The following is a 57,671-nucleotide window of genomic DNA, read 5'->3' on the forward strand; positions in this document are numbered from 1 at the left end:
TGACGATAAATCTCTATTTATCAGTGGAGATGCCACGCACGGTCACCATCAAATTGAGCTGGCTTGTACTTCCTGCCATACCGATGGCTTTGCCGGTGAGGATGCTGTTCAGCAAGCTTGCCTGAATTGCCATGCGGAAGAACTGGAGCTTGTAGACGACTCACACCCCCGGCAGAAATTTTTAGATCCGCGCAATGCTGTACTTCTGGAGACTCTTGACGCCCGGCTATGTGTAAGTTGTCACACTGAGCACAAACCACAAATCACCGGAGAGATGGGAGTAACCCTGGCGGGCGACTTTTGCTTTCACTGCCACAGCGATATTGCCGAAGAGCGCAGTAGTCACAAAGACCTGGGATTTGAAACCTGCGCAAGTGCGGGCTGCCACAACTATCACGATAATGGCTCCCTCTATGAAGACTTCCTTATCGCCCATGTTGATCAACCTGATCTATTGGAAACTGCAAAGCTTCCCGCTCGTACAGCAGTTCAGTCCTGGCTAAATGAGCATTCAGATAAAGCCCCTTTAAAAGTTAGCGAAGCAGACATTAGTAGCTCTAGCCAGACTGCAGAAATCGCAACGGTCTGGGCACAGAGTATTCACGCACAAACAGAGGTGAACTGCAGCAGCTGTCACGTCGATGGGCAAATGCAATTCAGTAGTGTTGAGATTGTCGAGCAATGTGCTAGTTGCCACAGCGATCAAAAAGAATCCTTCACTCAAGGAAAACATGGAATGCGCATGTCCAACAAGCTGGAAGAGGGCTTTATCCAGCAGGTCGGCGCCATCTCCCCACAACAGGCCCGCCTTCCCATGAATACCAGCGCAACGGATGAATTGAGCTGTGTTAGTTGTCACGGGCCCCATGAAGTAAATCTGCAATTTGCCGCTGTAGAGGCTTGCCTGGGTTGCCACAGTGATGAGCACAGTCTCTCTTACAAAGAGTCCCCTCACTTCGATACCTGGAATTCAAACCCAGAGGGTGGCGTAAGCTGTGCCAGCTGCCATTTACCACGGGAAACCCATGGCGAACAGGTTGTAGTTAACCATAATCAAAATCATAACTTTCGCCCCAATGAAAAAATGATGCCCGTTTGCCTGAGCTGTCATGGAGCCGAATTCTCCCTGGCTGCCCTGGCTGACAAAACTCTGATTAACAATAATTTCAAGCATAAACCCGCAGAGAAGCATGAAACCTTCGAGCTGATCCGCGAGCGTATTGCAAGGATTACCAAAAGCAAAAACAAGCAAAATCAATCCCAATAGGAGGGGAAAATATGCGTATTGCCGCTTGTATTATCGCTGGACTGGCACTGCTCACCGGCTGTGAGAAAAACCAGGGAGTTGCTCCGGAGCGAATGGCGGATGCCATCTTTGCCGTTATCGAGGCAGACAGGGCCAACTACACCAACAAGGTTGTAAACCGCCTGCAGAACGAGGAGAAAATCCTCGACGCTGATGAGCACTGGCAAGATAAGAAATTGCTACCACTCCCCGCGCAGATGATGCGTATGGGAGCTGAGCGTGTTGCCGAAAATGAGTCTGGCTTTAACTATGCCCTGCTCTCCCTGTGGCCAATCAACAAGCAAAACAAACCGCGCACTGAGATGGAAAAAGAGGGCTTGCAGTACGTAATCGACAACCCAGGGAAAAACTTTTACGGCCGCGAAAAACTAGGTGATACCGAGTACTTCACTGCAGTATATGCGGATGTAGGTGTTTCACCTGCTTGCGTGAGCTGTCACAACGATCACGTAGACAGCCCGCGCACTGACTTTGAGCTGGGCCACACTATGGGTGGTGTTGTTATCCGAATCCCACTCTGATCAGTTAGTCAGTAGATAGCTACGTCCGACTTTCGAGTCGGGCAACTCTCTCACAAAATATTGCCGGCGGATATTAGTCGGTGAGAACTGAGTTTAGAATAATTTAAAAGAGTGGCGGCCGAATTCGTTTCGACCGCTCCCTCTTTTAAGCTGACTGGCTCTACTCCCGCTACTACCTCGCTGAAATCATTCAGACCAGTGGTTACCCGCTGTGGGCCTATTTCCGGGTCAGTCCAGTCTCCATTACGGCCCGCTTTTTCTTGGGCTTCGCTCCGCAAAGCACACCTAGGCATTACTATATTAATGTCAAAGTCCCGCAGAGCAAACCGACCAAGGTGATTGCAATACTGGGAAAACCTGCTAAAAGGTCAGCGCAGTGGATCAATAAGCCCCTGCAATCCCTCTACTTTTATCTCCAGGGCTAATGCCATCAACTGTCCTAGACGCCCCTCTGGAAACCCCTTTTTTGCGAACCAAAGCAGGTACTCCTCAGGCAAATCTATTAAAACCCGGCCCGAGTATTTTCCAAATGGCATTTTGAGTCGAGCCAGTTCTACCAAGTCTTGTTTTTCGAACACCTTAACAACCACCTAAATATCGACAAAAAAAGGGAATGAAACTCCCAATTTGGATTTGTTGCCAGTGCATGCGGACTCTACACTGGCTCCGAAATAGTCGGCCTGCGCCGATTCTTTATACCTCAACCTTCCAGTAACAGAGGTGTCTATGCGTATCAAAGCTATCAAATATCTCAGCTTGGCCGCAGTATTGACTGCAAGCCTTGGAGGTACGGGCTGCGCCAATATGAGTGATACCGACCGCCGAATCGGCACCGGCGTCGGTATAGGCGCAGTAACAGGTGCCTTGATTAGTGGCGGACGCCCCGGTGGCACTGCCGCAGGTGCGGTTATTGGTGCAGGTGCAGGCTACCTCTATGATAGGGAAAGAAAGCGCAGAGATTACTATCGTTATCGCGGTCGCTACTATCGTTATTAATTCGCTGCTGTTTTTAAGTTTTTAATCAGTATGTTGCGGATATCATTGTACTTCGATACTCGCACTACTGAGGCAGGCAGGGAAGCCGACTCCCAATTAAACTGGTTTCTATAAGACAAAATTGACACAATCCTCGCTTTCGTTTTACCACAGCATTCATAACGATATTCAGTAACCATCTCTCAGATAAAGGCATTGCGCTTGAGCAGGAGCAATAAATTTGTGCTGAGTATTTCCTTACTCCAGGAAGCATTCCCAATACCCCCTAAAACCTAAAAGTCAGACCAACGTGCATTGGGTGGCTACCTGATATAGGGTGAGAGGAAATTGAAGATAGGCTTTTCACCTGGCGGAAAACAAAGCCCTTTATGTAATAAGGGCCCTGGAGTATGAATCTTCCAGGTTTTAAATAGAAAACTGTACTTTTTCTCCCTCAAGCAAATATAAGATGAGCCTAACCTAGGGACCTTGCTACGCCCTCTCAATTTTCGCAGGAAAAGCTAGTATATTGATAAGGTCAGTCTGATTCGGGCCTGATACTAGATCTTCCAAGGTGTATTGCTCCAAACAAATAAAAAAACTTTCCATAGCCTCGGCGAACATTATCTTCAACCTACACGCAGGAGTTATGACACATTGATTATTTGTCCCAAAGCATTCTACTAACACGGTATCTTGCTCCAATAATCGAACTAACTCTCCAACATTAATGTCTTCAGGAGCTCGGCTTAGCCGAATGCCACCATATTTACCCCGGGTTGCAATCAAGTAGCCTTTGAGATTCAACTCTTGTACCACCTTCATTAGGTGGTTTTTAGATATTTGGTAGCGCTCAGCAACTTCTCTGATGGTTACTAACTCTCGATCCTGTATAGCAAGGTACATCAACACTCGCAAAGAGTAGTCAGTAAATTGCGTGATCTTCATTGGCAAAGTCCCTCATTGTGAAGCCAAGAATTTTCATCCCTTGAAAATTTAAAGATGCATCTAGTTTACATCATTGAAATTTAGGTGTAAATTGCCATGCAAAAGATGCATCTTATATGCATGTATAGATAAAGGGGTAGAGAATGCTCAGTCTCAAATGCTCGTTCAACCTAGCCCTTAGGCTACGGTTACAGCCGAATGTGCTATTCATGACTGACCCAAAAGCTATTAGAGGCGATTCGAGCGAAAGCGCCCTGATTTCAGAGGCTGCTTTCCTGAATTTAAGGCCGCCAATTAATTCAAGAGGCCAAGCAATGAACATCGACATGTTCGCTTACGGAAACTCTGCCTAGGGGCGGCAGGTTAACAACGATTATTGGCCACTTTTTATTACCCAAATACAAGGTATCGGTCACCTAAAAATCAATGTATTACACGACCAAACATTATTTTGAGAAGCCCATTCTCAATTTGATTTATTCAAGCAACACAAGGAAAAGGAGAGTTTATGTTTTTTCTGTTGCAAGTTAACGCCTCTACTGGAGGTCAACCTCATGAGTTCAACACAGCTAAGCAAGAATGCGAAGAGTCAAGCTTAAAACCTATTAACACTCAATCAGGCATCATAAATCCACTCCGAATAATTACAGACACCCGATGTTTACGATGTTTTGTTTTACAAGCAGCCTAGGGGGATATACGAAAATTAATAGTTTAAATAGCATATTGCTAAAAAAGCCAATTTATATTGGCAAGGATAATTCTGATGAGAACTTACAAATCTCTTTGGTGGACATTGATCGGCGTTTTAGTTGTAACCTTTTCAATACTCGGATATTTTGGCAGTGAAATATATCGGAAGGCACCCCCGATACCTGAGGCATTTGTCTCAGAAAATGGCAAAATACTGACCACTAAAGATAAAATTTTAGATGGCCAAACTTCTTGGCAATCCGTTGGAGGAATGCAACTGGGATCTATTTGGGGGCATGGTGCCTACCAGGCCCCAGACTGGACCGCTGATTGGTTACATCGAGAGCTAATTAATTGGTTATCAATAGCGTCAAAAGCGGAATTTGGTCTCCCATATGAATCTTTATCCAAAAGGGAAAAACACAAACTTCTCTATGATCTTAAATTAGATTATAGAACCAACACCTATAGCAGCGAATCTGGAATTGCCACTTTATCTAAGCGAAGAGTCACAGCTATAGAGCAAACCGCAAAATATTATGATGCACTTTTTGGAGGTGACCCCGCTTTACAGCCAACCCGCGCAAATTACGCAATGAAAGAGGTTACACTGCCCGATGCGGATCGCCGAGCGCGACTTACTGAGTTCTTCTTTTGGACATCCTGGGTAGCTTCAACCGAGCGTTCAACAGGTGGCGCAACCTACACTAACAATTGGCCCCACGAACCATTAATTGATAATAAGCCAACTAGCGAAAATATTATTTGGTCTATTATTAGCGTGGTCTTATTGATTGCCGGTATTGGCGCCCTAGTTTGGGCATGGGCGTTCCTACGCACTGAAGACAAACACCCTACTGCCCCCAAGCAAGATCCAATCAGCACCTTCAAATTAACCCCCTCACAGAAAGCTCTTGGAAAATACTTACTAGCTATAGTAGGAATATTTACTTTCCAAGTTTTCTTGGGTGGTTTTACTGCCCACTATACTGTCGAAGGACAAGGGTTCTATGGGATAGAAACATCGGAGTGGTTTCCATACAGCCTGGTACGCACCTGGCATATACAGGCTGCTCTATTTTGGATAGCTACAGGATTTTTAGCTGCCGGACTATTTCTTGCTCCAATTATCAACGGTGGTAAAGATCCTAAGTTCCAAAAACTTGGTGTTGATATATTGTTTTGGGCATTAATAGCAGTCGTTATTGGATCATTTGTCGGCAATTATCTAGCCATTGCGCAAACTCTGCCACCAGAACTCAGCTTTTGGCTAGGTCATCAAGGATATGAATTTGTAGATCTTGGCAGACTATGGCAAATCGGTAAATTTACCGGCATCGTATTATGGTTGGCATTAATGCTGCGCGGCATTGTTCCAGCATTAAAGCAAAAAGGTGATAAAAACCTGCTAGCCCTGTTTACTGCCTCCGTAATTGCCATAGGATTGTTTTATGGTGCAGGCTTCTTTTATGGCGAGCGCACACACATATCGGTCATGGAGTTTTGGCGCTGGTGGATAGTGCACTTATGGGTAGAAGGTTTCTTTGAAGTTTTTGCTACAACTGCGCTTGCATTTATCTTCTTCAGTATGGGCCTTGTATCTAAACGCATGGCTACTGTGACTTCTCTAGCATCAGCGTCATTATTTCTACTAGGGGGGGTACCGGGAACTTTTCACCACCTATATTTCTCAGGGACGACAACACCAGTTATGGCGGTAGGGGCCACATTTAGTGCGCTCGAAGTGGTCCCACTTATCTTATTGGGTTATGAAGCCTGGGATCACTATAGCTTAAAAAATCGTGCACCCTGGATGGTAAAAATCAAATGGCCTTTGATGTTTTTTGTGGCTGTTGCTTTCTGGAATATGTTAGGAGCAGGCGTACTTGGCTTTACCATTAACCCACCGATAGCGTTATATTATCTTCAGGGCTTAAATACCACGGCCACACATGCCCATGGTGCATTGTTTGGAGTATATGGGTTCTTGGCATTGGGCTTTAGTTTACTCGTTCTTAGATATATTCGTCCCCAGTTTATATTTAGCGAGAAATTAATGAGAACGGCATTCTGGTGGATGAATATAGGTTTGGCTTTAATGTTGTTCACCAGCCTTTTACCTGTCGGTATTATCCAGTTTATGGCGAGCGCTTCAGAAGGCCTTTGGTATGCCCGCAGTGAAACCCTAATGCAAAGTGGAGCGCTAGTTACTCTAAGATGGATACGAACTATTGGTGATGTGGTGTTTATCGTCGGTGCACTGGCTACCACATGGCAAGTAACACAAGGTGTGCTGAACCTAAAGAGGCACAGTTCAGTAGACTATCTATCAGGGCAAACCAAATCAGTTTCTTAATCTACTTATAAACCTATGCAACGTTACTGCGTAACTCAACAGTAACGTTGCATTATTTGCTAACCCCATAATCATAGATGGGCGAATTATAGAAATTCCTGAGACCCCAAAATATCTTTTCGCAGTAATCACCCGTATTAGAGATGTTAAATTTTGACAATTCTCTTAGTAGGGGAAAGTAAATTACCGAATTTTTAATTGAGCCGACCTATGAATATCGGACTTGGCGGGAGTGAAAATTTACAAGTGTTTAATTTTTGTTTTTCCACAGCGTTCACAGCGATATTCAGTAACCAACTTTCCCTGCTTTACGTCAAACTTGCGCTCGGTGACCACTTTCCATTTATGAAAACCTTCCCTGCAAAGGGTGCTGCCCTTGTGCTTTTGCCAAGCGGTTTTTCTTTTGAAAGGAATAACATCTCCCATTAAGCCACCTCTCCTGCGGCATGACCTGAAGCCCAAGCCCATTGAAAATTAAACCCACCGAGCCAGCCGGTTACGTCGAGAACCTCGCCAATAAAATAAAGCCCCTGCCGGGTTTTACATTCCATAGTACGGGAAGAGACCTGTGCAGTATCGACTCCACCTAATGTTACCTCAGCAGTGCGATAACCCTCAGTGCCCGCCGGTACCAATTTCCAGCTTTGTAACTTTTCCCCGGCTTGCTGTAATTCCCCCTCCCCAAACTGTTTTAGGGGGCGGCTGGTAATTTGCGCTCGCTGCAGGAAAAACTGTACTAACTTTTTGCTCCAAACCTCAGCCAAAACGCTGTGCAAGTGGCTATCCGGGCTCTGATGTCGGCGCAGCGGTAACCACTTTGCCAGATTTTTCTCTGGAGCCAAGTCAAATATTACCGTTTGACCTTCTCGCCAGTGGCTGGAAACTTGCAAAACCGCTGGCCCACTCAGCCCCCTGTGAGTGAACAGCATCTGCTCCTGGAAACTACCTTCAGCGCAAGAAGCGGTCACTGATAGAGAGGTGCCGGGCAGGGTACCCTGACGCTCTAATTGCCGTTTATGCTGGGTGAATGGCACTAGCGCTGCTCGAGTTGGGACTACATCAAGCCCAAACTGCTTAGCGATCTCATATCCAAACCCGCTCGCCCCCATGGTGGGAATAGAAAGGCCTCCAGTAGCCACGACCAAGGATTCACAGGTAACCGTCCCCATACTGGTTTCGACCTTATACCCCTGCCCCAAAGCTCGAATTTGAGTAATGCTACAGCGCGTGCGGATCTGTGCCTTAGCCGCACGGCATTCCGCTAGTAACAAGTCGACAATATCCCTTGATTTATTGTCGCAAAAGAGCTGACCGAGAGTTTTTTCGTGATAGGCAACCCCGTGCTTTTCCACCAATGCAATAAAGTCCCACTGGCTATAGCGAGCCAAGGCGGACTTACAGAAATGGGGGTTGTTACTGTAGAAGTTCTCTGCACTGGTGTAGAGATTGGTAAAGTTGCAACGGCCACCACCAGACATCAGGATTTTCTTTCCGACTTTGTTGGCGTGGTCCAGGACCAACACGTTGCGCCCGCGCTGGCCCGCTGTAGCCGCGCACATTAGTCCAGCTGCCCCAGCGCCAATGACCAATACATCGACGCTTTCAGGTAGCTGGCTGGTAGAAACCTCTGTCATAGGTAGGAAATAGTACTGCAGTAAGACCGGTGATCAGGTGCGAGGCAAGGTAACGCCGCGCTGGCCCTGGTATTTGCCACCACGATCGGCATAGGACACATCACAAACTTCATCGGATTCGAAGAACAGCATCTGTGCCACACCCTCGTTGGCATAGATCTTCGCAGGCAAGTTAGTGGTATTTGAGAACTCCAAAGTCACATGACCTTCCCACTCCGGCTCCAGTGGCGTCACATTGACGATAATGCCGCAACGGGCATAAGTGGATTTCCCCAGGCAAACCGTCAATACAGAGCGCGGGATACGGAAATACTCCACTGTACGCGCCAGGGCAAAGGAGTTTGGCGGAATAATGCAGTGGTCGCCTTCAACATCCACAAAGCTGTTTTCATCGAAGGTCTTGGGGTCAACTGTCGCTGAGTGAACATTGGTGAAAATCTTAAATTCACGAGCACAGCGAACATCGTAGCCATAGCTGGAGGTGCCATAGGAGATGAGTCGATCGCCATTATCGTTATGACGCACCTGACCGGCCTCAAAAGGCTCAATCATACCGTGCTGCTCTGCCATGCGGCGAATCCACTTGTCGGACTTGATACTCACTCCGTCCCCCCTGAATAGAATAATTAGTGCTCAATTAAAGAGGCGGAATCATAGCCGGTTTAGGCTGTGCAAAAAAGTGCCTATCCAAGGAATTCTCACTTGTTGCCACTGGACAGATACTGTATAAATTAACAGCGCTACTGTATGCACATACAGTTTAAGGCGAAGATAGTGGCCAGATCGGACTAAAATTCAGTGGTGGAATCGTGGGCAGCGCAGAAAACTTCATAGAAAACAATCAGTTAGACCGCCAGGCAAAACACCAGAAACTGGCACAGCTACTCACCAGAGCCGATATCTGGCAAGCAGCGAATGAACCCCGACGACAGCGAAACGGCATCGCCAGTGGTTATCCAAGCCTCGATGCCCTCCTAGCGAACCACGGCTGGCCAAGAGGGGCCACTACTGAGCTACTCATGGACCAGATGGGTATCGGTGAACTCACCCTGATACTTCCGGCCCTGGCAAATCTCACTCAGAGGGGGCAAATGATCATACTGGTCAATCCACCCCATATCCCCTATGCGCCCTCATTGGCCAACAGTGGTATCCGCCTTGAGAACCTGCTGATCCTGCACCCCCGAGGCCCCAAGGATACTCTCTGGGCGATCGAGCAGTCCCTACAATCCGGAAGCTGTGGTGCCTTACTCAGCTGGCAGGGGCGGCAATCCCAGAAGCATAAAGATCTTCGTCGCCTGCAACTCGCTGCCCGCAATGGGGACTGTCTGCACTTCCACTTTCGCCCTCAGTGTGAATCAGCAAACCCCTCACCCGCGAGCTTGCGCATACAGCTCACTCCCAGGGAAGGAGAGCTGGCACTAAGGCTTTTAAAGCAATTGGGTGGAAATTCAGGCCAGAACCTCTATTTGGCAAGAGCAGCAAAACTGGTCCGACGGGACCAACCAATGCACTGAACGGTTCCGAGGGATAGCTCCATGCTCTGGCTTTGTATTCAATTCCCCAGGCTTCCGTTAGAAGTTCTGACCCGCGCTCAGCAACAAGGAGAAGAGGCTCTACCCCAAGTTGTGGTTGAAAAACAGTTGGTGATTGATAGAAACCCAGCGGCATCCCAATGCGGCGTCGAGACCGGGCTCAGTATTGCCACTGCGTCTGCTCTCTGTGCAGACTTACAGCTGCTACAACGCGATTCCCAGCGGGAACAACAAGAGTTACAGCAGCTGGCCCAGTGGGCATACAGCTTTACACCACTTGTATCACCTCAGTCCGCAGGGCTTTTGAGTAATGGCGAGAGCACTCCCGCCCACCTCTATCTGGAACTGAGTGGCTGCCTAAAAGCCAGCGGTGGCTTCAAGGCATTGATACAACAGCTGAGCGATGAGCTTGAACAGATGGGGATCTACAGCCTGATGGGCCTCGGCCACAGTCCCAGTGCAGCTCATATGCTAAGCCAACTGACCGAACACCGGCACTGGCTTGCGCAATCAGATTCTCCGCCCAGCCCTCAGCAGTGGAGACAGTGGATTAGCTTTGCCCCATCCAAGCTCCTTAATTGCGACAACAAAACTATTTCCAAGCTCTACGCATGTGGTATCAAGCGAGTAAGCCAGCTGCTCGCTATTCCACTCTCTGAGGTAGGCTCTCGTTTTGGTCGCCCATTTGTGGACTACCTGGCACGCCTGAACGGAACTCGCCAAGATCCAGTCTGTAGTTATCAGCCCCCAGCACAATTCCGCAGCGAGCTATTTTTCCCCAGCCCCTTGGATAATAGCGAACAGCTGCTATTTCCTATCGGTCGCCTACTAAGGGAATTATGCTTCCAGTTGCAGCGACGCCAGCTCTACACACAACAGTTAAATTGGCATATGGATTTCGGCCAAAATAAATCTCAGGAAATAACCGTAGAACTCTCCACTCCGCAGTTGGACCCTCAACGCCTAATAGCACTAACCAAGCTGCAAATGGAAAGAGTAACTCTTGATCAGCCAGTGCAGTCCATCAGCTTAAATTGCAAGCATTTACTCCCCTTAGAGCAGGGATCACTGGATGAAGATTTATTTGGTGAAGGCAGCCAACATAAACGCAATCAACAGCTATTAGACAAATTAAAAGCCCGCCTCGGTCATCAAGCACTCTCGGGAATTGCCCTAAAAGAAAGCTACCTACCAGAGCAGGCCTGGCAAAATACAGATACCCTGATAATTAAAAGTAACGCTAAGGGACAGCAAATTAAGCCCATCCAAGCACCGCGCCCCAACTGGCTATTAGCTCGTCCAACCAAACTGGAAAGTAGCGAGCACAAGTTATTTTATCAGGGAGAGCTACAACTATTACAGGGGCCAGAGCGAATTGATGGCTATTGGTGGCAGCACGGGCGTCATGGGCGGGATTACTATATCGCAAGAAATAAAAGAGATGAGCTCTACTGGGTCTTTCAGGATCTTACAACCGAAGAGTGGTTTTTACATGGCGTTTATAGCTAAGCCTAAACCCCTTTCTTAATACTGATCTTCACCAAAACCCAAATCCCATCACAATCAACAGATAGACGCCGAGAGAATCAGCATGAGGTACGCCGAACTCTTTTGTCAAAGCAACTTTTCTTTTCTGCAGGGGGCATCGCATCCGCAGGAATTAGTCCAAACTGCTTACAACCTGCAATATACAGCCCTTGCTATCACCGATGAATGCTCCCTTTCCGGAGCTGTTAGAGCCTATAAAGAACTTGAAACCATCAAGTCTACAGACTCTAAAAATCCCGAGTTTAAACTAATTTTTGGCAGTTATTTCCGGCTCCATAACAACATAGAAATAATTCTACTGGCTCCGGACAAAACTGCCTACAGCGAGCTATGCCAGTTAATTTCAAAATCACGCTTAAGGGCGGAAAAAGGAACCTACATTACTTATCAAAGTGACTTGGTAGAGCTATGCAAAAACCTAATTGCCATCTGGATTCCAAATTTCATTAAGATAGAAATACCTGAAGAAATCAAGAAAACCTTCAGCGAACGGTTTTACATTGCCATCAACAACCACCTACACGCAGAGGAAAGCCTTAAGTCCAATATAATTACTGAGCTTGCAAGAAGAGAGAATATTTCCTTGGTTGCAACCAATCATGTGTTGATGCACTGCTATAGCCGAAAGCCATTACAAGATGTACTCAACGCAAATTATCATAACTGTACCCTGGATAATCTAGGGTATCGTATTGAGCAAAATGCTGAACGTTACCTTCGCAGCTTAGGTGATATCCAGTCGTTACACTCCAAAGAGTCTATAGACAATACCAACCTTATTGCCAAACAGTGTACTTTTTGCTTGAGCGAACTCAGTTACGAATACCCATCAGAAGTTATCCCTCAAGAAAGTAATGCGAGCAGCTATTTAAAAAAGCTAGTACAAATAGGAAGGGCTGCTCGCTGGCCACAGGGTCCTGAAAAGAGAATTGATGAGATTATCAATAAAGAACTCGCAATAATAGCAGAACTGCAGTATGAGCATTACTTTCTAACCATTTACGATATAGTCCAGTTTGCCCGGGAAAATCATATCTTGTACCAGGGCCGTGGCTCCGCAGCCAATTCAGTAGTTTGCTACTGCCTATTCATCACAGAGATAGATCCTCATAAAATTGGATTGCTATTTGAACGGTTTATCTCACGGGAACGCAATGAACCCCCAGATATTGATGTAGACTTTGAGCACGAACGACGTGAAGAAGTTATTCAGTATATTTACACAAAATATAGCCGCAAAAGAGCTGGACTTACCGCTAGTAAGATCACCTACCGCTTTAAAAGTGCCGTAAGGGATATCGGCAAAGCCCTTGGTATCAACGCTGCCACAATAGAACAACTTATTGCTGAACGCGCCTGGTGGGACACTCTAGATAGCTTCCCCCAACAGATGCAGAAAGTGGGAATAGATCCGAGCAGCGCAATAGGAAAAATGTTCCCACAGTTACTGCAGCAAATATATGGTTTTCCAAGACATCTATCGCAACATGTGGGCGGTTTTGTTATTACAGAACAACCATTGCACCAGCTGGTTCCTATTGAAAATGCCGCTATGGAGGATCGCACCCTAATCCAATGGGACAAAGAGGATATTGAAGATTTAAAACTAATGAAGGTCGATGTGCTCGCGCTGGGTATGCTGACTGCACTGCGTAAATCCCTGAACTATATTGCTCTATACGGCCCCAAATTGCGTTTGCAAGATATTCCCGCCGAAGATCCACAGGTCTACGAAATGATGTGCAAGGCCGATACCGTTGGAGTCTTTCAAATTGAATCTCGCGCTCAAATGAGCATGCTGCCAAGATTACAACCTCGAAATTTTTATGAGCTTACTATAGAAATCGCCATTGTCCGCCCTGGGCCAATTCAAGGCGGCATGGTACACCCCTATTTGAAACGCAAGCAGGGGTTGGAGACCGTGCGCTACCCTCATAACAGTTTACGCCCAGTGCTTGAGCGCACTCTCGGTGTTCCTATATTTCAAGAACAAGTTATTCAACTTTCGATGGTCGCAGCAGGGTTTAGCGGCGGTGAAGCGGATGAGCTTCGCCGAGCCATGGCCAGCTGGGGAAAAAATGGGGACTTGTATAAATTCAGGGATAAGCTTGTGCGGGGAATGCAAAGTAATGGCTATAGGGAAAGTTTTGCTGAGCAGCTCTTCAACCAGATGAAGGGGTTCGGCTCCTATGGCTTCCCCGAATCTCACTCTGCAAGCTTTGCGCTTTTAGCCTATTTTTCTGCCTGGATTAAATATCATCATCCAGCGGCCTTTTACTGTGGGCTACTCAACAGTCAGCCGATGGGGTTCTATGCGCCGGCACAGCTAGTTTATGATGCTCAACGCCACGGAGTTAAGGTTTTGCCTATTGATGTACTTTATAGCTATTGGGATCACAGCTTAGAGATACAAGAGCTCTCTTCACCTCAACAAAGAGCCTCATCGAAAAATTACGATACTAAAGGAAAATCAGCAGTTAATACGCCGGCAGTGCCGTTCAGGGAAAATTCAGCATTCAACAATAAAACTCCCGCTTTACGCCTGGGCATGCGTCTAATTAAAGGGCTAAAAGAAACTACAGAGAAAGCTATCCTAAAGCTTAGAGCGGATGCAAAAGTCCAATCTTTAAAACAATTTCAAGAACTTTCAAAGCTAAACCATGAGCAGCTTTCCTGCCTTACTAAGGCTAATGCATTTATCAGCTTGACTCGAAATCGCCATAACGACAATTGGACTTCTATAGAAACCGATCACAGCAAGCCACAGACAAAATTTTTAACGCGAAATAATATAAAAGACAGTAGCGACATTGACTATAGCAGTACAGGACTAACTCTAGGCGAACATCCTGTCGCACTACTAAGAAGGCAAAAGAAATTTCAGAAATATACTAAGGCAAAGGACCTTACCTACCGTCTTGATCAAGAAAAGATTGACATCATTGGACTGGTAACTTGCCGACAACGGCCCGGAAGCGCATCTGGAGTGATGTTTTTAACCCTGGAAGATGAAACAGGCTGCATAAATGTAGTGATTTATGAGGCCTATCAAACCTTATATAAAGCAGAGATTATCCATGGAGGCATATTGATTGTTCATGGGGAGCTACAAATCTCTAAAGAGGCCAATAACAACAGCTATAAGACCACCCATATCATCGCCAGAAGAATATCAAGTATCAGTGGGAAAAATTACCAGAAGGCAAGAAATTTTCATTAAAAAATACCCCTAAAGATGCCCCAGTGTTTTATCAAGTAATTTTTAATCACGCAGCTACACTTCATTCAGTGACGAGAACAGAAAGAGGCGCTTGAGGCCTGCCGACTCGCAGCTAAACTAAAAAGCTTCGTTCAATTTTAACCCTATATAGGAATATTCTACTGAAAGGCCAGTAACACTATGAAAAGCATGTTGCAGAAATTAAAAACCTATCAAACTTCAAAAAATGAAGTAAACACGGAATGAACCTCTCTACTTTCATTATCACTATCACAAAAAATGTCCCTCCAATTTTACAGGCCACCCGAAACATTCCCAATAACAAAACTTGAGATAATGCGGCCATGAAGGCAATAAAGTCACTTATAGCAATAAATAATCACCCTAACTATGGAAGAATTAAGTTCTCAGCAAACTACAAGCTAATTAAAGAGACATACAAGTATATCGTTAGACGATCTACCAACTCATTTATTTAGGTCAGGCAAATGGTGGGGATTTACACAAGCACCTTAGATTGCTTCAAAGCCCTATCGCAAGTGCTACGGCAAGTATGATCGACGCAGAAAGACCAAAATAGGGCGAGCATAGATGATCGACCAGCTGTTGTGGACCGAATGAATCGAATAGGTGACCAACAAAATGATACCGTTATAGGCAAGGAGTATGGTAGAGCTTTACTGTCAATGGTTAAGGGTAAGACCTTACTTACTGTTATTATTAGATTAATACAAGCCTGATGACTGAAGCAGCAGCCATTCATATCGTGAATTTAAAAGATAAAATCAAAACAATTGCCTTCGGCAATAGCCTTGAATTCGCCGAGTATGAAAAAACAGCAAAAGACATAGAAGCTGACATTTATTTTGCTCACCCATGTTCATCTTGAGAAAGAGGGATCAATGAAAATACTAACGGTCTCATTCGAAAGTATTTCTCAAAGGATACCGGTTTTTACAAAGTAACAGGCCAGCAGGTTCAATTTGTAATGGACCACCTAAATAGGCGACCAGGAGCGAATCAGGATGGAAGGTTACTGAATAAGTTACTTATGGGACTGCAAGATGATCTGCTTGCGGCATAAAAGGATTGCACTTAATACTTGAAACCAAGCCAAATAGACTTTGCTTTATTCTCTGAATATATCTAGGAATTTTCTTTTTCAACCCTAAGCCCTCTTTCCAAATTGACAGTATGAAACTAGCCAAAAAATAATAGCCACACTATAGTTTGGAGCACCTAAAATTAGGTCCCTAACAAAACTACTAAAAGAAAAGCTAGAGATGCTACTCCCCAAAATAGCCCATTAACGTTACACACATAAAATCCTACTTATTAACGATAGAGGTAAGATATTCCCATTTAAATTCTACCCTAGATTTTCACAATAACCGATTGCATGACGCTAACGAAGGAAACCAGATGGCTACAGGCTGGTCAGCTTCCACAAACAATCCAGGGAGCTCATACCAACCACTCCTGAAAGAACGATACTAGATCAAAGCCCTCAATTAGGGAGGGCTATTCAACCTGAGTCCTTGTGCTGAGGCTCAATTATCCTACGGAAAACAAAACCCCAGTAATCCCTACATTCATAAGCACCCCTTGATCCCTGATGAAAATTGAGAATCAGGCCCAGAGGGCGGTAACGCTACCTATCGGTAAGACCGCCAGCTCACAACTCTGGTAGTCCATACTACCACTTGCTGTACGAGCCCGTATCAAAGGTGAGCAAGGTATCCAAGCGCCCCCTCAAGCCTAATCAGATGCCATTCAAAATGCGTTACCTTCAACAATGGTGAAGAGTTTGCAGGACACAAATCAACAAATTGAGCATTCAGGCATAAAACCCATTTTGCAAAGTCTTATCATTCCTGGGAGCGAGACCTTAACGAAAACAGAAATGGGGTTCTAAGACGATTCATACAAAAGGCATAGTGATCGCCATACTTTCAAAGAAGGAGTTTATTGAAGTTTTGGGTGACACAAGCGTGAGTCACTTATTCTGGGAATCTAGCCACTATACATAATACAATTTAAGCTCCAAGCTTTACCACAACTAGCAGAGAAACAGTGCAGCTTTACTAAAACCCCGCCCGTCCCAAAAGGTTAAGGTAAGCGGTCATTCCCTCCCCTTTCACAGCATCCAAAGTATCAGAGTTCCCAAGCCACACAAAAATTTCTGACTCCTCATTTACTGCAATAAAGCCTGCAGATCCCGGCATGTACCCTTCTTTTACATTAAATCTCCGACCATTCTGTGACTGAAATAAGTAGAATGCAGCCCCATAGCAACTACGAATCTTTTTAATATCACATTTAGCACCAATCTCTCGCTGTTCCCAGTGTAGAAATCCGGGGAGCTTTTTATCTAAAATACTGCTCAAAAGAAGCGCATAAGCAGAAGCGCTACCGGTCATACCTGCAGTAGCAGAAACAGCTCCATAATCAAATCGGGGTAGATAGGATTCTCCATAAAAACTATTATATCGATAGTCATGCCACACCTCGTCTGCTTCATTAAGGTTCCCGGCAAATAGAATCCCTCGATTTTTCAACTCAAATAATTGTTCTACCGTCTCTCTATACCCACGCTGATAAACTTCAGAAAGTACTTCGCCTAACACGCAATAACCAAGGTTAGAATAACTTGTCTCTTCTAGTGCCCTTTCCGACAAGCGAACATTTACTATATTCGACATATTATATGGACACCATAAGGATTCACGCTTACCAAAAGCTTTCCCTTTTAAACCGGATTGATGGGCCATTAGATGTTTGACTTTTATTCTTCCCAGCTTGGAATTACCTATTTCATTCTCTATGTTGAGTAATTCTACAAGAGGCGTATCAAGGGAAAAAAGCCCCTCTTGTACTGATAGCAATATGGATGCAGAGGTTATGGGTTTTGTCATGCTTCCATAACGGAACCGAGTCTCTTGATTCACTGACTCAGAAACAAAGGGGCTATCACTCCATCCAACCTCACAATGATGTAATTGCCCTACCCTATCTATAAATGCAATTTGAGAGGACAAGGCCCTAGGCTCCCACACACTTCGACGAATCACCTTATCCATCCAATCAGGGGCTGCATCGTTACAGCGTGTAGAGATTAAAGAGAAAGATGCAGAGAGTGGATAAATTTTACGCAGGATATTTTTGTAATCCAGTATCCAGGCATTTGCTCCAGCACCACACAATAGAAGCACGGTTATCCAAAATAATATCTTAACCCTGGAAAAATTGTACTTACCCATCTAAGCACCTGATTCATTACCAAAAAACAAACTATACCCCATAAAAAAAGGCACCCCATGGTGCCTTTTTATACTTCAATGCTAATTAGCTTAGCTGGTACTGTCATCAGAGGAGTCGTCTTCAGCAGCGGCACAACCAGAGGGTACGTAAGCTTCGCTAACGTCACCAACAGTAGTAGCACAGCTCCAAGCACCAGCACTGTCACGAGACCAAGTCAAAGTTTGTGAGTGAAGCGCAGAAGCAGCGTTAGCACCAAAAGTTGCTGCGATGGTGACGGGATCTCCTGTCAGATCAACGCTCAGACCAGCTTGAATCTCTTCACCAGCACCCATCAAGTTGCTGCTGGTCCAACCCAGATCACATTCGCCAGCATCCTCACCGATGGTAGTACGACCATCCAGAAGGCAAGTTTCAACTGCAGTTTTCAAAGATGCAGTTTCAGTCATTACGCGGCTTACCTGGGACTTGGCCACGTAGTTTTGGTACTGCGGGATCGCTACCGCAGCGAGAATGCCAATGATCGCTACCACGATCATCAATTCAATAAGAGTAAAACCCTGTTGCTTTTTCATTGTAACCGTCTCCATACAGACTTTAGATATTGAATCCCGCTAGGGAGAGCATCCCGTGAGGAAGTCGACAACAAAGATACAAGGTTTATGCCAACTCTGGCAAGACATACGATGGTGCAGGCTTTATTAATGCGACCAATAGCACAGACAAGCTATTAAGGAGGAAAAGCCAAAACTAAAGCCGACAACATCGAATGCTAACTGACAAAAAATGTCAGAATTGGTCGAACTGAGATTCTCCACTAGGCGAGATCTATTGAGAAATATGACTATTTGGCTCCTGGCATCTTATTCGCTATATTGCAATCTTTATATAGCAGCCAACTAAAACCCACAATCATATAGCTGCAGACATAAGCCGATCTTATGGCGACATACACTATCAACGACTCTTTTCGTGAGCAATTTCCAGCATGAGCACCTCCCCTTTAAGCGGCCTTGCCAAAAAATTGGTGGCAGACAATATTCTCGATGAGACAACAGCCCTGTCGGCCCTAAAGACAGCACAAAGGGCCAGGCAGACTTTTGCTCAGCATGTAATAGAATCCAAATTCATCAAGAGTAAAGAACTCGCCCTTATAGCATCACAGGCCTTTGGTACTCCTCTAATGGATCTCGGCAGCTTTAATTTTGAGCTGCTTCCCAGGGATGTTCTGGATGAAAAACTGATCAATAAACATTTTGCCTTACCTCTCTACAAAAGGGGAAACCGGCTTTTTATTGCTGTTGCAGACCCCACCAATCTAGCCGGCCTGGATGAAATCAACTTTAACACTGGCCTGAATACCGATGCTGTTCTGGTGGAGGCTGATAAACTTAGTAAAGCAATAGAGAGCTACCTTTCCAATGGTGAGGATATTGGAGCCGGCCTTGAAGGTATAGATGATGGAGAACTCGAAGCCTTAGATGTTGGCAACAGTGAAGATAACCAGGACAATGACGATGCTCCAGGAGGCGATGAAGCCCCGGTAGTCCGCTTTGTCAATAAAGTACTGCTTGATGCCATTCGTACCGGTGCATCTGATATTCACTTTGAACCCTACGAGAAATCGTATCGTGTGCGGCTGCGTACCGATGGGGTTCTCCACGAGGTAGCCAAACCGCCGATTCAGCTAGCGCCCCGCATTTCTGCACGTCTAAAAGTAATGTCGAAAATGGATATCTCCGAACGACGCGTACCGCAGGATGGCCGTATCAAAATGAAGCTGTCTAAAACTAAGGCCATTGACTTCCGAGTGAACAGCCTCCCAACGCTATGGGGAGAGAAAATTGTACTGCGTATCCTGGATCCATCGTCAGCCAAACTAGGGATTGATGCTCTAGGCTATGAAGATGAGCAAAAAAAGATCTATATGGATGCACTTGCTCAACCGCAGGGAATGATTCTAGTTACAGGCCCTACAGGATCAGGAAAAACAGTATCACTCTATACAGGCCTGAATATTCTCAATACGCCAGAACGCAATATATCAACCGCCGAGGACCCCGTAGAAATCAACCTGGAAGGCATCAACCAGGTTAACGTATCTTCCAAGGTAGGACTGGACTTCGCTGAAGCCCTTCGCTCTTTCTTACGACAGGACCCGGATATCGTCATGGTGGGGGAAATTCGAGATCTGGAGACAGCTGAAATCGCAATCAAGGCCGCACAAACCGGCCACTTGGTTCTTTCCACTCTCCACACAAACTCTGCACCTGAAACTCTCACCCGCCTTATGAATATGGGAGTACCCAGCTTCAATATTGCAACCTCTGTTAGCGTTATTATTGCCCAGCGTCTGGCGAGACGACTGTGTGGTGAATGTAAAAAACCAACGTCTCTGCCGATTGAGGTATTGAAAGCCGAAGGCTTTGAAGCGGTGACTATTCCTGAAAAAGAGTGGACAATATTTCAGCCTGTTGGTTGCGAGCACTGCTCCAAAGGGTATAAAGGGCGTGTTGGCGTGTATGAAGTGGTTCGCATCACCGATGGCATAGCAAGAATTATAATGGAAGGAGGCAATTCAATTCAGATCGCTGACCAGGCAAAAACAGAGGGGTTTAATAACCTGAGGGTGTCCGCACTACGCAAGGTTGTTATGGGAGTAACCAGCCTAGAGGAAGCTAACAGGGTTACCAAAGATTAAGTAAGCCCAAACTAACTTCTAGCGATGGCTGAGTGAGATAGCAATCTAACACCTTCAAAAGCTGTTTATGCATCGTTTTCAGCGACCCAAGCACCAAATGGTTTGATAACATTCAGAGTCCCAGCTTGAAAACTGGTATCAAGAGAAAATAGGCAGGAATAATAACTATGGCCAACGCCGCAGCAGTAACATATATCTATAAAGGTATAGACAGTAAGGGCGCGAAGGTCGAGGGTGAAATCAGTGGAACTAGCCCTGCACTAATCAAAGCCCAACTTCGCAAGCAGGGTATTATTGCTAACAAGGTGCAAAAGAAGCCAAAACCCCTTTTTGGCGGTGGCAAGGGTAAGGTTAAACCTGCGGATATTGCTATTTTTACACGTCAAATGGCAACAATGATGAAAGCGGGAGTACCCCTGGTTCAAAGCTTTGACATAGTTGCAGATGGCTCCGATAACCAAGCACTGAAGGAGCTAATTTTAAAAATTCGCGAAGAAGTCGCCTCAGGTACAGGTTTCTCCGAATCCCTGCGCAAACACCCTGTTTATTTCGATGATCTATTTTGCAACCTAGTCGCCTCCGGTGAGCAGTCTGGCGCTCTGGAAACTATGCTAGACAGGATCGCTACATATAAGGAAAAGACAGAGTCCCTTAAAGCAAAAATCAAGAAAGCAATGACTTACCCGATTGCTGTAGTTGTTGTAGCCGTAATCGTTACATCAATCCTCTTGATTAAAGTGGTACCACAATTTGCACAAACCTTCGCCGGCTTTGGTGCTGACTTACCCGCGTTTACTCAGTTAGTAGTAAACATTTCTGATTGGATGCAAGCAAACTGGTTTTTTGCGTTGCTGGCTGTAGTTGCAATCATCTCAGGAACGATTGAAATAAAAAAGCGTAACAAAAAAGTGGCGGAGGCCTTTGATAGACTCATGCTTCGTCTACCAATACTTGGCACAATCACATATAACTCAATTGCCGCCCGCTTTGCCAGAACAATGTCTACTACATTTGCTGCAGGTGTCCCCCTAATTGACGCCCTCAAATCTGTAGCTGGCGCAACCGGTAATTGCGTTTACGAAGAAGCTACACTGAAAATTCGGGATTCGGTTGCTACCGGGGTTCCCTTGAATTTGGCGATGCGCCAATCAGGACTCTATCCAACCATGCTTATCCAAATGACAGCGATCGGTGAAGAATCTGGAGCTCTCGATGAAATGCTTGGAAAAGCAGCCGATTTTTATGAAGAGGCAGTAGATAACTTAGTAGATAACCTAACTACCCTACTCGAACCAATGATTATGGCTGTCCTAGGTATTTTGGTTGGTGGTCTAATGGTGGCCATGTATCTACCTATCTTCAACCTGGGAGCCGTTATCTAGAAAAATGTTAGAAACGTTGTCAACCTACCTGGTGCTGCTCATAGGCAGCGCCTTTATTTTGGGCCTACTTATAGGCAGCTTCTTAAACGTCGTAATCCTGCGCCTCCCGGTTATGATGGAGCGGGAATATAAGCGGGACTTCTATAGTTACTTTGATAAAAAGCCTCCTAGCGAGGAGCAGAAAGAGTTAGAAAAGCCTTTTAATCTGGTACTCCCACACTCCCACTGCCCCAAATGCCATGTTGAGATCAAAGCCTGGCAAAATATCCCCATTGTTAGCTACCTATTTCTTCGCGGTAAGTGCGGCTCCTGTGGCACCTCCATTTCCAAACGTTACCCAATGGTGGAACTGATTACCGGCATTTTGACCGCTATCGTTGTCTGGCAATTGGGCTTCACTTGGCAGGCTTTGGCTGGATGCTTTTTTACCTGGGCTTTGATTGCTCTAACAGCTATTGATTTTGACAAGCAACTGCTTCCAGACAGTATTACCCTGCCGCTACTCTGGGCCGGTTTACTCATCAATATTTGGGGAGTGTTTACTTCTCTGCAGGACGCAGTAATCGGTGCTATTGCCGGCTACCTATCTCTTTGGCTGGTCTTCCACATCTTTAAGATTGTTACCGGCAAAGAAGGTATGGGGGCTGGTGACTTTAAAATCCTGGCAGCTATCGGAGCTTGGTTTGGCTGGCAGGTGCTGCCGATGGTCATCCTACTTTCTGCCGTCGTAGGGGCTATCGCGGGAATTTCCTGGAGCATTGCCGTAGGGCGGGACCGAAACCTGCCCATCGCTTTTGGCCCCTATCTCGCTGGTGCCGGCTGGATCGCTATGCTGTGGGGGAACCACATTATGAACTGGTATTTCAATATCTCTGGGCTTACCGGTTAAGCCGCCAACTACCTACTCTCCATTCAATTGCATTACTATGACCCCGGCCAGCTATCTGGCTGGGGTTTTTATTTCTAGCGCAACCTTATTTATTCTTGGGGAGGACAGCCATTGTTTACCGTAGGCTTAACCGGCGGGATCGGTAGCGGAAAGTCAGCAGCAGCTGGGTATTTCCGTGGCCTCGGCATTAATGTAGTAGATGCAGACTTGGCGGCAAGGGTTGTTGTACAACCGGGAAAGCCAGCTCTGGAACAGATAGCCCGACACTTCGGGGCCGATGTCTTACTGGAAAGTGGCGAATTAGACCGGAGCAAACTGCGCACACTGGTATTTGACGACCCAGGCGAACGGCAATGGCTGGAAAGTCTATTACACCCGCTGATAAGAGAAGAGATAACTTCCTCGCTGAACGCAACTCAGGGGTCCTACGCAATATTGGAATCACCCCTCCTGATTGAGTCAGGCCAATGTGAGCTCGTAAACAGGATTTGTGTAGTCGATCTACCCGAGGCTTTGCAGCTTGACCGCGCCAGCGCGCGCGATAACAGCCACCAGGAACAGATTCGCAAAATCATGGCAGCCCAACTTACAAGGGAGCAACGACTAGAGAAGGCGGATGATGTGCTGGATAACGCTAGTGACTTAACCTCACTCAAAGCTCAAGTAGAGCAGCTCCATCGGGAATACTTACGGATTGCTCGGTTGGAACAATCGAGCTAAGGAGCCTCTGAATAACTCCGTAATGCCTCTGCGGGCCTTGAAGGTTGCAGATGTTAGGCGCAGCTCGCCGCGAATGGCCGCAGCCCTTTGCAAGAGCTGCAACGCAGCAGCTGTGGCCTTCAAGGCCCACCCTTCGGGGCTTGCAGAGCGATTCACACTATGCGTTGCGACCTCTTGAAAGGTCTAGACATTCCTGCGAAGCCGCGCCTTGATTGTGAACCGCTCTGCATGCCAGAGGTATCACGGAGTTATTCAGAGGCTCCCTAAGTTAATTAGAGTACAATTCCGATTCAGATCACTTTAGAGCCCAAGCTAACTTATGCCTAAATCCAGCGTAACGCCGACACTCAACTGCCCTACCTGCAAAAAGTCCATTGAGTGGAGCGATAAGTTTCCCTTCAAACCTTTTTGTAGCGAACGTTGCAAGCTGATTGATCTCGGCGAATGGGCTAGTGAGGGACACAAGATTCCCGGGGAGTCAGTGTATGACGATGTGCTGAGTGATGACCTGGACCCGAACAAGCCCCGCCATTAAGGCCATCCAACTCACTTGAACAGCTGCCTGCAAGCAGCTGTTCAAGATGAAGCTTAGGAGAAACTCCCTTTTACCGCTTCAATAATCGCTTGATTGGCGTCGGGGAAGTGGAAGTTGTCCAGCTCCCCAGCAGATACCCACTTGATTTCCTGCTGCTCTCGCCCGAGGGCCTCACCCGTAAACCGCGTTACCTGCCAGGTATCCAGCAGCACGGTTTTTTCAGGGTAATCGTGACGAATTTCCACCAGCGGCTGCAACTCCTGTACTTCAATGGCCACTTCTTCAAGTAGCTCCCTATAGAGCGCCTCCTGCACAGACTCACCAGCTTCCACCTTGCCACCGGGAAATTCCCAGCGCCCTCCCATATGCAAATGGTCGGGACGGCGGGCAATCAGGATCTTGCCATCCCCTCGGGTTACTACACCGACAGCAACATGGACAACCTTACTCACTCTACTACCTCAAGTCCGATATTCTGCGTTGATGGTGACATACTCGTGAGAGAAGTCACAGGTCCAGATATGCTCACTGCAGACACCGCGACCCAGCTCTATACGGATTTTAAATTTGGGTTTTGAAAATACCCGCTCTCCAGCCTGCTCTTGATATCCAGATGCGCGCCCACCGGCACTTACCACCTGTACATCATCGAGGAAAATCTCCACCTTATCGGTGTCTAACTCGCCTTGGATAGCATTGCCGATCGCCATAACCAGCCGACCCCAGTTAGGGTCTGAAGCATAAAGTGCAGTTTTCACCAGCGGAGAATCACCGACTTCAAAAGCTACTGCCAAGGCCTCTTCACTGCTGAGCGCGCCATCCACTTGTACGGTAACAAACTTGGTCGCCCCCTCACCGTCCCTGACAATGGCCTGGGCCAGCTCTATATGTATTTCCGAAATTGCTCTGTACAGCTCCATGTAGCCAGTGTTCTCAGAGCTGCTGATCATCTCCCCCCGCGCACCTGTGGCCATCAAAACACAAGCATCATTCGTCGAGGTATCTCCGTCTACGCTAATTCGATTAAATGAAGCCGCGACAACTTCGCGCACCATTTGATCTAGCAGGGGCTGCGTTACACCGGCATCAGTGGCGACATAGGCGAGCATGGTAGCCATATTCGGCTGGATCATGCCGGAACCTTTGGCAATACCGACAACGGCAATCTCTTCACCATTAATCATTAACTTGCGGTTCGCAATCTTTGGCCGGGTGTCCGTAGTCATAATGGACTCGGCCGCCAACTCCCATCCGGCGGGATCAAGCTGTCCAGCAGACCCCGGAATAGCAGCGAGTAACCTCTCCATCGGTAAGTGCTCACCAATGACGCCAGTACTAAAAGGCAATACTTGTTCGGCAGAAATCTTCAGTGCATCTGCCACCGCCTCGCAAGTAGCCCGGGCATCCGCCAGCCCCCTTACCCCAGTAGCGGCATTGGCATTGCCGGCATTAACGACCAGGGCTCGCACTTCTCCTTTGGCGATATGCTCTTTAGCAACCGTTACTGGAGCCGCACAAAAAGTATTCTGGGTAAAAGTGGCTGCAACTGAAGTTCCTTCAGCAAGCTCAACCAACAACAGGTCATTGCGTTCCCAGTCTTTGACCCTGGCAGGTACACTGGCGAGGCGAACTCCTTCGACAACGGGTATGGATAATTCAGGCATAAGAATAACGACTTTGGGCTATCACAGCACAGGCAAACCTAGACCCCGGTCCACCCAAACGGATTAGCGGAAATAAATGAGCGGTCGACATTATCAAAGCCGAACCTCAGTAAGGCAAGCCAAAAATAGACTTATCTGCGGAATGGAAACTTTTTTCCGCAGATAATTCTTTTACCAATTAAAAAAATACCCCGCTAAGCGGGGCACTTTCTGAATTCAAGCAGTAAATAATTAGCTCTGGGTAGAGGAAGCCAGCTTACCGTGACACTGCTTGTACTTTTTCCCGGAACCACAGGGGCAGGGATCATTGCGCCCGACTTTAGGACCGCGACGCTCCGGTGCCGGAGTAGCGGGCTGCTGCTCCTTAGGCTCACTTTCCGGAAGCGCCGAAGCCTGAGCGTGTTGCAGCTCAAGCTGCTGCCTGCGCTGCTCTTCCAGGCGACGCTGCTCCATCTCTTCCGCTTGCTCACGAGTCATCGGCTCTACATGGGCAAGAATACGCACCACTTCATGCTTGAGGTTCTCCAACATGCTCTGGAACAGATGGAAAGACTCGCGCTTGAATTCCTGCTTGGGGTTTTTGTTGGCGTAAGCCCGCAATCCAATACCCGCACGCAGGTGGTCCATGCTGGAAAGATGCTCTTTCCACAACTGATCCAACACTTGCAGCATAATCTGACGCTCGATAGTCGGCATCAGATTGGCATCACCAGAAGACTCGCCAATGCGGGAAACTTTTGCAGCATATGCTTCCTGCGCAGCAACAGTAATCTTTTTCCGCAGGCTCTCTTCGTGCAGAGTGCGATCTTCATCGAGCCACTGCTGAACCGGGAGCTGGATGCCCAATTCGCCAGAGAGCTGCTGCTCCAGGGCTGGAATATCCCACTGCTCTTCCACGCTCTGGGGGGGGATAGAACCGGAGACAATGCCATCAACCACATCTTCACGAATGGCAGAGATCGTATCGCTGATACTCTCAGCTTCCAGCAGCTCATTGCGCTGGCCGTAAATCACCTGGCGCTGGTCATTGGCCACGTCATCGTATTCCAGCAACTGTTTGCGAATATCAAAGTTGCGGCCTTCAACACGGCGCTGGGCTTTTTCGATAGCGTTGGAAACCATGCGGTGCTCAATCGCCTCACCGCGCTCCATACCCAGCATCTGCATAAAATTCTTCACCCGGTCAGAGGCGAAGATGCGCATAAGGTTATCTTCCAGGGATAAGTAAAAACGAGTAACACCCGGGTCACCCTGACGACCTGCACGGCCTCGCAGCTGGTTATCAATACGGCGGGACTCATGGCGCTCAGTACCGATAATATGCAGACCGCCCGCAGCGATCACCTGCTCGTGGCGCTTATTCCAATCTTCCTTGACTTGTGCGAGCTCCGCTTCGGTCAGCTCACTACCCTTCTCCTGGGCCAGGGCTGCCGCTTCAGCCTCCCAATTACCGCCGAGAACAATGTCGGTACCGCGACCAGCCATATTGGTAGCGATAGTCACTGCACCCGGGCGACCCGCCTGGGCGATAATCTGTGCTTCGCGCTCGTGGTATTTCGCGTTGAGAACCTGGTGCTTAATGCCCGCCTTTTGCAACTTGCGGGACATTTCTTCAGAGGTTTCGATAGAAGCGGTACCTACAAGGATTGGAGCCTGCTTTTCGCGACAGTGCTTCACATCCTCAATAATCGCTTCCATCTTCTCTTCCTGGCTTAGGTAAACCAGGTCATTGAGATCTTCACGTTGAATTTGCTTATTGGTGGGGATCACCACCACGTCCAGGCCATAAATTTGCTGAAATTCAAACGCTTCTGTATCCGCTGTACCGGTCATTCCCGCAAGTTTGGGGTAGAAGCGGAACAGGTTCTGGAATGTTGTAGAAGCGAGGGTCTGGCTCTCACTCTGAATCTGCACACTCTCTTTTGCTTCCAGCGCCTGGTGCAGGCCTTCGGAGAGACGGCGACCCGGCATGGTCCGGCCGGTGTGCTCATCAATTAACACCACCTGGCCATTCTGCACGATGTAATCCACATCGCGATTAAACAGTACATGCGCGCGCAGGGCGGCGTGCACGTGGTGCAACAGGCCCAGGTTCCCAGGGGCGTAAAGGGACTGGTCTTCCTTCATCAACCCGCTGCGTGACAACAGGTCTTCGATCAACAAGTGACCCTGTTCCGTCAGCTCAACCTGGCGAGTCTTTTCATCAACGGTGTAGTGCCCCTCCCCACCTTCTTCGGCACGCTCCAGCTGGGGAACCAACTTATTCATTGCCATATAAAGGTGGGACGAGTCTTCGGCGGCTCCAGAAATGATTAGCGGAGTACGCGCCTCATCGATCAGGATGGAATCCACCTCATCGACAATAGCGAAGTTCTGAGGGCGCTGGGTACGGTCCTCTTTGCGCAACACCATGTTGTCACGCAGGTAATCAAAACCGAATTCGTTATTAGTGCCGTAAGTAATGTCAGCCTCATAGGCCGCTTTCTTTTCTTCCGGTGGCTGCTGGGAAACAATAACTCCCACTGTCATACCCAGGAATTCATACACCGGGCGCATCCAATTGGCATCCCGCGAAGCGAGGTAATCGTTCACCGTAACAATATGAACACCCTTGCCTTCAAGTGCATTCAGATAGGCCGGCAGGGTTGCAACCAGGGTTTTACCTTCACCGGTACGCATTTCTGCAATACGCCCTTCATGCAGGGTCATCCCGCCGATCAGCTGAACATCGAAGTGGCGCATACCCATGGCCCGGCGACCCGCTTCACGCACCGCCGCAAACGCCTCAGGCAGGATTTGATCGAGTTTTTCCCCGTCAGCGAGTCGCTGCCTAAACTCATCCGTTTTAGCCCGCAGGCCTGCATCGTCAAGCTTCTGGAAATCCTCTTCCAAAGCGTTGATCTTTCCCACGACGCGTCGCATGCGCTTCAGCTCGCGGTCATTTTTTGAACCAAAGACCGATTTAATCAGTTTGCCAATCATTATCTAGAAACCACTTATCTTATTTGCGCTGTCGGCGCTAATATCGGGCAGATCGATGCACCGACGCTCCTTTATGCGAGGGGTGCAAGTAAACAGGAAGGCGCAAGCGCTGGCAACTCTTATGCCAAGCTACCAACAATTACGCGTAAAGGAAGGATAGTTCTTATCTGCCTGTGCGGCGGATATAGCTAGCTGGATCAACCGTGCGGTTGTTCTTATATATCTCAAAGTGAACATGGGGCCCGGTAGAACGGCCACTGGAACCCATCAGGGCAATAATTTGCCCTCTCTTGACCACGTCACCCAATCCCACTTTCAGCTCACTATTGTGCCCATAGCGGGTTGAATAACCATTGCCGTGATTAATTTCTACCAACTGACCATAGCCATGGCGCTCATCAGCCCAGGTGACAACACCTGCGGCTACCGAAACAACATCGGAGCCCATCTTGCCAGCAAAATCCACACCCTTGTGCCAAGTCCTACGGCCAGTGAATGGATCGGTGCGATAACCATAACGGGAAGACATCCATCCCTTGCTGATCGGGCGGCCCGCCAAAAACTGCTCGTCCTCAAGTTTGAGGTTGGCCATCAGGGATTCGAGTGTGTTCAGCTGCATCTGGCGATCTTCAATCTGATGAGAGAGATCTCCAATAACATCCAGGAATTCCGGTGGCTGATACGGCAACTCCGATGCACCTGCGATTCCGGGGTCTTCCGGCCCACCAATAGCAGGTGCACTGCCAAACTCAAACTCTCCTTCATCGAGATTGGCAACAGAGGTTAAACGCTCACCCAGTGCATCAAGGCGAGTTAAACGTGCCTGCAACTCCGCAAGCTTAACGGTAAGAGCTGCCAGCTGCTCCCGCGCCTCTCTATCTGCTTCAGCAATTTCTTCCTGCTGTTTGCGCAGTGCGCGACTCCAGGCCTTGGCCGTTCGGGAATCAAATAGGTCAGTTTTAGTAACCGGTAAATTCGCCCCCAGCAGAAATGCACCCACAGGGAGGCTCAGCAAGCACAACCCCAACAGGGCTTTGCTCAAACTGCCAAAATTAAAGCTGCGAGTCGCACCGCGCTCATTAACCAGGATTACTTTCATAGGAGCTGTGAGAAGTTCGACATTTTTAATTTTCGTTAGTCCCCAGCTCACAAGCCGAGGTGCCAAACCAATAAGGATACCAAAAATCTATAGGCTTTCTCTGTGAAACAATCATACAAAAAAGCCGGCACTATAATGCCGGCTTCTTGCGAAAGTATCAAACTGCCAAAATAGGTTTGATATAAGAGATCGGTGCTTCTTCCTGCTCACCTTCAAAGGTGACCATTTCCCAAGCATCCTCCTGAGCCATCAGGTTGCGAAGGGATTTATTGTTCAGCGCATGGCCAGACTTAAATGCCTTGAACTCACCAATCAGGCTAGTCCCCAGAAGATAGAGATCGCCAATCGCATCCAGAATTTTATGTTTCACAAATTCGTCTTCATAACGCAACCCGCCTTCATTCAGAATGCGGTACTGATCAATCACAATTGCGTTATCAACGGAACCGCCCTGAACCAGGCCCTTGGAGCGCAGGTACTCGATTTCGTGCATAAAGCCAAAGGTACGGGCGCGACTCACTTCCTTCACAAAGGAGGTGCTGGAGAAGTCCACGGATGAACTCAGGTTACGCCCCTGGAAAACCGGGTGGTCAAAGTCGATTGTGAAGGATACTTTAAAGCCATTAAAAGGCAGGAAGCTGGCAACCTTATCGCCATCCTCTACAGTTACTGGCTTCTTGATTCGCAGGAATTTCTTCGGAGCTGCTTGCTCTTGGATACCTGCAGATTGAATTAGAAATACAAATGGGCCGGCACTGCCATCCATAATAGGCACTTCTTGAGCGGATAACTCGACAACCGCGTTATCAATGCCAAGGCCCGCCATTGCCGAGAGCAGGTGCTCTACCGTAGCAATGCGAACATCACCCTTTTCCAGGGTGGTTGAAAGGAGAGTGTCGCCGACATTTTCCGCACGAGCCTCGATTTCAACTACCGGGTCCAAATCGGTTCTACGGAACACGATACCGGTGTCTACGGGCGCTGGTTTAAGGGTAAGTACAACTTTCTTGCCAGTGTGCAGACCTACGCCAGTGGCGCGAATAGCATTCTTAAGCGTGCGCTGTTTGATCATGAAACTATCTTTTCCCCGTCGGTGGACTACGCCCCTAAGGCGCAGCAAGCCATCGATACTAGCACAATTGCGACGCCAATACCAATTCTGGGCGAGTGGTCACCACAACTGTGCACCACCTACCTATATGAGGATAGATCAAGCAAAGATTGCAGCGCCAACGCATGTCGCTATGACAGCATTCTAAGATCCTAAGCTCCGCAAGCGCTGTTAATAATTGTTAATTATTTTAGATAGTTATTGCGACTCACCAGTTCTGATCAAAATCTACACAAACGGGGCAAGGGCCCACCCATTCGACAAGGTAGACCCGAGCAAAAGCCGCACCGCAGCGGCAATACCCAGCCGGAGCCGGGCAGACATGAGCGGTGTTCTGCCTCTGCGGTACCGTTTCCTAGTCTGCCTGACGGCGCAGGAAGGCTGGAATATCCAGGTACTCCATATCCGCATCAGCGGGATTCAGGGCAGGAGCCGGGCGCTTGGGGCGCTCCGCTTCAGCACGAGGGCGCGGATCAATGGCCTCGCGGCTTGCCAGTCCCGCAGAGCTGTGGCCAGCGTGAGCGCTGTGATTATCGCGAACCTCACGGGTTTCACGAACAGGCTCGCGAGGCTCTGGGCGGCGAGTATTATCCACCACCTTCGCCGGACGCGCTGCAGGAGTACCCTCGCCAAGACCTGCGGCCACAACGGTAACCCGCATCTCATCACCGAGCTTATCATCTACCGCTGTACCGATAACCACAGTAGCTTCATCGGAGGCGATTTCCTGGACAATCTCACCTACTTCAGAGTACTCACCCAGGGTCAGTTCCTGACAGCCCGCCTCTTCGCTACCGGTGATGATATTCACCAGGATACCGCGAGCACCTGCCAGGTTGACGTTATCCAGTAGCGGGCTTCGCACGGCTTTCTCAGCCGCTTCGCGCGCACGGTTTTCACCGACGGCAGAACCGGACCCCATCATCGCCATGCCCATTTCAGACATTACGGTGCGCACATCGGCGAAGTCCACGTTCATGATGCCCGGACGAATCATCAGGTCGGCAATGCCTTGTACAGCACCCAATAAAACGTTATCTGCCTCTTTGTAAGCAGATTTCATTGTGATCTTGCTACCGAGTACTTCCAGCAAACGATCGTTGGGGATAGTAATCAGAGAATCAACTTTATCACGCAGCTCGAGGATACCCTCTTCAGCTACAACTGTGCGTTTGCGCCCTTCGATCTTAAATGGGCGAGTAACCACAGCAACGGTAAGGATACCCAGTTCTTTTGCAATCTCAGCGACAATCGGCGCACCACCGGTACCGGTACCACCGCCCATACCGGCAGTGATGAATACCATATCCGCACCGGTTAATACCTCAGCAATGCGATCGCGATCTTCAAGTGCGGACTGACGGCCAATATCCGGGTTTGCCCCTGCGCCCAAACCGCGTGTAATTGTGTTACCCAGTTGCAGGATAGTGCGGGCCTCAACATCTTTGAGGGCCTGTGCATCTGTATTTGCACAGATAAAATCTACACCCTCAACATCATTGGCGATCATATGCTTAACAGCATTACCACCACCGCCGCCGACACCAATCACCTTGATGACAGGCTTATCCTGTACGCTATCAACTAGTTCGAACATTGCTGTTCCCCTTTCTTGCTCATGTCGAATTTTACAGCCATGCCTAAAAAAAATCCTTCACCGGATGGCTAAATCTGGTTGCACTCTATTACAAATTTCCGCGAAACCAGTGCTTTACCTTGTCCCACCACTGATTATCGTTGCGCACAGGCTGTATTTTGCCCTCTCGAGCCTCTTCCTGCTGCATCGCATACATCAATAATCCAACTCCAGTGGAATAAATTGGGTTGCTGACGATATCCGTCAAACCTGCAATACCCTGAGGCACTGCTAGGCGAACCGGCATATGAAAAATTTCCTCAGCCAGTTCAACCGCGCCCTCCATTTTTGAAGAGCCGCCGGTAAGTACTACACCCGCCGCACACAAATCTTCGAAGCCGCTGCGACGTAACTCCGCCTGTACTAATGTAAACAATTCGTCGTAGCGCGGCTCAACGACCTCGGCCAATGCCTGTCGGGATAAATCCCTGGGCGCGCGATCACCAACGCTCGGTACCTTAATGGTCTCACCTTCGCGAGCGAGTTTTGCCAACGCGCACGCATATTTGATTTTCAAATCTTCTGCGTGCGGTGTCGGTGTGCGCAAAGCCATGGCAATATCATTGGTAACCTGGTCTCCAGCAATCGGTATCACACCGGTATGCCGAATAGATCCACCAGTAAACACAGCAATATCGGTGGTTCCCCCACCAATATCTACCATGCATACTCCCAGCTCTTTTTCATCTTCGGTCAGGACTGCGTAACTTGAAGCCAATTGTTCAAGAATGACATCTTCTACTTCCAGACCACATCGACGAATACACTTTTCAATATTCTGTGCAGCATTCACTGCACCGCTGACCAAATGGACCTTTGCTTCGAGGCGAACACCAGACATTCCGAGAGGTTCTTTTACCCCTTCCTGATTATCAATCAGGTATTCCTGCGGAAGCGTGTGCAAAATCTTCTGGTCCGCAGGAATAGCGACAGCCCTGGCAGCATCAATAACACGATCGAGATCCTGCTGGGTAACCTCTCGATCCTTAATCGCAACTATACCGTGAGAGTTCAAGCTGCGAATGTGACTTCCCGCAATCCCTGCGTACACAGAGTGAATTTCACAACCCGCCATCAACTCAGCTTCTTCCACAGCGCGCTGTATAGATTGCACGGTTGATTCAATATTAACCACTACGCCCTTTTTCATTCCAGTGGAACGATGAGAGCCGATACCGACAATATTAAGTTCCCCATCACCGGAAGCTTCACCGACAATAGCGACTACTTTAGAGGTGCCTATATCCAGTCCAACAATCATGCGCTGATCGGATACCTGTGTCATTTTCGTGCCAACCTCGCTGAGCTGCATTCTGTTTCAGGTTCTGCTATCGGACCAGAACACAGCATTCGCTTTTAAACTTTTATCTATAAAACAGCCACCCGGGCTGCCTCGATGTTTACTTTTCTTCGTCTTTCCACTGAACCGCTACCGCATTGCTGTAGCGCGTATCGACGCTGACAACTTTTTGCAAGTGCGGCGCCAGTACACCCCGACTCAAATACAGAAAACGGTGTACCCGCTCCAATAAAGCATCATGGCCAAGTTTTAATTCAATTCCCGACACTAACTCCAGATGCCAACCGCTTAGGTCGTCAAATGACAACCGTTTAACCTCCATATCCCGCGTGGTCAGTAACCCCGCAAGCGCGCGGTATTGCAGCATAATCCGCTCTACCAATTCTTCATCCCCGGCAAGCTCGGGCAGGGACTGAACCCCCATATGTGACGGACGCGGTAGCAGATCCCCACTCGCTACCAACAATTTATCTTTACCCCAGGTGGCGAGAGGTTGCGCTTCAGTGATATCAACCTCAACACCCTTCGGCCAACGCCTGCTCACCGAGGCGGAAGTAATCCAGGGGTTAGACAGTAATGTCTGCTGCATCGCCTGAATGTCCGCTGAAAAAAAGCCTGCTTTCAAGTGAGGAAGAAGCACCTCTCTTAACTCTTCTTCAGTTACCGCATTAAAAGCCCCGCGCACCTCAACTTGCTCCAGGGCATCAACATTACTCAGCTCAACCGATGGCGCCCACCGCCACAACCAGACTGCACCATAGAGCAAAGCCGAAAAGCCTGCGAACATCACCAGCAAAAAAAAACACCGCCCCCAGTTCAGGCGAAGCTTTTCAGAATCGCTGGCCCCTAAGGGGCTCGCACCGCGAGCAGCTTTTTTTTTCCTGGAGGTTGATTTCGTTCCAGCCCCTTTCACTCGCTACCTAGCCCTCACTGCTGCGCTCACCCAAGCGCCAATCAGCCAACCTTTGCGAAAGTGCTCCGACGTTGCCAGCTCCCTGGGTCAGGACAATATCACCCGGCTCCAACAGATCAGCTAATACCGGGGGAACCTGATCGATAGTTTCCATAAAAATCGGATCTACCTGTCCCCTGTTGCGTAAGCTTCGCGCAAGCGTTCGGCCATCGGCACCAGCAATTGGCGCTTCACCGGCACTGTATACATCCAGCAAAATTAACTTATCCACCTCAGAGAGGACCTGGACAAAGTCTTCAAACAAGTCCCGCGTACGGGTATAACGGTGGGGCTGATAAATCATTACCAAGCGACGATCCGGCCAGCCATCTCGAACTGTCTTTACGGTAGCCGCTACCTCACGTGGGTGGTGACCGTAGTCATCTACCAACATCACCTTATCAGCTTCGGTATCATCGCTAACTGCATAATCACCGTAGATCTGGAATCGACGACCAACGCCCTGGAAGCCTATTAGACCTTGGCGAATTGCTTCATCACTAACGCCTTCATCACTAGCTACAGCAATTGCTGCAGTCGCATTGAGAACATTATGAATACCCGGTGTATTCACAGAAACCTGCAATAGATCACCCTTGGGTCTCTGTACCGTGAAATGGCTGCGCAGAGGTTCTTGCTTTACTTCAACGATGCGGTAGTCATTACCCTCATCAAATCCATAGGTCAGAACCGGGCGGGAAAACTTGGGGATGACTTCCTGAACATTGGCATCATCCCCGCAAACTACCGCCAGACCGTAAAATGGCAGGTTGTGTACAAAGTCGATAAAGATCTGTTTCACCTTTTCGAAGTCGCCACCATAAGTTTCCATATGGTCCGCATCGATATTGGTAATCACCGTCACCATCGGCTGTAAGTGAATAAAAGATGCATCGCTCTCATCAGCTTCAGCCACTAGATAGCGACTTTCGCCCAAGGCAGCATTGGCACCGGCAGCGTTGACCAGGCCACCGATAACAAAGGTCGGGTCTTTTTTATCTGCCGCAAAAATTGAGGCGATTAAGCTGGTCGTGGTGGTCTTTCCGTGGGTTCCCGCCACAGCAATGCCATAGCGATAGCGCATTAGTTCACCGAGCATTTCGGCACGGCGTACAATAGGGATTCTCTTTTCTCTCGCTTCAATCAGCTCCGGGTTATCGCCATGTACGGCAGAGGAATTAACCACAACATCAACGCCGCGAACATTTTCCTCGCTGTGCCCGATTTGGACCTTAACGCCCAATTTGCGCAATCTATCAGTAACCGCAGATTCACGCAGGTCAGAACCTGAGACTTCGTAGCCCTGGTTCTGCAATACCTCAGCAATACCGCTCATACCGGCACCGCCGATACCGATAAAGTGGATACGGCGGATACGGCGCATAGCCGGTACCGCATAACTTTTATCTTCGTTTGTCCGCACTGAAGACATTACTTTAACCTTCGTCCACTTATTCTGTGTTACCTGGCCGAGGCCAGCTCTTCTCTGCAAGCGTTAACCACTTGCTCAGTCGCATCAGTTTTTGCCGCGCGCCGCGCGGAGGTCGCCATTTGCAATAGTTTCTGGCGATCTTCTAACAGGCTTTGTAACAAGCCGGATAACTTCTGCTCGTCCATTTCCCGCTGCTGCATAACAATCGCTCCGCCAGCATTTTGCAACCACTCGCCATTACGCGTTTGATGATCATCAATTGCAAAGGGGAAAGGCACCATGATTGCACCGACTCCCGCCGCTGAAATTTCAGAAACAGTCAAAGCCCCGGAACGGCAAATAATCAGGTCCGCAGAGCGGTAGGCCTCAGCCATATCCGCAATAAAAGGGACCACCTCAGCTTCTACTGCCGCCTCTTTATAGGCGTCTTTGGCAGCCTGAAGGTGGCGCTCTCCAGCCTGGTGGACCACTACCGGGCGCAAGGAGGGTTTCAGCAATGCGATTGCCTTAGGAACCAGTTCATTAATTGCTACAGCACCGAGACTACCGCCCAATACCAAAAGGCGCAGAGACGACTGGCTGCCAATTCGTGTTTCTGGCTCAGGCAATTCTGCAATTTCTTTGCGCACTGGATTACCCACTTGCCTGGCACCGGGTAACCCACTGGGAAATGCTTCAAGCACTTGGCTGGAAATCCGCGCTAACAAGCGGTTTGTCGTTCCGGCAACAGCATTTTGCTCGTGAATAATTAACGGTATCCCCCCAAGACGGGCTGCAACGCCCCCTGGGCCGGTCGCAAAGCCACCAAAGCCGAGCACTGCATCAGGTTGTACCTGCTTAACAACTGCCCTGGCCTGAGCAATTGCCCGCAAAATTTGCAACGGGGCTTTGAGTAAGGCCAACTTTCCCTTCCCCCGAATACCCTCCACTTTAATGCAGTGCAAAGGAATATTCGCCGCAGGTATTAATCGGGATTCAATCCCACGGGCAGTACCTAACCACTCGACAACAGCTCCCTGCTCTTGCAACGCTTTAGCCACAGCCAACGCTGGGAACACATGACCGCCGGTACCACCGGCCATCAGCAAAAACTTCTTTCCAGAAAAACGCTTATTTACTTCAGACATCAAACCGTTTCTCCGTTGCTGCCCTTCACACTGGACTTGGGTGAATGGAATATTGGCAGCTGACGCAAAAGCTCAAGCCCCCCGCTTCCGTTTTCAGCAGGCTCTTTTAGTTCAGCCCGAATCCGCATCGCCAAGCCAAGTAATGCACAACATACAATCAGGCTGCTGCCACCAGAGCTGACAAATGGCAGCGTTAGCCCTTTAGTCGGCAACAGGCCTGAAGCAACGCCCATATTCACGAAAGCTTGTCCTGCCAATAACACTGCCATACCAAAAGCTAGAAGTGCAGCGAAAAATTTCTCCTGCACCAGGGCCTCTTTTACCAGGCGGAGCAGTGAGTAGGTGAGAACAACAAAAAGCCCTACCAGCACTACGCCACCCAACATTCCCCATTCCTCTGCCAGAATGGCAAAAATAAAATCCGTATGGGCCTCAGGCAGGTAAAACAGTTTCTGCACACTATTGCCCAAACCAACTCCAAACCACTCTCCGCGACCAAATGCAATCAGGGACTGGGTAAGTTGGTAGCCACTGGCAAACTGATCCCCCCAAGGATCCAGAAACGTCAGCAATCGTTGTAAGCGATAGGGACTCATCAGTGCCATTAACGCCAGTCCACTCGCAGCCGCAGCTACCAATAAAAAAGTATGGGGAAGACGCGCTCCCGCCAAAAAAACCATTGCCAGCACGGTGCCTGAAATTACAACCACCGAACCGAAGTCCGGCTGTAAAAGCAGTAACAAAGCAACCGTTGCGAGAATCACCACTGGCACCATAAAGCTGGTCCAATGGCGTAGTTGCTTATTTCGACGTGTTAAAAAACTGGCAAAAAAAACTAGCAGACAGAACTTAGCCACTTCCGCGGGTTGCACAGTTATGCCTGCAAATACCAGCCAACGCCGGCTACCGTTCACCTCCCGCCCAATCCCCGGCACAAGCACGGCGATCAATAGCAGGCAAGCAAACAGTAATAATGGCCAGGACAGTCGCGACCAAATTGACAGGGGAATCTGACTAACGACAAATCCAGCTAATCCGCCAACCATCAAAAAAGCCAAATGACGCCTGAGGAAATACCAGGGGTCACCATAAATATCCGTAGCAAAGGCGATAGATGCTGAAGCAACCATCACCACACCAATGCTAGCCAGAACCAGAACACTGAGTAGCAGCAGCCCATCCTGCCATTCACTACCTTGAGCCTTGATTACCTGGGCACTCACTGGGAGCCTCCAGCGGTATCGCCTAATTCCAAAACGGCCTGGCGAAAATCATCACCGCGGGCTTCAAAATTCTTATACATATCAAAGCTGGCACATGCCGGTGATAACAATACATAGTCACCGCCATTGGCTAATTGTCTGGCCTCAGCGACGGCCTCTGCCATTGTGCTAGCCCTGCGAATCTCGCACAGGCCATCAAAGACACCGGCTATTTTCTCTCCATCCACACCGATACAAACCAGGGCCCGGAGTGCTCCTGCACTTTTTCGTAAGGGAGCAAAGTCAGCACCCTTGCCATCCCCTCCAGCAATAAGCACTATTTTTCTGCTTGCCGTAGCCAAGCCATCCAATGCCGCCTGGGTTGCTCCTACATTGGTGCCTTTTGAATCGTTAACATAAACAACGTCTTCAAAATCAGCCACGCGCTCACAGCGATGTTTCAACCCGCGAAAGCTGCGTAAAATTTTTAACATCGCCTCTGTGGGCAGGCCCAGTGCATAGCCCATTGCCAGGGCTGCCAAACCATTGGCAATATTATGCTTACCCACCATAGCCAAATCGGCCACAGGCATTAAAACTTCTGTGCCTCGAGCCAACCAGTTCTGCCCCTCATGCAAGCGCAGGCCAAACTGATTGAGATCCGGCTGATCAAGCCCAAAACTCCACTCCCGTCTCTCTCGGGAAAGAGGCCCCTGGGATAAGGGGTCCGCGCGATTTATCACGAACTGATCCGCTCCGCGATAAATGCGCTGCTTGGCCCGGTGGTACTCCACCATACTGGGGTAGCGGTCCATATGGTCCGCACTCATGTTTAAAATGGTGGCTACGGTAGGTGCCAGCGAGTAGGTGGTTTCCAATTGAAAACTGGAAAGCTCCAAAACAAAGATGTCCGGCAGAGGTTTCTCAAGTAAATCCAGCACCGGCACACCGATATTGCCACCCACACCAACTGTCAGCCCTGCCTCTTCAACCATCTCCCCCAGGAGTGTGGTCACTGTACTCTTTCCGTTGGAGCCGGTGATCGCGGCGAGCTTTGCTGTCGATTGCATCCGAGTCAGGACCTGGGCAAATAACTCAATATCCCCAACCACAGGAATCCCATCCGCAATCGCCTGCTGCAATACGGGTTCAGCAAGCGCAACTCCCGGACTGGCAATAATCAAGCTCGCAGCAAGTATTGTCCCCGGGCGCAGTGGACCTGTTTCCACCGCAACCTCAGGGAACTCCTGACGGAAAGCTTCGAGCCCCGGCGGGTTATCGCGACTGTCTGCCACGACCGGCGTATGGCCGTGACGCAGCAGGTAGCGCACCACCGACTTTCCGGTAGCGCCAAGACCTATTACCACTTTCTGCTGTGAAGAAGTCGCGATCAGGCTCATTTATCTATTTATCGAATTTTCAGTGTTGCCAAACCAGCCAAGACCAGAATGACGGTAATAATCCAAAAGCGCACAATGACTCGAGGCTCCGGCCACCCTTTTAACTCAAAGTGGTGGTGCAGAGGCGCCATGCGAAAAATTCTCTTCCCCGTTAATTTAAAGGATGCCACCTGCAAAATTACGGAAACCGTTTCCATCACAAACACACCGCCCATGATGAACAGAATAATTTCATGACGGGTAATTACCGCAATAATTCCCAGCGCCGCCCCCAGTGCCAGAGCGCCCACGTCCCCCATAAACACCTGGGCCGGATAAGTGTTAAACCATAAGAACCCAAGTCCGGCACCACCGAGAGCAGCGCAGAACACCGCCAACTCCCCAGCTCCTGGAATTGCGGGAATATGCAGGTAGTCAGCAAATTCCATATGGCCGGATAAATAAGCAATCACCCCAAGTGCTCCACCCACCATCACAGTAGGCATAATCGCCAAGCCATCGAGGCCATCAGTCAGGTTAACCGCGTTACTGGAGCCAACAACGACAAAGTAGGTCAGCAATATAAAAGATATCGGTCCCAGGTTTATCGCAACATCTTTAAAAAAGGGAACAAAAAACTGGGTCTCTGCCGGGCTTGAAGCACTCATATACAGATAAATAGCTGCACCCAACCCGGCAACGGATTGCCAGAAATATTTCCAGCGAGCAATAAGGCCACGGGGGTTTTTATAAACGACTTTTTTATAGTCATCCACGAAGCCCACAGCACCGAAAACAAAGGTAACTAATAAAGTAACCCACACGTAACGATTGCTGAGGTCAGACCAGAGTAGGGCTGAGGCAAAAATTGAGGCGAGAATCAAGGTGCCGCCCATAGTCGGGGTGCCAGATTTACTCAAATGGCTTTGTGGACCATCATCGCGAACAGCCTGCCCCACCTGTAAATGGTTCAACCAGTGAATCATGCGCGGACCCACAAGTAGTGAAATACCCAGAGCCGTCAACGCAGCAAGAATTGCGCGCACTGTCAGGTAGTTAAATACCGAAAATCCGCTGACATGTTGTTGTAATAGCTCCGCTAGCCAAAGCAGCATTACTTCTCCCCTCTGCTATTGCCAAGCAGTGCCTGCGCTACCAATTCCATACGGGCGCTGCGTGATCCTTTAACCAAAACTGTGGTTTGTTCATCCAATTGTTGAGTGAGAGCAGTAACCAGGGGTTCTCTCTCGCGATAATTGCGCAGCGACTCTTGCCTCCCCGCAGAAAAGGCCATGCTGGCGGCAGTACCCAGCGGCCCCAATGTAAACAGCGCATCCAAGCCCCGCTCTCGTGCCAAAGCTCCAACGCTTCTATGCATTTCCTCCGCGTCCGGCCCCAACTCCGCCATATCCCCCAGCACCAGAATTTTTTTACCTGAACGCTGTGACAGCAATTCAATGGCCGCACCTACTGAACCCGGGTTCGCGTTGTAACTGTCATCAATAACGGTTGCACCGGCTATACCTGCCTGCTCCTGCAAGCGCCCAGCAACCCCGGTCACCGTGTTAAGTCCGCTGATAATTTCCACCGCAGGTATTCCCGCAGCAAAAGCACATCCAGCAGCAACCAGAGCGTTGTGAACATTGTGCTCACCAAGCAATTTCAGGCTAACAGGGTGAGCAACGCCTTCAATTACCAAGTCAAATGAAGGGCAACCGTTAGGATTCAATACCATATTATCCGCATGGATAGCACACTCATTAGATAAGCCAATACCCAGAGTCTTTACCCCTTCGGGCATATTCTCCAACCAGTAATTCGCATAGCCATCATCGGTATTGATCACCGCCGTCGCCGATACATCCAAACTGGTATAAATTTGGCCCTTGGCTTTTGCGATAGCATCAACAGAGCCAAAGCCCTCGACATGCGCTGGCATTACGTTATTTACCGCCGTCACCTGCGGCTTGCCGATACTACACAGGTAGCCAATATCGTCAGGGCCGTTAGCTCCCATTTCGAGAATCAACACATCGTGTTGCGCTGTCAGCCCAAACAAAGTCATGGGTAAACCGAACTGGTTGTTCAGGTTTCCCTCGGTTACACAGGGTGTATGACTCTGGGAAAAAATTGCAGACAGCATCTCCTTAACGGTAGTTTTACCGCAGGACCCTGTAATCGCCACAACCGGACCGTCAAACTGTTCACGGCACAGTAAGCCAATTTGTCCTAATGCGACCGTCGTATCTTCAACGCGCCACTGCGGTAAACTGCAACTAGGCACTTCACGATCGACAACCAACCCCAATACCTGGCCATCCAGCTCACCGACAAAGTCGTGAGCATCAAAATTTTCGCCAACCAGAGCAACAAATAAAGATTTGGGGTCCAGCTTGCGGGTATCCGTGCAAACCAGTTCAAACTCCACAGAGCCATTGATTAACTCACCACCAAAACGGCTTTGCAGTTGCTGCAACGTAAGGGAATTAATCACCTTGGCTCTCCTTGCCTTCACTTGACTGGCCCGATTCATCCACGCGGGCTTTGAGAGCTGCAGCAGCTTGCTCACGATCGCAGAAGTGAATTTTTTCACTGCCGATAATTTGGTAATTTTCGTGCCCTTTACCGGCGATCAATACAATATCCCCCGGTTGTGCTGCAGATACCGCCTGAGATATCGCTGTCGCGCGATCAATTTCAACTTCGATATTACTGGCAGCCCCTTCGAGAATATCGTCGATAATTTTTTGTGGTTCTTCGCTGCGCGGATTATCGCTAGTCACAATGGCACGGTCCGCCATCTCGGAGGCAATACGCCCCATCGCCGCGCGCTTACCCGTATCCCGGTCGCCGCCACAACCAAAAACACACCACAAATTACCGCGACAGTAAGGGCGCGCTGCTGCTAAAGCCGCGCGAAGAGCATCTGGTGTATGGGCATAATCCACCAATACACCCACATCATCGGAACCCTCAACCAGGACACGCTCCATACGCCCCGGCACCGCTTTGATAGTGGGGAAAGCGGCAAGAATATCTTCAAAAGGCATGCCCTCTGCCGCTGCAGCAGCTACGACAGCCAAGGCATTGTGAATATTAAAATCGCCAATTAAGGGTGCGTGCAGCTCACCGCTACCCCAAGGGGAATTAAGTTTTACAGAAAAACCGCGCTCATGGCGACGCAGGTCTGCAACATATAAATCACCCGCCTGCAGCCCATAAGTAATAACGCGCAGGCCACGCAATTTGCAGCGCTCTGCCAACTGGGCGCCAAACGGATCATCCAGGTTAATGACTCCTCGCTTCAATTTTGGCAGTCCGAAAAGTTTCTCTTTGGCTGCGCCGTAAGCGGCCATATTGCCGTGATAATCCAAATGATCGCGGCTCAAATTGGTAAAAATTGCCGTATCAAAAATCAGTCCATGCACACGTCCCTGAGAAAGGGAATGCGAAGAAACTTCCATTGCGGCAGCGGCAACACCACTATCGCGATAATTTGCAAAGTCCGCTTGTAAACTCACCGGGTCAGGCGTTGTTAAACCCGTTTCCTGCAATTCGATTTGGTTATCTTTCCAGACCCCATTACCAATGGTGCCTATCAATGCTGCACTGCCATAGTGGCGAGCCAGTAATTGGGAAGTCAAATAGGCGCAAGTGGTTTTACCGTTGGTGCCAGTCACTCCAACCAAGTGCATTTCACCACTGGGGTTACCGTGGAAGCGCGCGGCAATTTCCCCTACCCGCTTTGCCAGACCGGGAACACTGACCACCTGGATATCACCACGGCTTTTACATTCCAACTTGTCACCATCAGCAAGCACTACCGCAGCACCTGCAGTAATTGCCGCATCGATATATTCCCGACCATCGACCACAGAACCGCGCAAGGCCATAAATGCATCGCCCGCTTTTATCTTGCGGCTATCCAGGGCAATACCAGTGACAGAAATATCGGGAATACCGGCGTAACCCGGCACTAATTCTTTGATAGAAACAGAATGTTTTTCGCGCTGACTCACGATTTTGAACCCCTCTCGCTTAACTGCGCGGCCAATTGCCCCTCCGCCGATTTAATTTTTTCCGGCGGAACCTGCAACAGGCGCATAGCACCAGTCATCACCGCACCGAATACCGGTGCAGCAACTTCACCACCGTAATATTTGGCGTGACTGGGATCATCAATAACAACTACCGCGGCAAGGCGCGGATTATCAGCGGGGATAAAGCCCGCAAATACTGAGCGATAGCGATTATCCGCATAGCCACTACTGCCAACTTTGTGCACAGTACCGGTCTTGCCGGCGACACGATAACCTTCTACAGCGGCAAGGCGTCCGGTACCCTTAGCACCAATCACCGTCTCCAACATCGCAGTAACCTGCCCAGCCAAGGACTGCTCAATAACCTGCTCAGGCTCGCCCGGTACTTTGTCACCGGATAAAACCAGGGAAACAGGACGCTTAACCCCTTCATTCGCCAGTACGCTGTAGGCTTGTGCCAGCTGCACGGCGTTAACTGTTAAACCGTAGCCGAAGGCGAAATTAGCTCGCTCGATTGGGTGCCAGCGGCTGCGACTGGGCAAGATCCCCTGTGCTTCACCGGGGAAGCCACTGCCCACAGCCTCGCCCAGACCCAAGCGATAAAAGAGTCCCCGCAGAGAATTTGGTTCCAAATCGAGAGCAATTTTTGTAATTCCCACCTGGCTCGACTTGGTAATAATCTTGGTGAGATCTATTTTTCCGTAATTAACCGGGTCCACCAGGGTTTTTCCCGGCACGCGAATATATCCAGGACTGGTGTTTATTTCTGTTCTTGGGGTGTAGCGCCCGGTTTCCAAAGCCGCCAATACTGTTAAGGGTTTCACTGTAGAGCCCGGCTCAAATTGGTCGATCAGCGCACGGTTGCGCATAGCCGCCGACTTAACCCCTTTGCGGTCATTGGGATTAAATGAAGGCTGGTTGGCCATGGCCAACACATCGCCACTGTGAGTATCGAGAATCACCATAAAGCCGGAAGCGGCGCCGTTTTCCGACACCGCCCGCTTTAATTCCCGGTAGGCCAAATATTGCAGGCGCATATCGATAGACAAACGCAGATCCCTGCCCGGTTGCGCTTCCTGACGAATTGCCAAATCCCTTACCGTGCGCCCTTTCAGATCTTTAATTACCTGACGTGATCCCGGCTGTCCGGACAGCCAATCGTCGTAGGCCAATTCCATTCCTTCCTGGCCGCGATCATCGATGTCGGTAAAACCGAGAAGTTGGGCTACGACCTCCCCAGCAGGATAGAAGCGCCGATACTCTTTTTTACTGAAAACACCTGTAATACCCAGGTCCAGCACTTTCTCAGCCTCTTCTGGAGACAGGTGCCGGCGCAGGTACATAAATTCTTTGTTTCGGTATTTCTTCAGGCGAGAGCCCAGTTTGGAAGACGGTAAATCCAGCGCGCGAGCCAGGCGCACTAAATTCGCATCGCTTATTTCACTCAACAGCTTGGGATTGGCCCACAGGCTGTGTACCGGAGTACTGACAGCAAGAAGCTCACCGTTTCGATCGACTATTGAGCCCCGATAGGCAGCAATCTCTTCGGTGCGCAAGGTGCGGGCCCGGCCCTGGTCTTGCAGGAAACGATATCCGCGCTCAGCAGCAGGCACTACCTGCAGTTTGGCCAAGTGGAACACAAGGGTAAGAGCGAGCAGGCACAGCAGGACCGCCACCAGCGCAAAGCGCCAGCGGGCTATACCCGGCTGAATATCCTTTTTTTTGACTGCGCCCATGTTTTCCCAGTTGGCGTTATCTATTTATTTTGCATCCCGGCTGAGCATGCCACTCTCCAGGGCCTGAACTCCAAAACTCAATTAACGCAAAATTCTTTATAATTATTTAAAGGCCAAAGCCCCCAAACGCAGAAACCCCACCGGGCAAGCAGTGGGGTACTTACGTCTTCATCCAAGGCGGTTAAAACTTAATCCGCCACTACCAATACCTGTTCCGAAGGTGCTGGCATATGCATTTTTAATTTTTCTCGAGCGACCTGTTCGACCCGGCTATAGGCAGACCAGGCACTTTTTTCCAAAAGGAGGCGCTCCTGCTCATAGCGCAATTCATCGTGGGCTTTTTGTGCCTTACCCAGCTCAGCAGTTAACTCTCGGCTTTGTTGGGTGGTATGAATAACAGATAGCGACGACAGTATTACCGCTATCCACATTACCCCCACTCCAAGTAGAGCCTTGCCAGACATAAACTCAGCTTCCCGCCAGCTTTTCTGCCACCCGCATTACTGCACTGCGGGACCGCTGATTTTCATCCACTTCAACCGTGTTGGCTTTCACTGCCTTGCCCACCGAACGCAGTGACTTGGCTATCTGACTATCCATAACCGGAAGGCCACGAGGCAACTGGGGACCGCGCTCTTTTTCCCGAATAAAACGCTTCACCATTCGGTCTTCAAGAGAGTGGAAACTGATAATCACCAGACGCCCACCCGGTGCCAGCAACTGCAGGGATTTATCCAACGCACTCTGCAGATCATCCAACTCGCCATTAATATGAATACGAATAGCCTGAAAGACTCGAGTAGCGGGATGTTTACCTTTTTCCCAAGCCGGATTCGCCTCTTTCACAACCTCGGCAAAATCGAGGGTGCGCTCAAATGGTTTTTCCAGCCGGCGCTTTACAATGGCAGCAGCCATTCGGCGGGCAAAACGCTCCTCGCCGTACTCTTTAAACACCCGGGCCATTTCGGCCTCAGCCTCAGTGTTGACCCACTCCGCTGCACTGATACCTCGACTGGTATCCATACGCATATCCAGGGGGCCATCCTGCATAAAACTGAAACCGCGCTCGGCCTGATCCAGTTGCGGCGAAGACACCCCCAGATCGAGCAATATTCCACTGACCTTACCGGCAGCTTGCCCGGCAGCCTTATCCATATCGGCAAAAGACCCATGCCAAATGGAAAAACGGGATTCACCGGAAAACCGCTGTTCTGCAAATTCAACAGCCTGGGGATCTTTATCCACCCCTACCAACTGGCCATTGGGCCCCAAATGCTCAAGGATTGAGGCGCTGTGCCCACCCCGGCCAAAGGTGCCGTCGATATAAAACCCATCCGGCTCAGTCACCAGAGCGTCTACGGCCTCGCGTAACAACACACTGCGATGCAATTCTTGAGACACCCGGTACTCCCCTTATAAAGAGAGGGATGCCATTTCCTCAGGCATACCCTCTTCGTCTTCACTATCATCGAGCCAGGACATCCAGCGCTCCTCACTCCAGAGCTCCAGCTTTTTCCCCTGACCCACTAACATCAATTTCTTTTCCAGCCCCGCGTACTCACGCAGAGTTGGCGGAATCAATACCCTGCCATTGCCATCCACCTGCAGCTCACAGGCATACCCGATCAGCAGGCGCTGAGCGCGCCGAGCCACTTTGTTAAAGCTGGGCAATGCTTCAATCTTCGGGAGAATTTGCTGCCATTGAGGCGACGGATACACCAACAAACAGCGTTCCTCTGTATGGGCAGTCACCACCAAGCACCCCGCACACTCATCCAATAGCCTATCGCGGACGCGAGCCGGTATTGCCAGACGCCCCTTGGCGTCCATATTGATTGCGTGGCTGCCCAAATACACGTTTAGTGGTTCTCGCTTTGGAGATCGCGCCTCTCGCGACTCACTCCCATATGGCAGGTCAATGGAGAAAGATGTTCGACTTTAACCTGGCGGTGTGAACACCCACTTACTTATCGCGAATAAACCACAAATTTCCACGATTTTCCACTTTTTCCCACTCTCGACACTATAAAACTGGTCGACACAAAGTCAAGGAATTCGACCCCAAAGTCCCCATAACCCCTTGTAAAATCGCGGCCTCCAGAGATGTGGCGCATATTGGCACATTGAAACTAGTCGGAACAGCACTATCTGGCACGATCGCCCCCTTAACAGTTAATCAATTTTTTTGCGCCAAGAAGAGGCTTTAGCCGAAATTAAACGAGAAGAAATAGGCGAATACAAAGAGGGCTACCGGAGCCGGGACCACCACATCAGGCAAACAAAAAAGCCCGGCAAATGCCGGGCTTTTGAAATTGTTGAGCTGGCCTGTAAGCCGGGTTCTGTCGAGGACAATCATTCATCTGGGATGCCTGTCACCAGACACCTCAAGCGACCTACCCGCCCTCAGTGCGGGTCACACCTATAGAGGGCCTATTTGGTCTTGCTCCGAACGGGGTTTACCATGCCGCGGACTGTTACCAGCCGCGCGGTGCGCTCTTACCGCACCCTTTCACCCTTACCTGTACTCCCAAAAAAGGAGCCATCGGCGGTCTACTCTCTGCTGCACTTTCCGTAGGCTCGCACCCCCCAGGCGTTACCTGGCGTTCCACCCTATGGAGCCCGGACTTTCCTCCATCGCACAAGGCGACAGCGATTGCCCGGCCAGCTCGCGGCGAAGAGTAAAGAGGCGACAGACGGATTGCAACAGGCAATTGCAGCAATCAGTGCCTTATTTTTGCTCCAGGCTCCAGTTGTACAGGACTTTCTTTTTCACTCCAGTAATTTCGGCAGCGATCGCCGCCGCCTTTTTCGGCGGCAACTCCGCCAGCAACAGCGACATTACACGCTGTGCCTCCCCATCCAGCTCACTGTCACGAGAGCGCTCTGCACCACGCACCATCAAAACAATCTCACCGCGCTGCTGATTGCTGTCAGCTCGGACCCACTCAACCAACTCAGCCAGAGGCATCAACTGAAAAGTTTCAAAGGCCTTGCTGACCTCGCGGGCTATCACCGCCTCTCGATTACCGCCGAATACGACAGCCATTGCTTCCAGAGTATCAGCAACCCGATGCGGGGCCTCGTAGAACACCAGGGTACGGGTATCACTGGCCAATTCCTGCAGGGCTCGCTCACGGGCACCGGACTTAGCCGGCAGAAATCCCTCGAAACTAAACTTGTCACTGGGGAGTCCAGCGGCACTCAGTGCGGAGACGAAAGCACAAGCCCCCGGTATCGGGGAGACTTTGATTCCACGCTCCCGGGCTTCACGTACCAGGCGATAGCCGGGATCTGAGATCAGTGGGGTGCCCGCATCGGAAATCAGGGCAATGGTCTGGCCCTGCTCCAAACGCTGCAAAATCTGCTCTGTGCGCTTGTTATCCGAGTGATCGTGATATGCCATCAATGGCGTATCGATATCAAAATGGGAAAATAATCGCTGACTGTGACGTGTGTCCTCCGCCGCAACCAGATCGGCACATTGTAGAACTTCGATCGCTCGCGGTACCATATCGGCCAAATTACCAATGGGCGTAGCGACAATATAAAGCAGCGCCTGATCCGGCCCCATAGCTGTTCACTCCAAATATAAATATTGCGGGAGAAGATTATGTCCGCCTCTTCCCGGCGCACCTCTACTGTAATCACCAGAATGGCAGCTGCCTCACTGGCAGTCGCACTGGCTGCTTGCCAGACACCGGCTTCCCGGCCAAACGTTTACCAGCCGGATTATTCGGCCGGCCACACCGCAAGCCGCAGTGAAGCTGTACGTATGCTGCGCAGTGCCGACACCCTGCCGGCACCGGCGCGGGATCAACAGCGCCTGCAAGCGGCCGCTATTCTATACGAGCTGGGAGATAAAGAGACGGCAAAAGAGGCGGTAATCAAAATTACGCCCGAACAGCTGGACGACAACCTCTTCGCCAGCTATGCACAGGTCTATGGCAGCCTACTTGCCGCAGACGACGACTTCTTTGAGGCCCTCGACCTGGCAGCCTCTCCACGCCTGGAAAATGTGTGGTCGGAGTTGCCACAGAAGACTGCCTTACCTCTACGCAGCCTGCGCGCTGACCTATGGGGACTTCTGGGAAATCTCGACAGCGCTATTAGTGAGCGGCGCGAAATCTCCTATATCGCCCAGTCCGACGAAGCGATCACAGAGAATAACAACGGCTTTTGGCATCTCTTGACCCAGCTGCCCTCCAGTGAATTGCAGGCTCGCGCCACCCAAAGCAATGACACCCAGATGCGCGCCTGGTATCAACTCGCCCTGCTGGGCCGCGACACCCAGACGGATATCAGCTCACAGCTGACCGCCCTCAGCCGCTGGCGCGAGCGCTGGCCCGCCCATAGTGCCAATTCCCATCCGCCACAGGCATTGCAGCTGTTAGAGCGCTTGGCCGCCCAGCGGGCAGACCGCGTGGCGCTGCTCCTGCCACTGTCCGGCCCCCTGGGCAACGCCGGCAGGGCAATCCGGGATGGCTTTATGGCCGCCCACTACACCGCTCTGAATGCTGGCGGCGCAACTCCGAAAGTGATGGTTTACGACACCGGTTCCGATCAGCCATTTGAGGAAATTTACCAGAGCGCCGTAGATGCCGGTGCGCAGATGATTGTTGGCCCACTGGATAAGAGCAAGGTAGCCAACCTGCTTGCCACAGAAAAGCTGCCAGTGCCTACTCTCGCCCTCAACTACGGCGATGAGGGGCGCCTGACCACAGACCTGGTCCAGTTTGGCCTGGCAATTGAAGATGAAGCGCGGCAAATTGCCCAGCACGCTTACCGGCAAGGCAGGCGACAGGCAATGGTCCTCACCGCTGACAATAGCTGGGGGCAGCGCGGCGCTGAAGCATTTGAAGAAGAGTGGCTGCGCCTCGGTGGCTCAGTCAGCATTCGCCGGACGTTTAAGGACAACAGCAAGTTCTCAGCCCTGGTCAGCGATGCCCTGTTAATTCCCGCCAGCAACGCGCGCAAGAAGGAATTGCAGAGTCGCCTGGCGGCAAAGCTGGAATTTACCCCCAGACGCCGTGACGATGTCGATATGGTATTCCTGGCAGCACAACCCCAGCAGGCGCGCCAGCTCAACCCCATGCTGACCTACTACTACGCCAGTGACCTGCCCGTATACGCCACCTCTCATGTCTTTGGTGGCAGCATCAACCGCAATCGCGACAGGGATATGAACGGTATTCGCTTTACCGCCCTGCCCTGGCTGTTTGAAAGCAATCAAACCAAGCAAGATATCGAGGAGCAGGCGTCGCCCGCACCGGCTTTTGCCAGACTGTATGCCCTAGGTGCCGATGCCTTCCGCCTCTACCCGCGCTTGCCGATGCTGCGCCAATTCCCGGAGCAGAAAGTACACGGTCTCACTGGCGCATTGAGCCTGAGCGCTGATGGCCGCATAGTGCGCGAACAAATGTGGGCGCGAATCGACAAAGGGGTGCCGGTGCCCATCACTACCGTCGAGCCCCAGTTGCCGCAGCGGGAGCCGATTGAATTAAGTGGGAATCGTGAGGCTTTTTAAGGGCTCAAGCGGTACTGTCGGCAGCCAAATGGAGGCTGCCGCAGCCCGCTATTTGCAGCGCGCGGGGCTCACCTTATTGGAGCGCAATTATCGCAGTTCACACGGAGAGATAGACCTTATCGCCCGTGAAAGCGATACTGTCGTGTTCGTGGAGGTGCGCTTCCGCCGTAAGAGCCTATTCGGCGGGGCCGCAGCCAGCGTGGATTCACGCAAGCAAGCTAAGCTACTGGCCACTGCCAGCCGCTATTTGCAGCAACATAAACTGGACTGTCCGTGCCGCTTCGATGTCCTTGCCATAGATGGCGATGCACAAAACGTCCAGTGGATTAAAAGCGCCTTCGAAGCCTGAGGCAAAACCGAGATTTACCCCGTCAAGTTATGGTGAGTTCGAGCTCACCTGAATTAAGGACACAATGGAACAGCGAGTCGTAACCCTTTTTCACCACAGCCTTGAAGCCACAATGAACGCTGGCGAGATACTGGCCCCGCTGATTGCAGAAGCCAGCGAAATGGTGGTGCATACACTCTTGGCAGAGAGCAAAGTCCTGCTCTGTGGCAATGGTGTCAGTGGCGCATTGGCGCAAAGTTTTAGCTCGCAACTGACCGGCGGCTTCCAGCGCGAACGCCCCGGCCTACCGGCTATGGCCCTCAACAGCGACGGCGTCTCCATGGGCACCGTTGCCTCGAACCACGGCGGTGCAGACACCTTCGCACACCCGGTTCGCGCCCTGGGGCAACCCGGTGACCTTCTCGTAATTATCAGCAGCGATGGGCGCGACTCAAACCTGGTTCAGGCCATGCGTGCGGCTCGGGACCGGGATATGGGCATACTCGCACTGACCGGCGGTGATGGCGGCGACTGCGCCGCCCTGCTCGATACCCATGATATTGAACTACGGGTGCCATCCGATGTCGCAGCTGAGGTACACCAAGTACATCTTCTGACAATTTTTTGCCTGTGCGACCTAATCGACAGTAGTTTGTTTGGTGGCTACGAGGAATAAACGATGAACAACAAAAAGTTGACCCTGGGGAAATATCTCCTGGCTGCCTTCGCGGCAACCACCTTGTTAGCGGGATGCAGCACTGTATTGGAGGCCACCCATGACGGCCCCATACAACAGGACCCCGGCGAGCGATCTTTTGGCACCTATATTGACGACCAGCGCATCGAGACGGTGACCACAGTCAATATCAACAAAGCTCACCCGGACCTGAAAACGTCAAATATCAATATCAATTCTTTTAATGGTGTTGTCCTGCTCACCGGCCAGGTACCCAGCCAGGAACTGCGCCTGCTCGCCGGACGCACGGCAGAACAAGTACAGAATGTTCGCCAGGTCTACAACGAAATTCAGGTGCGCGGTAAAGTCACTTTACTGGCCAGCACCAGCGATACCTGGCTAACCACCAAGGTGAAAAGCAACTTGTTTGCCAATAAGGAAGTAGACAGTGGTCGCATCAAAATCGTGACCGAGAATGGAGTTGTTTATTTGATGGGACTGCTAACTCCTGCCGAAGCGGAACGGGCAGCCGAAGTGACCCGCTCGGTAGGCGGGGTACAGAAGGTTGTAAAAGCAGTGGAATACATCAACTAATAGTTCCCGCACTACACAAACAAAAACGGAGGCAACTGCCTCCGTTTTTGTTAGCGCTCAAGTCTGTAACTTATACGCGCTCTATAGCAACCGCTGTAGCCTCACCGCCACCAATGCACAGGCTTGCCACGCCCTTCTTGGCATCGCGCTTCTCCATCGCTGCCAACAGGGTAACCAGGATACGGGCACCGCTGGCACCTAACGGGTGGCCGAGGGCACAGGCACCACCGTTAACATTGACCTTTTCCCAGGGCAAATCGAGCTCACGCATAGCAGCCATAGTCACTACCGCAAATGCCTCATTAATCTCGAATAGGTCCACATCCGCCGCAGACCAACCGGCATTTTCCAGCAGCTTGTGCATAGCGCCGACCGGAGCCGTAGTGAACCACTCGGGCTCACGGGCAAACTGGGATTGCCCCTTGAGAACAGCCAGAACTTTCAAGCCGCGCTTCTCGGCTTCACTTTTGCGCATCAACACCAGCGCCGCAGCACCGTCAGAAATAGAGCTGGAGTTCGCTGCGGTTACAGTGCCGTCTTTACGGAACGCGGGCTTCAGTTGAGGGATTTTGTCTGGACGGGCATTACCTGGGGCCTCGTCGATACTCACCTCAATCTCACCTTTGCGAGAGGCAATCGTGACCGGGGAGATTTCACGAGTAAAATCACCACCTTCAATCGCAGCCTGGGCACGCGCCAGAGATTCCAGAGCAAAAGCGTCCTGCTCCTCGCGGGTGAAATCGTACTTATCGGCAGTAGATTCGGCGAAAGTGCCCATCAGCTTGCCATCCGCAGCATTTTCCAGGCCATCCAGAAACATGGAATCTTTGACCTCTCCATGACCGAGGCGCATACCAGAGCGGGCCTTGGCCAGCAGGTAGGGGGCATTGCTCATGCTTTCCATACCACCAGCAACGATAACCTTACCCTCACCCATCAGCAGGGCATCGCGGGCCATCATCACAGTCTTCATTCCGGAGCCACACACCTTGTTAACAGTGGTGCAAGGAGTGCCGACAGGGATGCCGGCACCCAGTGATGCCTGACGTGCCGGAGCCTGACCAACACCTGCCGGGAGCACACAACCCATCAGCACTTCATCCACATCGGCAGGTGCCACACCCGCGTCCTCAAGGGCTGCGCGAATCGCCGCAGCACCCAACTGCGGGGCAGTGAGGGCTGAAAGGCTGCCCTGCATAGCGCCCATTGGCGTACGCGACATTCCGACAATCACTACTGGGTCCGAAGTTACATCACTCATTCTGGCTGCTCCAAGTTCTGTGCCGCCATCACCGTGGTGGCGGCAATTGTTTTAATGTCGCCGCATTATAGCCGAAGCCCCACCCCGCTCCGCCAGGGGTGCGACCAGTGCGCAGCAGTATCAGCCCATCGTGTTACTATTTACGCCACCAACAGGGATAAATAGGGGAGCGTTATGGGATCTACGGGACTTGTTGTGCTGGCGGTAGTCATCGCACTGTTCTTTTTCATTATCAGTATCTTTAACAAACTGGTTTCACTGAAAAACCACAGTGAAAATGCTTTTGCGCAGATCGACATACAGTTAAAACGGCGCCACGATCTGGTGCCAAATCTGGTGGAGAGCGCCAGGGCCTACCTGAACCATGAGAGAGACACCCTGGAAGCGGTTATCAGCGCGCGCAATGGTGCAATGTCAGATCTCAAAACCGCCGCTAAAAACCCCACTAATGCCGCCGCAATCGATAAGCTCGGTCGCGCTGAAGGTCTTCTCAACAGCGCCCTCGGCCGCCTGAATATGGTGATTGAGGCCTACCCGGAACTGAAAGCCGACCAGACCCTCCGCGAACTCAACGAGGAGTTAAACAGCACCGAAAACCGCGTGGCATTTGCACGCCAAGCTTTTAACGACTGCGTCACCAGCTACAACATCTACAAGCAGAGCTTCCCCCCAGTATTTCTGGCCGGCCTTTTTGGCCACAGAGCCAACGCCCAACTGCTTGAGTTCGCAGACTCAGAAACCTTTCAAGTCGCACCACGTATCGAGTTTTAAATATGAACTTCTACGTTCACCAGGAAAAAGCCAAGCACAGCAGTCGTATGCTGGTTTTCCTGTTCAGCCTGGCCCTCATTGCCCTAATCAGTTTGAGCACCCTGGCTACGGCAGCCATGGTGTCACTATCTCGCGGCCAACCATTTACTCCCTTTGAAGTCGTGCAGCTTCTGGGCTGGGAAACCCTTGGCTCAATAGCCTTTGTTATCGGTACTGCCGTTATTCTGGGCAGTCTGTACAAGTTCCATCAATTATCCCCTGGGGGAAAGGCTGTGGCGGAATCCCTGGGAGGGCACAAGCTTAATACTTCCGCGCGAACTGAGCGGGAAAAGAGAGCACTCAATGTTGTGGAAGAGATCGCTATTGCAGCAGGTATTCCGGTACCCGATGTCTACATCATTGAGGACAGCACCATCAATGCCTTTGCCGCTGGCCAAAACCCTACCGACGCCATTATTGGCCTGACACGGGGCTCCTTGGAAAAGCTTACCCGGGAGGAGCTACAAGGAGTTGTTGCCCACGAGTTCAGTCATATTCTCAATGGAGACATTCGTCTAAATACCCAGATCACCGGGCTGTTGCATGGAATCTTAATTATTGGACTTTTGGGGCAGCTCCTTGTCAGAAGCCCGGCACCCCACCGGCGCGTAACCCCCATAAGATATCCGCTACTAGGCCTGGGAATAACTCTGATTATCCTCGGCTACACCGGTACACTGATCGGCAACCTGATCAAGGCCGCAGTCAGTCGGCAGCGGGAGTTTCTTGCCGATGCCTCCGCAGTACAATTTACTCGCAACAACCTCGGTATTGCCAACGCACTGAAAAAGATCGGTGGCCGCGATTTAGGCTCAGAACTCAGCAGCCCCAACGCAGCAGAGTTTAACCATATGTTGTTCGCGGTTGGAGTAAAACGCTCCCTGCTCAGCCTTTTTGCCACTCACCCTCCACTGCCAGTGCGCATCAAGAGGCTAGAACCCACCTGGAATGGCCTATTCGCCAATACGGAAGAACAGGTAAAAAGTGAAGCCGAGACTGTAAAACTCAGTGAATTGCAAAATCCGCAGCTCGCCATGGCCGCTCCTACGACGCCTTTCCAGGCTGCTCTGGATGCAGTGGACAACAGTATTGCCAAACCAGATACACACCAAGTTGAGCTTGGACATCAACTGCTGGGTTCTATTCCACCCCTTATCCAACAGGCTGCACACGAACCTTTTACCGCCCGGGCACTGGTCTACTACCTTCTTCTGCACAAGGATAAAACCGAGCGAGACAAACAGCTAAACCTCTTGGAGAAAATTGCCCATCCTGCTGTTATCCGCGAGATGAAAAAACTCACACCACATATGGAATCACTGCCGAGCAACGCTCGCCTCGCATTGATTGACCTATGTATCCCGGCCTTACGTGCCCTAGTCCCTCAGCAGTACCAGATCTTTAAACGAAATCTTATCAAGCTTCTACACAGCGATGGGAAAGTTGAAGTTTGGGAATGGGCCCTGTACCGGGTATTAATGCACGCGCTCGACGGCGCTCCAGATCGACAGCGCCTGTCCCATAGCAAACATGCCAACAAAGATGCTTCACGATTTATCATTGCAGCCATCGCCCATGCGGGAAACAGCCAATACCTTCCAGCAAAACGTGCTCATGAGAAGGGACTCAGTGCTCTCAGGCTTGAAATAACCCCGCTACCCGGCATCGCTGATATCACCCTGCCAAGACTGGACAAGGCCATTGCAATCGCCAGCCTTATACCGCCCCTGGAGAAACCCGACTTACTGAAAGCGATTGTGATCACCTTGAATCACAATGGGGTAATTAAAGCGGAGGAGATCGAACTGTTAAGGGCCGTCGCTGACAGCCTGGACTGCCCTATGCCACCGATTGTCGATAAGTCTAGGTAGCCGCACAACGCCAGCACAAATGCTGGCGTTGTGAAACCTTAATGGGCGTGGTGCTGATAAACCGGCCCGATGCCCACACTCCATAAAATGACGGAGCCAATAAGCACCGTAACCATCATTACCAAGGCAACGGTTAATACTGCACAGGCATACAGAAATGCTCGATCCTTATTCATATTCATCAGGATCGGAATGCCAGCAAAGACCAGGTAAATAGAATACATCCCGGCAATGCCTACCGACGCCATCGTGAGCCAGGGGTGTGGATAAAGGACGACGATACTCGCCAGGAAGATTGGCGTAGTAATAAACACCGCAAGTGCCGTGCCTTCATAATGGCGCGTGGGCTCATCTCCCTCAACTCCGTAGGATCGCGCCATCCAGTTAATAAACTCTCCGAGGCAATAGACGCCAACCAGCAATGCAAAATAAGTAACAACCGACAGAACAGCTGCACTTTCAGGTGTCAGCTTTGCCAGATGTCCCCCAACCTGAAAGCCTACCCGGGTAACCCCAAAGTAACCGGCCACGGTAGGAATCAACGCCAGAAGCGGCACATGAGTTACAAACACCTCAAAAAAAGAATGGCGATCAGCGCGTATCGCTTTCCACTCTTTTTCCGGGTTGGTAAGAATACCTATTGTATGACTGAGTATCCGCACACCAAATCTCCCTTCCAATACCCTGCCTTGCAGTATCGGTGGCGCACAACAGATTGACCAATGC

The 57,671-nt window shown here is 50.1% G+C and carries 47 protein-coding genes, 1 other RNA gene and 1 pseudogene (1 of these 49 only partly in view); 19 read left to right on the forward strand and 30 right to left on the reverse strand.

Annotation, left to right across the window (positions count from 1 at the left end; genetic code table 11):
• Nucleotides 1-1,267 carry the 3' portion of a cytochrome c3 family protein gene (locus ACJJI1_RS02380; protein WP_444958439.1) on the forward strand. The gene continues 86 nt to the left of window position 1, outside the view, so only the last 1,267 of its 1,353 coding nucleotides appear in the window; its start codon lies off the left edge, out of view; it ends in the stop codon at nt 1,265-1,267.
• A gap of 11 nt (nt 1,268-1,278) precedes the next feature.
• Nucleotides 1,279-1,827 (forward strand): Tll0287-like domain-containing protein, encoded by a 549-nt coding sequence (locus ACJJI1_RS02385; protein ID WP_282933830.1) that lies wholly within the window; start codon nt 1,279-1,281, stop codon nt 1,825-1,827.
• Nucleotides 1,828-2,195: 368 nt separating this feature from the next.
• On the opposite strand, the gene ACJJI1_RS02390 is transcribed toward ACJJI1_RS02385, so the two are convergent.
• Nucleotides 2,196-2,405, reverse strand: a complete 210-nt coding sequence (locus ACJJI1_RS02390) for a DUF3820 family protein (protein WP_282933831.1) — start codon at nt 2,403-2,405, stop codon at nt 2,196-2,198.
• A gap of 148 nt (nt 2,406-2,553) precedes the next feature.
• Between ACJJI1_RS02390 and ACJJI1_RS02395 the strand changes: the two genes are divergently transcribed.
• Nucleotides 2,554-2,823 carry a YMGG-like glycine zipper-containing protein gene (locus ACJJI1_RS02395; RefSeq protein ID WP_108734168.1) on the forward strand — a complete coding sequence of 90 codons (270 nt, stop codon included), beginning with the start codon at nt 2,554-2,556 and terminating at the stop codon, nt 2,821-2,823.
• Between the two features lie 471 nt (nt 2,824-3,294).
• On the opposite strand, the gene ACJJI1_RS02400 is transcribed toward ACJJI1_RS02395, so the two are convergent.
• Nucleotides 3,295-3,750, reverse strand: a complete 456-nt coding sequence (locus ACJJI1_RS02400; protein ID WP_444911363.1) for an RrF2 family transcriptional regulator — start codon at nt 3,748-3,750, stop codon at nt 3,295-3,297.
• Between the two features lie 766 nt (nt 3,751-4,516).
• Between ACJJI1_RS02400 and ACJJI1_RS02405 the strand changes: the two genes are divergently transcribed.
• Nucleotides 4,517-6,799 carry a nitric-oxide reductase large subunit gene (locus tag ACJJI1_RS02405; protein WP_444958440.1) on the forward strand — a complete coding sequence of 761 codons (2,283 nt, stop codon included), beginning with the start codon at nt 4,517-4,519 and terminating at the stop codon, nt 6,797-6,799.
• A 240-nt stretch (nt 6,800-7,039) separates the two neighbouring features.
• On the opposite strand, the gene ACJJI1_RS02410 is transcribed toward ACJJI1_RS02405, so the two are convergent.
• Genes ACJJI1_RS02410 through dcd form a run of 3 tightly spaced genes read right to left on the reverse strand, consistent with a single transcriptional unit; the run spans nt 7,040 to nt 9,036 of the window.
• Nucleotides 7,040-7,225, reverse strand: a complete 186-nt coding sequence (locus ACJJI1_RS02410; RefSeq protein WP_413662993.1) for a hypothetical protein — start codon at nt 7,223-7,225, stop codon at nt 7,040-7,042.
• Nucleotides 7,225-8,433: a BaiN/RdsA family NAD(P)/FAD-dependent oxidoreductase gene (locus tag ACJJI1_RS02415; protein ID WP_413662994.1), complete on the reverse strand. Its 1,209-nt coding sequence runs from the start codon at nt 8,431-8,433 to the stop codon at nt 7,225-7,227. Before ACJJI1_RS02415 ends, ACJJI1_RS02410 begins: the two co-directional genes overlap by 1 nt.
• A 33-nt stretch (nt 8,434-8,466) precedes the next feature.
• Nucleotides 8,467-9,036, reverse strand: coding sequence for a dCTP deaminase (gene dcd, locus ACJJI1_RS02420; RefSeq protein WP_282933840.1), 570 nt, complete (start codon nt 9,034-9,036; stop codon nt 8,467-8,469).
• 206 nt (nt 9,037-9,242) lie between these two features.
• Between dcd and imuA the strand changes: the two genes are divergently transcribed.
• The 4 genes and pseudogenes from imuA to ACJJI1_RS02440 form a co-directional block, all read left to right on the forward strand.
• On the forward strand, nt 9,243-9,950 hold the full coding sequence (imuA, locus tag ACJJI1_RS02425) for a translesion DNA synthesis-associated protein ImuA (RefSeq protein WP_444911365.1): 708 nt from the start codon (nt 9,243-9,245) through the stop codon (nt 9,948-9,950).
• A 21-nt stretch (nt 9,951-9,971) separates the two neighbouring features.
• A complete protein-coding gene (locus ACJJI1_RS02430; protein WP_413662996.1) occupies nt 9,972-11,477 on the forward strand; it encodes a Y-family DNA polymerase in 1,506 nt (501 codons plus the stop codon).
• Between the two features lie 82 nt (nt 11,478-11,559).
• The gene (locus ACJJI1_RS02435) at nt 11,560-14,736 is read left to right on the forward strand and encodes an error-prone DNA polymerase (protein WP_444958441.1); all 3,177 of its coding nucleotides are present in this window, start codon (nt 11,560-11,562) and stop codon (nt 14,734-14,736) included.
• A 384-nt stretch (nt 14,737-15,120) separates the two neighbouring features.
• Nucleotides 15,121-15,820, forward strand: a pseudogene (locus ACJJI1_RS02440) (IS30 family transposase); the annotation flags it as partial.
• A gap of 1,000 nt (nt 15,821-16,820) precedes the next feature.
• Here ACJJI1_RS02440 and ACJJI1_RS02445 read toward each other — a convergent pair.
• Entirely contained in the window at nt 16,821-17,996 is a 1,176-nt protein-coding gene (locus tag ACJJI1_RS02445) for a serine hydrolase domain-containing protein (RefSeq protein WP_444958442.1), read from the reverse strand.
• Nucleotides 17,997-18,086: 90 nt separating this feature from the next.
• Entirely contained in the window at nt 18,087-18,569 is a 483-nt protein-coding gene (locus ACJJI1_RS02450; protein ID WP_444958443.1) for a pilin, read from the reverse strand.
• Nucleotides 18,570-18,982: 413 nt separating this feature from the next.
• On the opposite strand from ACJJI1_RS02450, the gene pilB reads away from it, so the two are divergent.
• The 5 genes from pilB to yacG all read left to right on the forward strand — a co-directional run bounded on the left by pilB (nt 18,983) and on the right by yacG (nt 24,221).
• Nucleotides 18,983-20,695, forward strand: coding sequence for a type IV-A pilus assembly ATPase PilB (gene pilB / locus ACJJI1_RS02455; RefSeq protein ID WP_444958444.1), 1,713 nt, complete (start codon nt 18,983-18,985; stop codon nt 20,693-20,695).
• Between the two features lie 167 nt (nt 20,696-20,862).
• A complete protein-coding gene (locus ACJJI1_RS02460; protein WP_108734180.1) occupies nt 20,863-22,077 on the forward strand; it encodes a type II secretion system F family protein in 1,215 nt (404 codons plus the stop codon).
• Nucleotides 22,078-22,081: 4 nt separating this feature from the next.
• Complete coding sequence (locus tag ACJJI1_RS02465; protein ID WP_444958445.1) at nt 22,082-22,966, forward strand: prepilin peptidase; 885 nt, start codon at nt 22,082-22,084, stop codon at nt 22,964-22,966.
• A gap of 111 nt (nt 22,967-23,077) precedes the next feature.
• Nucleotides 23,078-23,686 carry a dephospho-CoA kinase gene (coaE, locus tag ACJJI1_RS02470; protein ID WP_444958446.1) on the forward strand — a complete coding sequence of 203 codons (609 nt, stop codon included), beginning with the start codon at nt 23,078-23,080 and terminating at the stop codon, nt 23,684-23,686.
• A 319-nt stretch (nt 23,687-24,005) separates the two neighbouring features.
• Entirely contained in the window at nt 24,006-24,221 is a 216-nt protein-coding gene (gene yacG, locus ACJJI1_RS02475; RefSeq protein ID WP_444958447.1) for a DNA gyrase inhibitor YacG, read from the forward strand.
• Between the two features lie 53 nt (nt 24,222-24,274).
• On the opposite strand, the gene mutT is transcribed toward yacG, so the two are convergent.
• The 21 genes from mutT to rsmI form a co-directional block, all read right to left on the reverse strand.
• On the reverse strand, nt 24,275-24,673 hold the full coding sequence (gene mutT / locus ACJJI1_RS02480) for an 8-oxo-dGTP diphosphatase MutT (protein ID WP_444907511.1): 399 nt from the start codon (nt 24,671-24,673) through the stop codon (nt 24,275-24,277).
• A 9-nt stretch (nt 24,674-24,682) separates the two neighbouring features.
• Nucleotides 24,683-25,885, reverse strand: a complete 1,203-nt coding sequence (gene argJ / locus ACJJI1_RS02485; RefSeq protein WP_444958448.1) for a bifunctional glutamate N-acetyltransferase/amino-acid acetyltransferase ArgJ — start codon at nt 25,883-25,885, stop codon at nt 24,683-24,685.
• Between the two features lie 231 nt (nt 25,886-26,116).
• Nucleotides 26,117-28,867 (reverse strand): preprotein translocase subunit SecA, encoded by a 2,751-nt coding sequence (gene secA / locus ACJJI1_RS02490; protein ID WP_444907509.1) that lies wholly within the window; start codon nt 28,865-28,867, stop codon nt 26,117-26,119.
• Between the two features lie 163 nt (nt 28,868-29,030).
• Nucleotides 29,031-29,966, reverse strand: coding sequence for a M23 family metallopeptidase (locus tag ACJJI1_RS02495; RefSeq protein ID WP_282933859.1), 936 nt, complete (start codon nt 29,964-29,966; stop codon nt 29,031-29,033).
• A 157-nt stretch (nt 29,967-30,123) separates the two neighbouring features.
• A complete protein-coding gene (gene lpxC / locus ACJJI1_RS02500; RefSeq protein ID WP_282933860.1) occupies nt 30,124-31,038 on the reverse strand; it encodes a UDP-3-O-acyl-N-acetylglucosamine deacetylase in 915 nt (304 codons plus the stop codon).
• Between the two features lie 394 nt (nt 31,039-31,432).
• A complete protein-coding gene (ftsZ, locus tag ACJJI1_RS02505; protein ID WP_413663008.1) occupies nt 31,433-32,674 on the reverse strand; it encodes a cell division protein FtsZ in 1,242 nt (413 codons plus the stop codon).
• 88 nt (nt 32,675-32,762) lie between these two features.
• Nucleotides 32,763-33,998, reverse strand: a complete 1,236-nt coding sequence (gene ftsA / locus ACJJI1_RS02510) for a cell division protein FtsA (protein ID WP_282933862.1) — start codon at nt 33,996-33,998, stop codon at nt 32,763-32,765.
• 115 nt (nt 33,999-34,113) lie between these two features.
• A complete protein-coding gene (locus ACJJI1_RS02515) occupies nt 34,114-34,800 on the reverse strand; it encodes a cell division protein FtsQ/DivIB (RefSeq protein WP_444908402.1) in 687 nt (228 codons plus the stop codon).
• 133 nt (nt 34,801-34,933) lie between these two features.
• Nucleotides 34,934-36,397 carry a UDP-N-acetylmuramate--L-alanine ligase gene (gene murC / locus ACJJI1_RS02520; protein WP_282933864.1) on the reverse strand — a complete coding sequence of 488 codons (1,464 nt, stop codon included), beginning with the start codon at nt 36,395-36,397 and terminating at the stop codon, nt 34,934-34,936.
• A 29-nt stretch (nt 36,398-36,426) separates the two neighbouring features.
• On the reverse strand, nt 36,427-37,524 hold the full coding sequence (gene murG, locus ACJJI1_RS02525; protein WP_444958449.1) for an undecaprenyldiphospho-muramoylpentapeptide beta-N-acetylglucosaminyltransferase: 1,098 nt from the start codon (nt 37,522-37,524) through the stop codon (nt 36,427-36,429).
• The gene (gene ftsW, locus ACJJI1_RS02530) at nt 37,524-38,747 is read right to left on the reverse strand and encodes a putative lipid II flippase FtsW (RefSeq protein ID WP_444933958.1); all 1,224 of its coding nucleotides are present in this window, start codon (nt 38,745-38,747) and stop codon (nt 37,524-37,526) included. Before ftsW ends, murG begins: the two co-directional genes overlap by 1 nt.
• The gene (gene murD / locus ACJJI1_RS02535) at nt 38,744-40,126 is read right to left on the reverse strand and encodes a UDP-N-acetylmuramoyl-L-alanine--D-glutamate ligase (RefSeq protein WP_444958450.1); all 1,383 of its coding nucleotides are present in this window, start codon (nt 40,124-40,126) and stop codon (nt 38,744-38,746) included. The genes ftsW and murD overlap by 4 nt, the downstream gene beginning before the upstream one ends.
• Nucleotides 40,127-40,134: 8 nt before the next feature.
• The gene (gene mraY / locus ACJJI1_RS02540) at nt 40,135-41,220 is read right to left on the reverse strand and encodes a phospho-N-acetylmuramoyl-pentapeptide-transferase (RefSeq protein WP_413663013.1); all 1,086 of its coding nucleotides are present in this window, start codon (nt 41,218-41,220) and stop codon (nt 40,135-40,137) included.
• A complete protein-coding gene (locus ACJJI1_RS02545) occupies nt 41,220-42,599 on the reverse strand; it encodes a UDP-N-acetylmuramoyl-tripeptide--D-alanyl-D-alanine ligase (RefSeq protein ID WP_444958451.1) in 1,380 nt (459 codons plus the stop codon). The genes mraY and ACJJI1_RS02545 overlap by 1 nt, the downstream gene beginning before the upstream one ends.
• A complete protein-coding gene (locus ACJJI1_RS02550; protein WP_444893032.1) occupies nt 42,592-44,124 on the reverse strand; it encodes a UDP-N-acetylmuramoyl-L-alanyl-D-glutamate--2,6-diaminopimelate ligase in 1,533 nt (510 codons plus the stop codon). The genes ACJJI1_RS02545 and ACJJI1_RS02550 overlap by 8 nt, the downstream gene beginning before the upstream one ends.
• Nucleotides 44,121-45,881 carry a peptidoglycan D,D-transpeptidase FtsI family protein gene (locus ACJJI1_RS02555; RefSeq protein ID WP_444958452.1) on the reverse strand — a complete coding sequence of 587 codons (1,761 nt, stop codon included), beginning with the start codon at nt 45,879-45,881 and terminating at the stop codon, nt 44,121-44,123. Before ACJJI1_RS02555 ends, ACJJI1_RS02550 begins: the two co-directional genes overlap by 4 nt.
• A gap of 188 nt (nt 45,882-46,069) precedes the next feature.
• Nucleotides 46,070-46,345, reverse strand: a complete 276-nt coding sequence (gene ftsL, locus ACJJI1_RS02560) for a cell division protein FtsL (RefSeq protein ID WP_413663017.1) — start codon at nt 46,343-46,345, stop codon at nt 46,070-46,072.
• 4 nt (nt 46,346-46,349) lie between these two features.
• Nucleotides 46,350-47,282: a 16S rRNA (cytosine(1402)-N(4))-methyltransferase RsmH gene (gene rsmH, locus ACJJI1_RS02565; RefSeq protein ID WP_444907502.1), complete on the reverse strand. Its 933-nt coding sequence runs from the start codon at nt 47,280-47,282 to the stop codon at nt 46,350-46,352.
• Between the two features lie 12 nt (nt 47,283-47,294).
• Nucleotides 47,295-47,738, reverse strand: coding sequence for a division/cell wall cluster transcriptional repressor MraZ (mraZ, locus tag ACJJI1_RS02570; RefSeq protein WP_282933875.1), 444 nt, complete (start codon nt 47,736-47,738; stop codon nt 47,295-47,297).
• A gap of 455 nt (nt 47,739-48,193) precedes the next feature.
• An RNA gene (gene rnpB, locus ACJJI1_RS02575) (RNase P RNA component class A) lies at nt 48,194-48,550 on the reverse strand.
• A 59-nt stretch (nt 48,551-48,609) separates the two neighbouring features.
• On the reverse strand, nt 48,610-49,452 hold the full coding sequence (gene rsmI, locus ACJJI1_RS02580; RefSeq protein WP_444907501.1) for a 16S rRNA (cytidine(1402)-2'-O)-methyltransferase: 843 nt from the start codon (nt 49,450-49,452) through the stop codon (nt 48,610-48,612).
• Between the two features lie 39 nt (nt 49,453-49,491).
• Here rsmI and ACJJI1_RS02585 point away from each other — a divergent pair, with 39 nt between their 5' ends.
• The 4 genes from ACJJI1_RS02585 to ACJJI1_RS02600 all read left to right on the forward strand — a co-directional run bounded on the left by ACJJI1_RS02585 (nt 49,492) and on the right by ACJJI1_RS02600 (nt 53,003).
• Nucleotides 49,492-51,405, forward strand: coding sequence for a penicillin-binding protein activator (locus ACJJI1_RS02585; protein WP_444958453.1), 1,914 nt, complete (start codon nt 49,492-49,494; stop codon nt 51,403-51,405).
• Nucleotides 51,392-51,754: a YraN family protein gene (locus ACJJI1_RS02590; protein ID WP_444958454.1), complete on the forward strand. Its 363-nt coding sequence runs from the start codon at nt 51,392-51,394 to the stop codon at nt 51,752-51,754. The genes ACJJI1_RS02585 and ACJJI1_RS02590 overlap by 14 nt, the downstream gene beginning before the upstream one ends.
• 64 nt (nt 51,755-51,818) lie before the next feature.
• Nucleotides 51,819-52,409 (forward strand): SIS domain-containing protein, encoded by a 591-nt coding sequence (locus tag ACJJI1_RS02595; protein ID WP_108734203.1) that lies wholly within the window; start codon nt 51,819-51,821, stop codon nt 52,407-52,409.
• 3 nt (nt 52,410-52,412) lie between these two features.
• Nucleotides 52,413-53,003, forward strand: coding sequence for a BON domain-containing protein (locus tag ACJJI1_RS02600; protein ID WP_444893027.1), 591 nt, complete (start codon nt 52,413-52,415; stop codon nt 53,001-53,003).
• 70 nt (nt 53,004-53,073) lie between these two features.
• Here the strand turns inward: ACJJI1_RS02600 and ACJJI1_RS02605 are convergent, their stop codons facing one another.
• Nucleotides 53,074-54,264, reverse strand: a complete 1,191-nt coding sequence (locus ACJJI1_RS02605; protein WP_444958455.1) for an acetyl-CoA C-acyltransferase — start codon at nt 54,262-54,264, stop codon at nt 53,074-53,076.
• A 174-nt stretch (nt 54,265-54,438) separates the two neighbouring features.
• Between ACJJI1_RS02605 and ACJJI1_RS02610 the strand changes: the two genes are divergently transcribed.
• Entirely contained in the window at nt 54,439-55,035 is a 597-nt protein-coding gene (locus ACJJI1_RS02610) for a LemA family protein (protein WP_444958456.1), read from the forward strand.
• Between the two features lie 2 nt (nt 55,036-55,037).
• Nucleotides 55,038-56,945: a M48 family metallopeptidase gene (locus tag ACJJI1_RS02615; protein ID WP_444958457.1), complete on the forward strand. Its 1,908-nt coding sequence runs from the start codon at nt 55,038-55,040 to the stop codon at nt 56,943-56,945.
• 38 nt (nt 56,946-56,983) lie between these two features.
• Here the strand turns inward: ACJJI1_RS02615 and ACJJI1_RS02620 are convergent, their stop codons facing one another.
• Nucleotides 56,984-57,607 carry a Yip1 family protein gene (locus ACJJI1_RS02620; RefSeq protein ID WP_413663026.1) on the reverse strand — a complete coding sequence of 208 codons (624 nt, stop codon included), beginning with the start codon at nt 57,605-57,607 and terminating at the stop codon, nt 56,984-56,986.
• Nucleotides 57,608-57,671: the final 64 nt, after the last annotated feature.

The sequence above is a fragment of the Microbulbifer maximicatervae (SeqCode) genome (assembly GCF_052467065.1).

Excerpts from the sequence above, each read along its gene's own strand:
- ACJJI1_RS02385 (WP_282933830.1), top strand. The coding sequence starts at position 1,279 with ATGCGTATTGCCGCTTGTATTATCGCTGGACTGGCACTGCTCACCGGC.
- ACJJI1_RS02395 (WP_108734168.1), top strand. The coding sequence starts at position 2,554 with ATGCGTATCAAAGCTATCAAATATCTCAGCTTGGCCGCAGTATTGACT.
- ACJJI1_RS02400 (WP_444911363.1), bottom strand. The coding sequence starts at position 3,750 with ATGAAGATCACGCAATTTACTGACTACTCTTTGCGAGTGTTGATGTAC.
- ACJJI1_RS02405 (WP_444958440.1), top strand. The coding sequence starts at position 4,517 with ATGAGAACTTACAAATCTCTTTGGTGGACATTGATCGGCGTTTTAGTT.
- ACJJI1_RS02410 (WP_413662993.1), bottom strand. The coding sequence starts at position 7,225 with ATGGGAGATGTTATTCCTTTCAAAAGAAAAACCGCTTGGCAAAAGCAC.
- ACJJI1_RS02415 (WP_413662994.1), bottom strand. The coding sequence starts at position 8,433 with ATGACAGAGGTTTCTACCAGCCAGCTACCTGAAAGCGTCGATGTATTG.
- ACJJI1_RS02430 (WP_413662996.1), top strand. The coding sequence starts at position 9,972 with ATGCTCTGGCTTTGTATTCAATTCCCCAGGCTTCCGTTAGAAGTTCTG.
- ACJJI1_RS02435 (WP_444958441.1), top strand. The coding sequence starts at position 11,560 with ATGAGGTACGCCGAACTCTTTTGTCAAAGCAACTTTTCTTTTCTGCAG.
- ACJJI1_RS02445 (WP_444958442.1), bottom strand. The coding sequence starts at position 17,996 with ATGGGTAAGTACAATTTTTCCAGGGTTAAGATATTATTTTGGATAACC.
- ACJJI1_RS02450 (WP_444958443.1), bottom strand. The coding sequence starts at position 18,569 with ATGAAAAAGCAACAGGGTTTTACTCTTATTGAATTGATGATCGTGGTA.
- pilB (WP_444958444.1), top strand. The coding sequence starts at position 18,983 with ATGAGCACCTCCCCTTTAAGCGGCCTTGCCAAAAAATTGGTGGCAGAC.
- ACJJI1_RS02460 (WP_108734180.1), top strand. The coding sequence starts at position 20,863 with ATGGCCAACGCCGCAGCAGTAACATATATCTATAAAGGTATAGACAGT.
- ACJJI1_RS02465 (WP_444958445.1), top strand. The coding sequence starts at position 22,082 with ATGTTAGAAACGTTGTCAACCTACCTGGTGCTGCTCATAGGCAGCGCC.
- yacG (WP_444958447.1), top strand. The coding sequence starts at position 24,006 with ATGCCTAAATCCAGCGTAACGCCGACACTCAACTGCCCTACCTGCAAA.
- argJ (WP_444958448.1), bottom strand. The coding sequence starts at position 25,885 with ATGCCTGAATTATCCATACCCGTTGTCGAAGGAGTTCGCCTCGCCAGT.
- secA (WP_444907509.1), bottom strand. The coding sequence starts at position 28,867 with ATGATTGGCAAACTGATTAAATCGGTCTTTGGTTCAAAAAATGACCGC.
- ACJJI1_RS02495 (WP_282933859.1), bottom strand. The coding sequence starts at position 29,966 with ATGAAAGTAATCCTGGTTAATGAGCGCGGTGCGACTCGCAGCTTTAAT.
- lpxC (WP_282933860.1), bottom strand. The coding sequence starts at position 31,038 with ATGATCAAACAGCGCACGCTTAAGAATGCTATTCGCGCCACTGGCGTA.
- ftsZ (WP_413663008.1), bottom strand. The coding sequence starts at position 32,674 with ATGTTCGAACTAGTTGATAGCGTACAGGATAAGCCTGTCATCAAGGTG.
- ftsA (WP_282933862.1), bottom strand. The coding sequence starts at position 33,998 with ATGACACAGGTATCCGATCAGCGCATGATTGTTGGACTGGATATAGGC.
- ACJJI1_RS02515 (WP_444908402.1), bottom strand. The coding sequence starts at position 34,800 with ATGTTCGCAGGCTTTTCGGCTTTGCTCTATGGTGCAGTCTGGTTGTGG.
- murC (WP_282933864.1), bottom strand. The coding sequence starts at position 36,397 with ATGTCTTCAGTGCGGACAAACGAAGATAAAAGTTATGCGGTACCGGCT.
- murG (WP_444958449.1), bottom strand. The coding sequence starts at position 37,524 with ATGTCTGAAGTAAATAAGCGTTTTTCTGGAAAGAAGTTTTTGCTGATG.
- murD (WP_444958450.1), bottom strand. The coding sequence starts at position 40,126 with ATGAGCCTGATCGCGACTTCTTCACAGCAGAAAGTGGTAATAGGTCTT.
- mraY (WP_413663013.1), bottom strand. The coding sequence starts at position 41,220 with ATGCTGCTTTGGCTAGCGGAGCTATTACAACAACATGTCAGCGGATTT.
- ACJJI1_RS02555 (WP_444958452.1), bottom strand. The coding sequence starts at position 45,881 with ATGGGCGCAGTCAAAAAAAAGGATATTCAGCCGGGTATAGCCCGCTGG.
- ftsL (WP_413663017.1), bottom strand. The coding sequence starts at position 46,345 with ATGTCTGGCAAGGCTCTACTTGGAGTGGGGGTAATGTGGATAGCGGTA.
- rsmI (WP_444907501.1), bottom strand. The coding sequence starts at position 49,452 with ATGGGGCCGGATCAGGCGCTGCTTTATATTGTCGCTACGCCCATTGGT.
- ACJJI1_RS02585 (WP_444958453.1), top strand. The coding sequence starts at position 49,492 with ATGTCCGCCTCTTCCCGGCGCACCTCTACTGTAATCACCAGAATGGCA.
- ACJJI1_RS02595 (WP_108734203.1), top strand. The coding sequence starts at position 51,819 with ATGGAACAGCGAGTCGTAACCCTTTTTCACCACAGCCTTGAAGCCACA.
- ACJJI1_RS02600 (WP_444893027.1), top strand. The coding sequence starts at position 52,413 with ATGAACAACAAAAAGTTGACCCTGGGGAAATATCTCCTGGCTGCCTTC.
- ACJJI1_RS02605 (WP_444958455.1), bottom strand. The coding sequence starts at position 54,264 with ATGAGTGATGTAACTTCGGACCCAGTAGTGATTGTCGGAATGTCGCGT.
- ACJJI1_RS02610 (WP_444958456.1), top strand. The coding sequence starts at position 54,439 with ATGGGATCTACGGGACTTGTTGTGCTGGCGGTAGTCATCGCACTGTTC.
- ACJJI1_RS02615 (WP_444958457.1), top strand. The coding sequence starts at position 55,038 with ATGAACTTCTACGTTCACCAGGAAAAAGCCAAGCACAGCAGTCGTATG.